Source organism: Veillonella parvula (genome assembly GCF_032577575.1).
Lineage (GTDB): Bacteria > Bacillota > Negativicutes > Veillonellales > Veillonellaceae > Veillonella.
On sequence record NZ_JAWFVO010000006.1, the window covers coordinates 1 to 52,392 of the forward strand.

Below are 52,392 nucleotides of genomic sequence, written 5' to 3' on the forward strand. Positions count from 1 at the left end.
CGTTCACTACTTTGACAGCGCCTTTAGCTACATTACGAATAACAGTTTTACCTGCATCAGTAATATTATCTAGTCCTGTATTAGCCTTAGTATCGAGCGCTGTATTTGTTTTCGCTATTTCTTTATATACAGTATCACCTGTTACCAATCCTGTATTTCCATTCGTTACAGTGCCTGTACCGAGTTTTTCTTGCCATTTGGATGCATCTGTACTTGTTAAATTAGAAGCATCTGTACTGGCTTTTTTATCAACATCTGCTTGTACTTTGTAAAGCTGACTACCATTAATGGCATCAGTCGATGTACTCGATACTTCACCTTTAGCTACATTTACAATTTGACGTTCGTGACCTGAAGAACCAATAGATACAGTTGCATCGGCTGTTATTCCATCAACTGTAGTAGGTGCTTTTGCAGTACTATTGTTCCCAATAACAACAGAATTATTCATTCCCGTTGGAATATTAATGTTATTACCAATAGCGAAAGCATTATTGGATTGAATAGAATTATTACTACCAATCGTGACAGAACCAACACCAGTAATAGTGTTATCACGACCAATACCAATAGCATCTTCGCCAGTAATTAAACCATTTGTACCAATACCAATAGCATTTTTACCAGTAACAAGACTATTGTTACCCACCGCAATAGCATTGGTACCAATATTTTTAAGATTGTTAAGCGCAAGTGTACGTTTTGTATCATCTAGTGCAGCTTGATCGGCATCAAGTTTTGCTTTTACACGTGCAGCTGCAGCTGCATCATCTAATTCTTGTTGTGTTGGTTGCAATTGAGCATTTTCACGTTGTTTAGCTTTAACAGCAACATCAGCAGCTTGAACCTTAGCATTTAAATCATCAAGTTTAGCCTGTTTATCAGCTATAGCAACTTTATATTGATCAGATAAAGTTTTGATAGTTAATGTATTAGAATTTTCAATATCTGTCACATTAGATTTAAACCATTTATTATAAGAATTTTCCCAAGAAAATTCTGAATGAGATAAATTAAACAATTTAGTATTTGAATCTTTATAATCTGATTCAAATCTAAGTTTATTTTGTAAATGAATTAATGCTTGTGTTGGATTAGTATTTTTTAAAGAATCATAAAGATATTGTTCATGTTTTAGATTAATAAGAGAAAAACTTCTTTTTTTAGCAACAGCAACTGCTTCTAATAAATTATTTTTAGTTTCTTGTGTTAACGCACCAGTCAAAGGGAGATTTTCAATATTTGATTTTAGAGAATCAAAATTATTTATTTTATTAAGATATGAATTATATTTAGTATCATCAAGCGAAGCAACTGCTTGTAAATTAATAGTTGATGCATCTATATTTAGTTCATTACCAGTTCCATCTACTCGTCCTAGATAATAACTCCATGGATTATATAAATAATAAATACCACTAATTGTTGTTCCATTTGTATTAATTCCAGAGGTATTATTACTATTTATATAGCTTTCATCATAGTAATGACTAATTCTGTCAGCTTTTATATTTTCCAAATCACCTTTAGCTTTAATATAATTTTGAATATAAGTTTTATAGAAATTCAAATCATTATTAACACTAGGGAATCCATCTTCAGATTTTTGTTTGAGTTCTGTAGCTAATGTATCTAGGCCGTTAGGATCAGTTGTCAGTAAACTAAAGTTAAGTTTATTAATATAAGATAATCGTTCGTTCATTTGGCGAACAGTTTCATCATATTCAGGCTTGAATGCATTGTAATTATTGGTAGCTGTATCAAGATTTGGTTGTAATATATTTTGAATCAATGCATTATTTTCAGCTATTTTCTTTTTAGCTGCTTCTACACGATTATAAATAGCATGTTTTTGATTAAAGTCAATTGTTTCATCGTTAACTAGCTTAGTAAGTCGTTCAATTTCTGCTAGTTTAGCTTGATTTTCTGCTAATTTTTGTTTAATTACAGAACCTGTTAGATTATCGCCAGTCGCCACTGCATTCGTACCTACAGCGATTGAGTTCACACCTGTAGCGATTGCTTGATTGCCTTCTGCAATAGAATTATCCCCAATTTGCACGGCTGCAAAAGACATATTTGTACCGAGCATTGTCATAACAGCTGCTGTAAGCCAAAGTTGTTTGTGCTTCATATAGTATCCTTTCTTATACATAAAAAAGGATGAACATAAGAATAATTAGTTACAGTATTAATACATAACAAAAGCTAAGGTCCATATATAATTTTTTCTTTTTACATATTAATAAAAAAAGTACACCCTAGTATGGATGTACTTCCTTTTTTATTGCCTCACGGGCTTATATTCATTCGTTCATCCTGTTCTTATTATATCAAATAAAAACAGAAATAACGAATGAAATGAATGTTAAATGAATTAATTGTTGTTAAAATAAGTTTCTTTATCATATCCAAATATTTTAGCAATAAAACAAGTTGGTAATTGAGTAATATAGGTATTGTAATCTTTGACAAATGTATTATAAGCTTCCCTACGTTCTGTTAATGAATGTTCATTATTACTGATATTTTCAAGGAAAATATTGTAATTACTATCAGATTTAAGTTCAGGATACGCCATAGCTACACCATGAATATAGGACAATGCATTAGTAGCATCCTTAGCTGTTTTCGTATAATCATTTGATATTTTTAATTGAATTCCCTTTTCATGTCCGTCATATTGACTAACAATAGCAGAAAATTGATTAATAATTTCAAGTTTTTGATTCAAAATAACAGCAATATTAGAGCGAGCTTCCTCTATTTTTTGTGTAAATGTTTGGATTCTATTATAAGTAATCCATACTCGACTGAACTCATTAAGAATAAATAATACTAATAAAATCCATTTAAAGCTCCATAAAGTATCTAAAATCCAGTCAATCATAATACAACACTCCTATTCACAACTAACAAATCACCTCAAAGGGTTTATATTCAATAAAATTAGATTTGACGTATATATACATCAACTATCATATTTGTATTATAGCATATATTAATATATAAAACAATAAATATATTAATATTTTTATTATTTTATGTATTTCAATAAAATAAAAAAGCCCTATGTAGTATAGGGCTTTCATCATTATAGAATTTACTTAATTTTTGGGAATCCATCAATATTTTGATAGGCTTCACAGCCTTTTAAAAATACTTCTGTAACAACATCAATCATTTTTTCGTCTTTCAATGCAGCGAACACTTTAATTCCTGCTTTAATTTCAGGCGGAACACGTAATTCTAAGCGTTCAAACTCTTTAGGTTCTTTTTCTTTTTTAGGGGCTGTACCACCTGCATTAATAAATGTATCAACAGATTTTTTCATAGGTTTTTTGGAAAGTGCCATTATAATGATCTCCTTTAATAACGATTAGATAGCTTCAATTTCTTTGACAAACGAAAGCATTTCATGAGCAGCTTTGCTGCTATGCTTAAATTCAGTAACACCTTGACCTTCAAGCGTTGCCCGTCGATAATCCTCACGTTGGCCTAATACTGTATTAGCACGAGTAACGTTATATTCACTAACGATTTCGTTTAGACCTTCTTCAATTTCTTTATGGGTTTTAGTAAATGTACGAGCCTGGTTTAGTACACATACTACATGAGGTTCGTTTTGTTTAGATTGTACTCTAAATGTATTGGCCTCTTGAATTAAATCAAGTGTATCCGTAGTACCCCAGAAATCAAACTGGCCACTAGTTACAGGAATGACAATAATATCAGCTTTGATGAGAGCGGTACGGAACATTACTGTATCACGGCCACCACAATCAATAATTAGGTAATCAGCTGTGTTATGTTGAATGACATCATCCAATTCCTCTGGTGATTCAATAGAAACGGCATTCATAACAGGAAGGCCTGTTTCTTTGCGATCTTCAGCAAATAAGAAGGATGATTGTTGAGCATCCGCATCTGCTAAAATTACCTGGTAATTTAATTGATTAAGTGTAGTAGCTAGATTGATAGCAATAGTCGATTTACCAACTCCACCTTTAGTGCTTGCGACGGCGATAATTTTCATAATAACAACTCCTTAATTATGTACCTAAAATGGTTTATATTCATTGTCTATATTTTATCAATAAAATAATTAATTGTCAAATTAATTTATATATAAATATATTTATATATAAAAAATATAAGCGAAGTGTTAAAACACCTCGCTTATAGAGCATGACAGTATATGATTAAAATTAATTTATAACGAATAACAAAGTGCTTCTCTACGAAGTCCTTCATTTTTAGCTATCTTAGCTGCACGTTTAATAGTTAACGTAAGGCTATCAGTAGCTTCTAGTGCATGAGATACAATCGGAACAATAGACGGATGCGTTTGTATCCGAATAGAGAAACACCATAATAAAGACGGGTTACGAGATAACACATAGACTGCAACAGTATAGTTATCTCTAATACGATCACCGCAAGCCGTTATCATGGTTACATCACGTTCAATACAGGGCATACATACAACGTATGTATCTCTATAAGGCTGTAACTCTAAAGAATGTAAGTTAAAACGATTTGTTTCTAATAATTTTTGAACATCCATAATTATCCTCTTATTAATAATGTAACGAAGATAAAGAACAAGAGCAATAAATTTACAAATACAGCTATAATAGTAATATTTTGAATCAAGCCTTTCTTATCAAAGAAATTATTGGATTTTTCAATAATCTCTTTTTGTTGATTATATCTTGTTGTAAGCGCATTAATTAAATTATTAGTTGTATCTTTAACTACTTGTGTTGATTTTTCTATAGATTCAATTGATTTATTCTTAATTTCCTGCACTTGTAATTGAATACCTGATTCATCATTAATGCAGCTATTTATGTTACTAATAATTTGTGTTTCTAATGAATTATATAAATCTTGCGTTGGTTTTTCTAATAATGTAGAAAAATTAGTGGATAACGTTTTAGCCTCGTTATACTGATTTTCAAGTATAGATTGTATGTCACTAATACGTACAGTCACTTTTTCACTTTCTTCAGTAAAACGATTAATCAAAGCTTTGCTAGGTTCATTGAGCGTTTGTTGAAGTAAATCTAATGTTTGTTGTTGGGCCTTTAAATTATTAGATAATTGAGTAATATGTTGTGTAACCAACTCTTTAATTTCTTGATTGGTTTTTACATTATTATCAGTAACAATAGCAATAATCTTTTGTTCTAACGACTTAGTAAAATCACCTAATGAAGCATCCATTAAAGCTTTTTGAATAGTAGGGTCAAGAGATGAGCTATCTGTAGAGTTATTCTCATCATTACTTTCCTTCGTTGAAACAGATTCTGTTTCGCTTTCTATTTCATCAACAGGTTTTTTAATTACTTCTTTAGGTTTTTCAGTGGATTCTTTATTTACTTCATCTTCAGTAGGTACATCATTAGTTTTTTCTACATCATCAGATGAAGAAGGGGGAGGATTAGATGTCCTTTCATCGCCTGTATCTGATGGTGTTTTAATATCTTGTTGAGCTGAAGAGGAAGGAGATATATTTTCTTTTATTTCCATAGTTTGAGCATCCTTATAATCTAATAGTTCTTGTTTGGCTACAGATAAGGCATCAATTAATAGCTTTTTACTTAATTCATCAGTATCTTTTTCAATGGCTTGATTGACGATACTAAACAATCGTTCTGATAAGTGTTTAACAGGTATTAATTTGATATAATGAGGCCTAATTTTGAGTATAGTAATTAAAATATCACGACGTAATACAATATCTCGTATGAATGAGTAGGAGCTATTTAAAAGCGTTTTAAAGCCGTCTGGTTTACGTTGTAATAACGTTATTAACGATTCTTCATCGGCTTGACGTAAATAAGGACTATCAAGCCATTTAGAAGGATCTAATTCTTGTAAATGTTTAATTACTTCAGGGGAGCGTGGCCTCATATTAATAAGTCCTTGTCATAGTTTCTTCCATAGCGCTATGACGATCACTAGATTCATCATTAGATGCTAATGGAATCATATCAATAATTCTAAGTAGACCAGAGTTACGGCTAGGTGCTACTCGTAACATAAAGCATTTACCAATATTAGCTTTATCTTTAACTTCAAACGTAGAATTATAATTTGGAGTAAACATATCGTATTTATTATTTTTTCTAAAACGATAAGAAAAAATATCATTGGTAATAGTAGAGAATAAGCATACTAATTCAGGAGCATTAGAATTAGCATTTTTTTGTAGCATCATTGCTACTAATTCAACAGGGTACTCACCACTAGATTTCATTACACGATTTAAAGACGGTGCTTGTTTAAATAGATAGCTATATTCATAAGGAAGTACAGGGATGCCATTAGCAACAGCTTCTACAGCTTTATGTTCAAGATAAACAATATATTCATCACGAGATACGGTTTGTTCTACACCATTAAATAAAATAGTAAAAGTTTCATCATTAGGAAGTTCTCGTAGTAACGCAACTCCAGTATCTTTTTGTAAAGCAATACCATTAGCTACCATCGACATAGTAGTTTCAATAGTAGCTAATCGACTATTAATATATTCTTCAAACTTAAAATACAAGTCAGATTCGATTTTACTATAACCATCAGTTTTTAATTTATTTTCTAAATACTCATGAAAATGTTCTTGTACAAGTTGAGATTTTGTTTTAAATTCCATTTTTTCCATTGTAAAAATTTCTCCTAATTAAAATAACAATTGTAATGGATAAGAGATTCCAATAATAATAAGAGTAATTATTGTAAGAACAATACAAATAGCAGATACTGCATATTCTTTATTATCGCCAGTTTTAAAATATGCTTTTCCAATACGAGAGTGTAATGTTAACCCTGGAACAGTTCCTGTTACTGCATCTTCAGCAATATGAGCAATACAACCAAATAGCCCGCCAAGTGTAACTTTAAAAAACAATGAAGATACTTCAGAGAAAGGATTAATAACAAATCCTAGTATGGCGAGAAATGTAAAAGCAATCATATAAGGAATAAACCAGTGTGTCACTTGTCTATGATTGTAATAGGTTAGATTAGACCGTTCTTTATGAGCTTCGAGCCGATCAGGTAACGTACTCCCTGCATACGCTCCTAACACAAAAGGAATATTTTGTGTTAGGAGAAATGCAATAGAGGTAGTAATAATTCTATGATTCACCCACTTCATAGAATCACCTAACGAGAACGGGAACGACTTTTTCCAAAGCATGGTATGGTTACAATTACATCACCAATTTTCTTTGTATGCTTATGATTTTGCCGTTGTTTCATAGCCGTTGTAGTTACAATCGGACTAGGGCTATTATTTCTTTTTTTTAATTGTTTTTTACGCCTCATCGTGTCAATTCAGCTCCTTCATTGGCTTTTTTTATAGTAAGACCAAATTGACGGCGATTATCTTTAGCAATAATCTTTTCAATTGTTGCATTATGCTGCATGGCCACAGGAATATCTTTAATGAGGTCATTGTCACGTTCAATGGCCATTTGATATAAATCAGGGTCATTACGTAGTGTTTGCCCTAGATATTTAACATTATCTGGATCAGCATTAATGGCTTGTCTAGCTAAACGGTCATTATCACGAGCAGACATACCTGCATAACGGAATGCATCTTCATCGTTAGAGATGGCTACCGATACAATTTTTTCGTTATTACGATATTTATCAGGCAAATACAATAATTCAGTACCATTAGAAGCAACTAATTTTAGGGCTTCTTCTTCTGTAAGTTCTTTGTATTCTTCTTTCTTTTGTTCACCTTTAATTTCTTTTTCTTTTTCCCAGGTATCCATTGCTTGTTCAAAATCTTGAACAGCTTCTTGATCTTTAGTAAGAGATGCAGTTAGTGCTAATGGTAATGTTGTACCTGCTTCTTTAAGGTAATCAGACCGTTCATAACTAAGCCATACCTCTTTAGGTTCAGTTGTATATGCAATACGATTTGTATTTTCTCGTTCAAATTTTTTGAAAGAGAAGGATGGATGTAAGGCCTCATGACCTTCCACATATCCTTTAATTGCCTCTATAGTTTCTTTTGAGCAGGTAATAGGCCATCTATGTTCAATCGCATTGACAATAGAAGCCGTTGCATCAAATACCTCTTCACGTTCAAAAGGTACTTCATTAATAGAACCTTTAAAATCTTGTTGTTTTTCAATTAATGAGGACATTTATATCTCCTATATAATAGTTCAAAAGATAAATTAATAAATATATTAATATTTTTATTGATTAAGAATTTTAATTATTAATCATTTTATAGTTTAGGCTTGCCTTTAGCATCCTCTTTAGTACATTTACAATCAGGATAATTACTACAGCCCCAGAAAGTACCTTTACTGCCTTTTCGTTGCTTTAAAAATCCCTTATGACAATCAGGGCATTCATAAATAGCAGGTTTACCATTAGCATCAGAGAAAATAGCTTTACATCCATTTTGAGCATAAGCGCTACATCCCCAGAATGGGCCTTTACTACCTTTTTTTAAAATAAGAACACCTTCATGACAGACAGGGCATTCAACACCTTCAATTTTTGGTGGTTGAGCAAAAATTGTTGTTTCTGCCTCTACCAATCCTTTAAGGAATGATTCATATTCAGACATTACTGCATTTAGAGAGGTAGTTCCTTTTTCTACATCCATTAAGGAAAGTTCCATTTTAGCCGTCATATCAGGGGCTGTAATAATACTAGGAATATGTTTAACTAGCTCTTCCCCTAATGCAGTAGGGCGAAGAGATTTACCATCTAAAGAAAGAAATCCATTATCTATTAACCCTGCTATAATCGTTGAACGAGTAGCAGGAGTGCCAATCCCTTTAATTTCTTTTAGTTTTTCCTTAAATTCAGGATCGGAAACAAAACGATGAATATTGGCCATTGCTGTTAACAATGTACCTTCTGTAAACCGTTTAGGTGGTTTTGTAACACCTTCTTTATAGTCAACATCAGATACAGGAACAGAATCGCCTGTAGCAGCGGTTACGGCTTTTTGAGCAATGGATACATCATTTGTATCTTCATCCTCTTTATTTGAGCCTATAAGGGCTTTAAATCCTTTATCACGTATAAAGACACTACGACCATTAAAATCTTCGCTTGCAACAGAAAATACATACTTTGTTTCAGTAAATTCCATAGAAGGATACCATTGCAAAATATATCGTAAAGCAATTTCGTCATATAAAAGTTGTTGATCCGCATCTAATCCAGACGGAGCTTCACGAGTGGGAATAATAGCATGATGGGCTGTAATTTTCTTATCATTAAAACATTTAGATTGTAACGACGTATTAGCATGACTAGAAAAATCACTAGGTAACGTAGAACCACGAGAAATAGCATCTAAAATATCATGTGCATCATTATATTGGCCCATAGGCAAATAGTTACAATCAGAACGAGGATATGACACATATTTCATTTCATATAGTTTTTGGGTGACATCAAGTGTTTTCTTTGGTGACCATCCTGCTTTTTTATTCATATACCCTTGTAAAGAATCCAGGGAATATGGAAGGGGAGGGGCCTCTTTTTTATCATTAACGGCCCATTCTTTAATGGTAGCTGTTCCTGCTGCTTTACAAGCATTCATAAGGGTTTCTGCTTCTGATTGTTCTACAATATAGCCTTCATGAACGAGCTTTCCTTTAAATTGTTCATTATCTACAGAAATAGTCGCATGAATATCAAAGAATTTTTGTTCTTTAAAATTTATAATTTCATGTTCACGATTTACAACAAGAGCTAATGTAGGTGTTTGTACACGACCAACATTTAATTTACCTTTACCGCCTAAATGTTGATAACGGAGCGTATATAAACGTGTACCAGACATACCTAATAGCCAATCCATTTTAGAACGGCCTAGACCTGCTTGTGATAAGTTTTTAAATTGACTATTTTCCACAATAGAATCAAACGCACGTTTTAATGAGGTATCATCTGTAGCATTAATAAGAATCCGTTTAACCGTTCCTTTATAATCGTAATATTCTAAGACTTCATCAACGAGTAGTTGCCCTTCACGGTCTGGATCGCCTGCATGAATTACAACATCAGCCCACTGCAACATTTCTTTAATAGCTTTAACTTGTTCCTTAGCATCTGCACGTGGTTTTAAAATCCAATCGGAAGGAATAATAGGTAAATCCGAAACAGTCCATCTATGATATTTAGGATCATATTCTTCAGGATCAACAGTTGCAAATACGTGACCATAACACCAAGTAACTTTAGTATCACCTTTTTCAAATGCTGTTTTACTTTTAGTAAATCCACCTAAATATTTAGCAATAGCATTAGCTAAACTAGGCTTTTCTGCAATATAAAGTGTATTCATTTATATCCTCACTGGGTTTATATTCAAATAATTAATATATAAAACAATAAATATTTTTAAGTATTACACAATAAATAATTTTAATAACAAAAGATTAACGTTCTAAGCCAGATTTTCCTTTAGGTTTAGAAATGGATAAGCCAACTTTAGGCTTGTGAGATAAATCCTTAGTTTGTGTTATGTTCAGCATTTCTTTAACAGGCTTTAATGCTTCTTCATATTTTCCAGGATTAGGATGCGAATTATAAAGTGCCTGTAATTTTTCTGTATAAATTTTAGGATTAGTTTGAACAGAAGGGGATGGTAATTCGTTACGTTTTAGTCTATCTTCTAGTTCTTCAACCATAGTATGAACATCATCAGACAATCCTTCTAATTTAACACTAGTCCATTTTTCCATTGATTTTAAAACGTCAAGCATTGGCGTTTTAGAAATAGTATCTAAATCACCTAAATCAATACGACTTTCAAATGTATGAAATTCACCATTTTTATCAATAATATGGAAATTAATCCCTAATTTATCGTATACACCTAAACAACTACGTACATTAGATGGATTTTGTGAATCGAAGCCAGTTCCATCTGCAATTGTAATGCTTCTATTGGCATTTACTAAATGAACAGTCATATCTTCTAAAACAATATCATTCATTAACTGAATGGCATAATCGCCTTTATATAAGTTAGAACTTTCAGGATCATGATCTAAAGCGTAAAAATGACCACCATATTCTCTATAGGCATCATCTGGGCCAAGCATTTTTTCTGGCGTATCCTGCAATAGATAATCAAAGGATGTACCACCACCAATAACAATCATATTAGTATTATGGCATAATAATCCTTCTTTATGTCGTATGCTAATAGCAAAGTTTTTATCGAATTTCACTGTATTTTGTTCTTTTGTAGATGAAATAAGATTATCCTGGTTCATATCATTGGTAATAATTTGTCCATTAGGGCAATTAACGATAGAAGGTAGTTTGCCTTCAGCAATCAATTGTTGCTCTTGTGCTACTAAATTTTCTAATGTATGAGGGTCTACATCAAACGTCTTTACTAGAAAATTATTAAAGTATTCAATACCACCAACTTCTTTTTTACCGTTTAAATTAGCACTTTTAATATAACTATCCCCTAAGTCGAATCGATCACCAAATTCAAAGTCTTTGACCTTGATAGTAAATGAACATTTAGCATATCCAAGTCCAGAGTAAAAATAATCTTGACGAGCTGCATCAGTTAAAAATTGTTGAGCTGCTTTGCCTTTTAAAATTAAATTATCAGAATAGTAATTACCAGTATCTATGCCTAAGTCAGATAGTTTAGATGGCAGTACACCAATACGTGTATAACTTTTACCATCCTTATCAGTAACCATTCCTTCAGCCCAATCGAAATGAACTTCTAAATCATCTAAAGAGTATTGATTTAAAGAAGTAGATTGTCCTAACTGTTCTGTTTGTTCTTGTTCAAGAACGAGCATATTATTTTCAATATACGTAGCAGCTTGTTCTGCTTTTTTTAAGGCTTCAATAAGTTCTAATGGGCTTTCATGAAATACTTGCTGCCATATTTCAATATACGATGTAGAATTATATTTTCCCATTCGTTCTGAATACGGTAGATTATATTTAGCATTTAACCTAGCTGCTGTAAATTCAGCAACGACTTCTTCTCTAGCATAATTTTGTAATTCTTCTAAAGGATTAGATGCTTCCATATATTGACGATTTAACCGATTAGGGTGTTGTGTACTATGAGCGATTTCATGTAGTGCTGTTGCATAGAGTTGATCCATCGATTTAAAATCATCTTTTGGTCGTAAATGAATCGTATCAGTGCTTTTTTGATAGTAATTATCTTCCAAACTATCATAAAGAATAGAAGCTTCACTATGATTAAGAATCGATTCTAATTCTTTGATACGTTGTTCTTCTGTCATAGGTTGGCGCTCATAAGGTGGAATACCATTAATCTGTTCACCATTAAACACAGTAAATGGTTTACCCATCCAACGCATCACTTGGGTGCCATCTTCTCTAGTTATAGGAACCTGAACAATTTTACCATTTTCATCGAGAACTGGATTACCATCCTTATTTAATTTATCCATCGTATCAGGAATGCGTTCCCAATATTCTAATGTTGTACCATGACTACCTTTTTTTACAGAATACCCTAACTCTTTTGCTTGTTTAAAAGTTAACCAACGAGGATCTTTGTAACCTTCTATACTAGCTGAAATGGCTAATATAAACCGATTCATACCGTTATATGTTTTATCAGTTTTAAAATTGTATTGTTCAAATAAAGATGGATGGTTAGGATTATTAAAGACATGAGGATTACCATTATTAATTTCCGTTAATATATAATCAATTACCTCTTGACGTTTCGCTTCAATTTTATTAATTCCAGATGTACTTTCTTTACTCAACGCCATGTTCTTCATCCTCCATATCCATTTCAAAATCATTTGGTGAAATACCATCTAATGAACTTTCAGAAATGAATAACTTATCAGGTGAATTGACTAATTCTCCTGTATCCTCATTAATTAATTGAATTGTTTTTCTTTCTGTCATCATACTTCCTCCTAATATATTAATAATTAAAATAATAAAACAATTTATATTTTTATTGTTTTAACATTTTAGTACCATCTTGTGTGGTAACAGATTGAATAGTAATAGATACTAATACACGATTATTCTTAATTGCATCCGCTAATAATTCTTGTGCCTTATCAGTATAATTAACATCTTTATCATAAGAAATAGAATTAGAACCTTTAGCAATGTCAATTGGTAACTCTTTAATAATAGTTCCTGTATTTTTATCTGTGAACGTAACAATAGCTTTTGCAGAATCTACTTTATTATCTAACAAGATAGGAGCTTCTATTTTGAGTTTAGATTTTAATTTAAATAGATTTTCCTTTTCTTCTTTTGATAATTTAAATAATTCTTTAGGCGATAGTTCTGGTTTTGCTAAATCTTGAATAGATACAGTAGGGTTACTGATTTTGATAAGTTTATTAAACAAAGCAATTGTATTTCTATTTTCTTCAGTTAAATTTTGCTTATAATCTACTAAACGAGTTTTAATGACTGTATCAGCTGCTACGAGTTGATCAAGCATCCATTTATTGTCCACTTTTTTTAAGCGGATATGAATTACATATTTCACATCTTTTTTGTTTGTGTCATGAACTGTTAAATCTAAAATTGGTACATCTGATTTTTCTTTGGTTAAATGAATAGATTCAAATTCCAAATCATTAATACCAAGCATCCGTATACCTTTAGCTACAATATTATTTGCATTACCTGTATACATGATTTTGTGACTATCTTTAATATTGTTGAGAATATTTTCTGCTACATCAGCCACCATTTGATCACGATTAATGCTATCTGATAACGCATCAGCACCATTAGCCCAATCTTCAACTTTAACATTTAAAAGAGATGTCGTTTTAGCCGTTTCATCAATTAAGTTATACAGATTGACATATTTATATACGGTATCGCTATCACCATTTTGAATGGCCGTATTTAATTGTTCAATCATATATTCAGGGCTTTGCTTAATCACATGATTATCATAATAATTGTATAGTCCGATGGCTACAACTAAGCCAACAGTAATAGCAGCTATTTTCCGTCCATGTTTTTTCCAAATAGGACGGGCTTTTTTCCCTAATTGTTCTAAATTCATTGTGGCCTCCAAGGGCTTATATTCATTACCTATATCATATTAATAGTTAAAAATATTATTATATTAATATTTTATACAAAAAATTATTTTATTAATTAATTTTCTAAACTTAATAATTGACTATATCTATCAGAAATAGCATTTACATAATCAATAGTTTCTCCATAAGGTGGAATACCACCATATGCATCAACAGCACCAGGGCCCGCATTATATGCTGCAATAGCGTAGGTAGCCTGCCAATCTGTTCCACTATACCGATTTAAATTATCAGCTAAATAACGAACACCTGCTTCAATATTTTCATATTGATTATATGGATTAAGTCCATAAGAAGCGGCAGTGGATGGCATTAATTGAGTAATACCAATAGCACCAGAATTAGAAATAGCAGCTTGATTAAAACCGCTTTCTGTTTCAAATGTAGCCGTGGCCAATAATGGATCTACACCATTTTGTTCACAATAATATAAAATAGCATTAGCTATATCATTGTCCCCAACAGTATCATACACAATCTCTGTAGCTGTCATAGCAGCGCAGTGACTAGTTGATACTAACAAGACTATAGCTAGCATCCCAAACGATTTACAAACATTCATCTAACAATCCTTTCTAATCCCTTACAAAAAAAATCTGCATATACAAATATGCAGATAGAATATCCCTAAAAGATATGTATGTAATTATACCTCAAAGGGTTTATATTCTATCTACATGGAAGGGAGGTACCTTCCACTATAATTATATCATAATCAAATATTCATATTTTAAACAAATAACAAAAACAACAGTGTTAGTTTTGAAAAATATCAAACTTATTATTACATAAATACATTTAACTAACGGATGATTATATGATTAAAGTTTTAGAGAGGTACTAAACTCACTACAATTAAAAAGATAGGAGGCAAGCCAGAAATCTTATGGGAGATTAAATTTCTGGCCAAACTAAATTATCAGAAAATGCACTGTACCTACACATAAAGCGAAACGCATTATATATAAACTACAAATAATTTAGCCTCCATATATAATATATAAAAACACTAATATTTTAATTCTTTAATGTTTTTATTTATTATTATTTTTTTCTTCCAAACAAAATAATTACCAGGAATAATGTAATACTTGCAATTGTAGTTAGGATAAATCCCTGTGTGCCTGAATCAAGTTCACTAATGATAATTCCAAGTGTAATGATTGAGAACAAAGCAATACCACAACATACGATAATAGAACCAAGTCTAATTAAAATATCCTTATTGGTTAAATTTAAATTAAATTTGATTTTACTTACAATAATTGCCATTGCAATAACAATACAAAACAGAAGAATCAATAAGAGCATATATTCACCTTCTTTCTAATAAAATAATGATTATTGTATGGCTTTCTTTATCAAGCATGATTTTATATATTAAACATTTAGCGTTAGACAAATACTAAACTTATTATTAATCCATACAAGGCTATCGTGTTACCCACTTCATACAGCCAATACGTAAATAGTGCATTAAACCAGTAGGGCTTAACGAATACCAATTTTTTCTTTCCTTAGCTCGCTTAACGAACCCACCAAAGCTATATTGAACACCATGATTAAGAGTAGTCGATTTATCAATAAGTATTAGGCCTGCATCGCCAAGCATACTATCAATTATTTCACGATAATTATTGTAAAGAGTTCTAGGCATCGCATAGTACAAATATTTGACGTTTTTACAGTCATGATAACGTTTTTTATTAAAGTCATCCTTAAAATCTTGTAAATTAGTTTTGATTTCAACTTCTGTTAGAAATTGTGTTTTCATAGAAAAATACACAAAATCTGCTTCATATTCAGTATGCCCTGGACAATACATACTGACATTAGGGATACAAACATTATTTAAGAACAAGTGTTTACCAAGGACGTATTGTATATCTTTTTCATTCATCATAGTGCCTCTTTTTAATAAATATTTTTTCTACATTCATTAACAGCTAATATAGGATCGATTTTATAAGTATCAACAAATTGATTAAGTAGAGATGCTTTTAAATTATCAAGTTTTGGAACTGAATTAGTTTGTTGCAGCTCCTTTAAATACAATGCAGTCAATTCATCTTGTCCGACTAAAACTTCTAAAGGAACACTGAAATAGGTTGCTATCATATATAACTTTTTATATCTAGGAAACACTGTTCCTGATACATATTTGCTAATAAGAATAGGGGATACGTCAATAACAGAAGCCAATTCTTTTTGTAAAAGATGATCACGATCCATTAATTGACGTAACCGCACTTTAAAAACAATTTTACTCAAATATAAAGCTTGATTAAGCTGTTCATTAGTCACGATTAATAGAACCCCCTTTCAATGATTCAATTAATGGAGCAATATGACCAATGTACAACTTCTTTTTGGCTCGTGTAACAGCTACATACAATAACCGACATTCAGCGCTATTTTTAATTTGTACAATCTGTTTATCACCTTCTTCTTTAACCGTATAGCTAATCGGTTGAAAGTCAGCTGCTAACATTACATTATTCCATTCTAAACCTTTTGATCTATGAACAGTTGTTATAGATACATCTGGATTTGTACAATGACACTCTTCTACAGCTCGTTTGACTGCTTTATAGCCACGTGATTTTTCTAATAAGAAAGCTAGGCATAAATCAGAATCATTAAACGCAATACAGTATTCAGCTAATTCATCATAAGAATCAAAATTTTTAAGAGCCTCATTTTCAATATCTGAACGGCCTTTTTTAAGGTGTGAAATATCTCTAACGGTGTTAACTAAATTAGTTAATCCATCTAAATTATGAAGATTAATTCTTTTATCAGGATATTCCAACATATAATCAATAGCTATACTAATAGCACCTGCATTAGTGCGTGTTAAAATCACATCAATATCTTCAGGATATAATGTTTCAGAATCTATTAGCCCAATATCTGGATTACCACCAGAAATGGTTTCAGGGGAAGATAAATAGTTTAAAAACAAATCAGCTACAGATGCAATATTTTCACCAAATCTAAACGACTTAGTTAAATAACACATATCACCATCAATACGTTCCATCGCATTGACGGCACCTCGCCAATCATATATCTGTTGATACGGATCACCAACAAATATGATTCTTGTATTTGTTTGAGCATTTAAAATAGATAGCATCAGGCCATCTGTATCTTGTGCTTCATCGAACAAAATATAATCATATGGTAATTGAGGTGCTTTTAGTGCAAAGATTTTCAAATATACATCATGAGGAATTTGAAAAATTCCTTTAGGGCTTTTAAAATCCTTCCAAACAGCCTTTACATAAGGGAATAAGTTAGATTCTAACCACTTAACACTTTTTTTATCTAGCGTAAGATTATCATATGGTAATACGTGTCTAGCAGCATATTCCATAATCCATTTTTTAGGTGTAGTATCTTCACTACGGCAATATAGGCCAACAGCTGCTTTAACAATATTAAATTGACGAGCAGGCGTTAACGTTATACTTCCTTTTACTTCTCTTTTTGAGATTTCATTATATTGAGTAAAGGTTAGTTTTTGTACCGAAAGTGTAGTATTAATAAAATCAAGAAAGTTATTCAGCATAAAAAAATGCGTATAACGCAATTTTTTTATAATATTTTTGCTAACCTGGCGATACGCTAAACTATGAAAAGTTCTAGCTTCAACATGATTAGGAAGCTTTGATTTAGCTTCTTCAGCAATCCCCTTATTAAAGGCCAAGTAAATCCCTTTACGATATTGTTTACTTAATGCATCTGCAATTAATATAATTGTTGAAGTTTTACCCGCACCTGCAAAAGCTGCTACACGTAGTTTTTCACCTTTTTGTAACGCCTTGCATTTATTAACAATTAATACCTGCTCTTGTGTTGGATCAAATACATGATTCATAACTGCCTCCAGGGCTTATATTCAAAAATAAATCAACAAATAAATTAAATTATTTATATATTTGTTTTTTTATAATCCAACTCAATTTATATCAGTAACTATTATGTATCTATAATGCAACGAGAGGCGCTGTTTTAGAGATGTACTAAACTCACTACTATATACACACTGATATAAAATATAAGTTAGAATACCTATTAATCTAGTATTAGGTATACTTATATTATACTATATATGAACTAAAAAAGCAGCTAAATCAAGTCTTTTTAGTTCTTTTTTCTTATATTTATAATATACTTTTTCTTAATAGTTACTAGTAAAAAACACGAGGTGTTTAGACGAGTGTTTTTGCTTGATTCTGTAAATCAGATGTGTTAACAGGTATTGTAGAGCCAGAGCGAAAGCGGAAAACTCCCTCCCTACAGGCGCACTAGACCCTTTTTTATACTGGATTTATGATAATCAAAGGGAATATAAAGTGTATCTGTAGGAAGAGAGTAGAGTAATAACAGGCACCGTTTCGCCGTCGCATTGCTATCAATCCCTGACTCCTAGCGTTTCCGCCATCTAGCTTCATCATTTCCCAGTCCTGCCCAGGAACTCCACTAGACCTCCATGCCCGTAAGCATCAGAACATCCACCCAGACCGTTTAGGCCGTCATCGCCCATCACAGCAAGATCTACCAGAGATAAAAAGATCCTTTCAGAATAGCTAAAGTTCCTAGCTGCTCCCCTTTGACATTCGTGGGGACTACGAAGTGAAGTTTTACAAGTGCTTCCTTACCACCTTGGTTCCGTCTATACAACGACGTGTTCTCTTATAATATTGTGATACAGCCAATAATTAGAAATCTACCGATAGAAAGCGAGTGCTTTTTCCATCTGTTTATTTCTAAACCGTTTATGATAAAAGCCATGTACACGCATTGCTTTCCATAAACTAATCAAAATATTGCTTATTTTGAGTTCTGAGCCAGTTTCCCATGCATCCACGATACTTTTATCGCAGATGGATACTAATAAGCCATACAGTTCAAAATTACAAGGCGTAAAATAAAAGAAATAATGTAAATCGCCCAACATAACATATGAATTGTTATGTAAATGATGATATTCATCATGTAATTGTTTGCAAATTTCATAATTGAAATCTAAGTTAGCTTGTTTCATGCAATACCCTCCTATTACTAACTTGCAAAAACTTTATAATTCCCAATACGATTATAAAGCATTTGAAAATCAGCATAAGAAAAACTTACGCAAAAATACAAAAAAGCTAGTGACTACACCCTGTAATCACTAGCTTAAAATGTCCTATGTATGGTATACTAACCTTCATAGAACAAGTAAAAGCGGATTAGTAGTGTGTTTACTAACGCCGCCCTATGAAGAAGGTTCCCGCCAACTTCATAGGACTTGTTCTTTTTATTTTTTTAGAAATGTATCTTCTGGTTGTACTGATTGTCCCATATGAGCTATTGTATGTTTATCATCAAAATTCAAAACAATACGACCATAAATATTATATTCTTTTTTCTTTTTAATAACATCAGATGGATCTTCTTCAAGAGAATTATAAGTTTTATCGTATTTATACATGGAAGAGATTTGCTTTCCATCTGTATAATTTACAACACCTTTATATGTGAAATCATTTTCTTTCTCTAAAACAATGCTACTAATTCCTGTTCCTTCTTGTTGTTTCGGCACCCAAGTTCCTGAAATACCATCAGATTTTCCACATCCACTTAATGCAAAAATACAAATAATCCCTAATAGTAATAAAACTTTTCGCATGCTAACCCTCCTAATAGATACAAAAAAATCGCTAGATTCATCTAGCGATAGAATAACTCTATGAATCTAATAGTGTGTTTATTATCAATATTAACCTGTTCCCGCAAGTCAATACATCATTTCTGTATATATTTATACTCATTATTAATGATAAACTATAATTTGTCAAGAAGAAAACCAAAGAGACTGTTACCTCTTTGGTTTTTATTATTTCATTGCCACTAACATTTGTTCAGCAATTCGTTGAACAACAGATACACATACACTATTACCTGCTTGTTTATATAAACGACCATCAGCAATATCAGGTAATACAAAAGATTCTGGGAATCCTTGTGTATTAAAACATTCTTTAGGTGTCATTTTTCGTATACCTTGTTTTGTTTTAACAAGACATACATTATGGCCACCTTCTCCTTGATTGGCTGTCAACGTAGGCACAACGCCACTCATATTTTTACGAACATATTTCCTACGCCATTGATATACAGCATTAGAATCATCCATTGCTGCTACGAGTTTATCGTATATATCTCCTTTGTATTTTCCTTTAATGTAAAAGTATTTCTCATCAATAGGATTGATAAAATCAATCACATCATGAATCGTCTTTTTTAAAGGAATTGGTTCAGGGAATGTGAATTTTTCAAATACTTTTTTAGTTCTAAAGCCCACAATATAAATACGTTCTCTATTTTGAGGAATATTGCCATATTCCATAGCGTTAAGCACAGCATATCTAACATGGTATCCTGCATCCTTTAGAGCTTCTAAAATTACTCTAAAGGTATTTCCATTATCATGACTAACTAAGTTTTTTACATTTTCCAGTAAAATAGCCTTTGGTTTTTTAGCTTTAATAATTCTAAGTATCTCAAAAAAGAGAGTACCTCGACCTTTTTCATCTTCAAAACCTTTTCTATAACCTGCAATAGAAAAAGCCTGACAAGGGAATCCACCTAAAATAATATCTATATTAGGGACTTCTGAAGCCTTAACATCACATATATCTCTTTGATCTACTTTGATAGGAAAGTTAGCTTCAAACGTTTGTATAGGGTATAGATCTATTTCATTTGCATAGATGGTGCGAGCTTGTTTTGTTAGTTCAAAACCTAAATCAATACCACCAACACCTGCAAAGAAAGAAGCAACAGAATACATTTATAACATCCTTTCTTGCCTAATGAATAAAACACTTAGTTTATTATATAATAAATTAAATAAAAAAGCAGCACGCCGCAAATATAGCCGTGGAAAGAATGGATGTATTCCAATCCTTTCCACGATTATAATGGAGTAAAAGTTCGTTTTCTTAAATCAAATAAAAACGATGGTTGAATATTGAATGGTTTAATAATTTTATCTTCAATATTAAATCGAGGCCGACGGCCTGCCAGTTGCTGTTCTAGCAAGGTTTCCGTTGCATTCACATAAATATTTCCAAGGGAAACATTATTAATACCTGTCAAATAAATTAACAGGGTATCATTGTGTTTATTTAATTTAACGAAAACTAATTCGTCAAATCGTTCACTAGGACTAAATGATGATGGGCCAGTAGAACTACTGCCTTTAATCTCAATAATTCGATTTCCATTGGGATCAATAGCATCACCAGAACTGCCCTTATTAAGAAAATAACCACAGGTATAACAAACGATATTTTCACTGATTTCACTAGGAAAATTAATACCTCTAGTACTTAATGTAGATAACATTATGTCTAGGGTTTTCCATTGAAAATACACATCAATAGTAGTTTGAATCCTATGTTCATCTACGGTAATTAAATCATAATCTTTAATTTTTGTCATAGTAAGACCAGATGGAATACATCCATATAAAAGAATACCATAATACGATATATAAAGTAAAAAACCCACAGTCTAGCCATCGTGGGTTTTTGTTGTTTTATTTTAAGCTATCCAACTTCTAGTTTAATTATATCTGTCCTAAGAAATAGTTGCAAATCATAGGCTAAGTGTACTATTTTGTTTTGGAATAGTAAGTTTAATCTTCTTTTTTTGTTCTAGTTCTTTTTCAAAATATTGTAATGTACTATATTTTAAAAGAACCTTGCTGTCAGGAAGAGTAGGATGTAACTTAGCATAATCAAACTTTTTAATAAAACGTTTGAATCGTTGCGTTACACGATAATCTTTTCCTTTTAATGCATTAAATTCATGGCGCCTAATAATTGGCGAATGCGTTGTGTCTATATCTTTTGATTCAATTGGAACGGCCTTAGTAAAATCTAATCCACAAAGTTCTTTTTTATTAGACCAAAAAGCAAATTCATGATTAATATAAGACCGCAAAGGAATCGCCCATAGTTGATGGTTACAAGGAATCGTAAGTTGAACATAAGGACGATCTGATTTTCGTAACATTTCAGGAAATTTAGATGAAGGATGTCGATTAAAATAATCCTTTGTTAAAAATATAAATTTCATAGATTCTCCCATACGATAAAAGCCCCCTTAATTAAGGGGGCTTTTCATCAATCGAGCTTTTTTTATTTTACGAGGCGCGCTCTACGACCTCATCAACAATCAAGCTTTTTTTGTTTTACGAGGCGTGCTTTACGACCTCATCATCTTACTTAATTGAAATACTGCGCATAAATAGTATACCAATTTATACGCAGTATTTCAATATCTTAAAATTCTACAAACCCCCTACCAGGCTTAGAAGCAGCATCCATGCGTTTCAAGTCAGTTGTTTCTTTTTCAGTACGTTGTTCTGGATCAGATGTTACTTGAAAATCGGCTGCTCTACGTTTATTAGCAGCAGCTTCATTTTCCGCTTGAATAATTTTTTCTTGTAATTCTTTATTAAGTTCACTAGCTCTAGTTTTTGTTGTTTGTAATGTTGTATCCGTTCTGGTAGCATCTATTTCATTATTGACCTCTTGAATATCAAGAAGTCCTTTGGTATTTTTACCTAATTTTTGTAATGATTGAATAACAGAGTTATTAGCATCAGCAATAGCCGATAGTCCAGTTGCCATTTTTTGAGATTCTAAATTAGCTTTAGAAATAATATTATTATTTTGAATTTTCTTATTCATATAATCAGTCTGATAATGAATTGCTTCTTTAGAATACTCTATTTCTGACCATCCTTTATCAGGGTGATCAAAATCTAAATGGATAAGACTATCTGACATTTTCATTACTGAATTGATATTAGAACGAAGTGCATCAACACTTTTCATAGCTGTATTCAGTGAGGACTTAACACTATTCATAGCCTGTTGAGCTTGTTTAACCGTATCAATACTATGTTGTAATTTAGCTTTAATTTGTTCTAATTTATCTTGTTCTTTTTTTACCCATTCAACAACCTGTTTATATCGAGATGAATCATGTACATTACCACCTCTAAAATGGAATTTCGCTTCTGCTACAGGTGTTTGAATGATATTTAAAAAAGAAAACATTAATGTAGTAGATACAATCACTTTAGCTATTTTTCGCATTTTCCCATTGGTTAACAAATTCAGTCACCTCTTCTCCAAATAACCAAATTGGTGTAACTACGGCTTGAATCTCATCTCGCTTAACAGGGCCAAAATAACGGCTATCATAACTACGAGTAGGAACATTAGCTACAAAATATTCATCACTAGACAACGTATAAACGCCGTTTTGTAGATGTTGTAATGGCATACCATTGGATGTATATGATAATGTTGGATACGATTCTGCATTAATTTGAACATTAGAATCTGTAACAGTCATTCTATCGCCAGGCATTCCCGCAATATGTTTTAGTAACAATTGCGGAGGCCGTTTTGATCCATAAAATTGTTCTAATCTATGATTTTCTTTAACCATAACCAATGCATTAGGTTTTAATTCTTGATTATGTGAAACCACATATACACCCATAGGCGCTGACGTCGTTATATTGACATAAAACGGACTATGAACGAGTCCATAACCAACACAAATATTAAATGTAATAAGGAGAACGATAGCAACGAAAAATATTTTATCCCTTCGTTTCCAATCCTTTATAGAACGTTTTGGTTTTAAATTAGATAACCATTTCATAAAGGAGCCTCCTTTCTATAATTTAGCTGATACTTGTAAACCATCAGCAATTCGATTAGGCAATAAAACACCAACAACTACTACCACTACAACGAATAGTAAAGCACCTAATATACCAAATATATCTGTAGGATCGTAGGTATATACTTCCATAGCCTTTTTCATAATAGAAAAGATAAGACCAATACACATTAATCGAATTGTTCCTGTAATTAGATGGCTCATCATACCTTCTGGAATAAAACTTGTCGGCTTTAAACCTGCAAAACTTATACTAAATACAGTAAATACAGCTGACATATAAAATTCCAAATACACGACTAAAATTGAAAAAATCAATATGATAATTAAGATTAATCCCATATAAGTAGCAAACATATTTAATAAGAATAATCCCATATGATTAATCATATCTAATGCAGTCACTTTACCTAGCCAAGTCATAGAAGGATTAAGGAATGAAATAAAATGTTGTAACTGTTGGTCTGGTGCCGTTATATCACCAATAGCATTAGCTGTATCTGGTGAAAACGTAGTATATGACCATTTAGCAGTGCCAATAAATACTTTATTAACAATAAATTGCCAACTTTCAATAAGGATTGCTAAAAATCCATATTTAACAATTCGTTGTGCCGCACCAGTCCAAAATGCTGAATCAAGCTGCCCTGTAATCGTAGGCCCACGCCATGCAAACATTGAAAAATCAATAATAGCCAATACAGCTAATAAAGGTAACGATACTTGAATCAAACTTTTAATAGCAATTACACACCCATCCACAACAGAATCAACAATTGTTCTAATAGATGAACCCATTTTATAGATATAGGAAAAATCTAATCCTAAAGGACGATTAAGTACACTATTCATGCTAAAGTAGTTGATGATTGAAGAAACACCTGCTTGATAACCTACACCAGGATCACCTGTTTTTAAACGGTTATAAATAGCAATAAAATTATTCATGTGTTCCACAATTGCAGGAATACTAAGATCACCCATATTACCTGCACCACCGTTATATCCTGTATAAGCAATAGCAGGATCACCATTAGCAGCTTGAAGCATTTTAGCGTAATAATACACAGAACCATGAATATTTTGTGTTACATCATAAATATCATCTTGTGAGTTTAAATCATAATCTGACCAATACTCATAACTTAGTTGACCTAAACCATATCCTAAACCATCGCCAGCAGGTTGAGTTCTCCAACTAGATTCTGTTTCAAACATAGCTAAAACAGCTGTTTTATCATAAATTCCGTATTTATCAGCTTCCTCCCAAATACGATCGACAATATAATGTGGATCTTCATTAGTATATCTTGCAACATAATCATAAGCGAGTTCTTTATTAGTCCCAATATCAACATGATTATTAGCAGTCAATGCATACGCTATATTGTAATTGAGTATCATCATGAGTGTTAAACAAACACCCATGATAATACGTTGTAATGTAATATGTATATTATTCATAAGCCATCACCTTATGATCGCTTATAACCGTTAAGATGAGATAATTTTCTGGATATAGTAGAAGCTGTATTTTCACGAGCAACTGCATTTAAGAATGTATTCTTAGCTGCATTAATTTGATGACGGTAAGCACCTTTAGTGACAGTACCCAAATGATTAGCGGTACCTCTCATTGAATTAAAAATAGCACCTCTAACAGTATTTGAACTTGCAGCAGCTGCACCACCTGCACGAATAGCATCACCACTAATACGAGAAGCATTAGCCATTCCTCTAAAAGCGGCTGCACTACCTGCACCCATAAATCTAGTAGTCATAGCACCTGCTCCTGCAGCAGTAGCAGCAGATTGTACTACGCCTGCAGCAGATGCGCCCATAGATGGCGTACCACTTAACATACCAGAAATAAGGCTAGGTAATTTCCAAATCAAGAAAGCATACATACACGCTTGTAATACGGCTTCAAATAATTTTCCATAATCTTCATTTGTAATCGCATCCATTTTGCTAATCATCGTAGACATAAGACCAAGAAGGAATATCATGATCATCAGCTTAACGCCAAAATTGACAACAGCACCTAATGCTTTCTGACTAATAAATGACGTATGACTATTAACACCAAACGGCAATAAGATAATAGATAAAGCCGTTGTTAAATAGAACTCAATGAAACAAAGAAGAACATTTAATGCAATAAACGCAAAGGCAATAAAGATAGCTAACGCAAGAATAATTTTAATAATTCTTCCTGGAATAGCCGCAATAGATTCGCCTAATCCAGAAAATGGATTAGATGGAGCATTTGCTTTTTTATCTTCTTCTGCCATTTTTTCAGCATCTTTATTAAGATTACCATTACTATCATAATAAGGAATACTTTTTTGCGAAGTAGCACCTTCAGCCATTGGAATATCATATATTGCATTGTTCCAAAGGCGATACATCTTCTTTGTGCCTTCTACCATAATTGAGGAAGGCTTTGTTGCGGTTTGATGGGCTGAAGCAATCTGGCCAACTTTAACGAATGTATCTTCTACAGCCGTAGTAATAGGCCCCCAGTTAAGGATTAAAATTACAAAAAAGCTAATTTTAATCACTTTTCCCATGATTTCCCGTACCCGCATCTCGCCAAAGTACAGGCCCCACATAGCGGTTACATCTAAAATACCAAGAACAGTAACTAAACCTAACGCAGCAGGCTTTAAGTTAACCATACCTGTTACAGATGCAGTTCTAAACGTATCTAATAACTGGTTTAGAAATGCAAATTGAACACCATCCATGTAAACCCTCCTATTTCCATAGAGATTTCATCAATTGAGATCTCGATTCATAGCCACTAGGAAGATCGTCCATAGACCCCTTCATATTGACAACGGATTCACTAAATTTCTTTGCTGCTGCAAAGTTAAATTCAGCCCTATTAGCATCTTGTTGCTGTTTAGCTTGTGATTCCATATTTTGGTTAGTCACTTGAATAGCGGTAAGTTTACTATTAAACCCTTCAATTCTAGCTGTTACAGCATTAATTTCAGCATTGATTTTAGCTAAATCACGTTGCCCTTCTGTATGACGAGCTTGTTCACGAAGTTGCTTTAATTCATCTTCCGCTTGTGATAATCCCGCCATAATAGCTTGTGTTTCAGTTACAGCTTCTTTGTTATTTTGTTGCACTTGTGCATTGATATAGGAATTAGAACCTTGTAAAGCGCTATATGTTAGATTTTTAGGGTTTAAACCAGATAATGACTGGAATGTTTTATTCCATTTTTCTTCTGTTTCTTTAGCCACATTTTGAATATCTTTAACAGGGCTTAATAGGCCTTTAAATGAGGATTGTGTATTCTTAATAACACCATCGACTGCATTACGAGTACCATCAACGGCTGATAATACTTTTTTAGCATTATCAGACACGTCTTTCATGGATTGTGTAACAATAGATAAATGTTGTTTTGCAAGATTTACCTGTTCGTTTAATTTTTCAATTTGTTTCGCTGTATTTTCAATGACTTTAACCGTTTTAGCAACGTTTTGAGCATCGAAAACAGGATATGCAGCATGTACAGAATACGTAGTCAATACAAATGTGCCAGGAATTAACATAACAGCAAGTAACTTTTTTGAACGAGGAAGAACTGATTTCATTTTTCCATTATCCAACATGATAACTCCTTTCTGGCTCTATGAGCGACTGGTATTTAGCCTTTTCTTCAGGCATACCTTTATAATCAAGCCAAGCTAGAATAAATTCATCTTTAGATAGATGATTTTTTTCTAATGCTTGAATTTTTAATTGATCTTCTTTAGATGTGGCCGTTACAAATGCAGCCTCTAATGGTTGTAACGCAAGGTCAAATACACGATTGCCTTTAATTGAGGATACATAGTATTCTCTTTTTTGTGTCAATTCAGACAATAATTCAATTTGACGGCTATTTAAACCGAAATTGATATATTGCTGTTTAATCCCTTCAGCAGTTGCTTTAGGATTAGGCAAATAAATTTGTGTAGGACAGTTTTCACGAACTGTATTAGCAAGTTCAGGACTAGCCGAAATATCAGATAAGTTTTGCGTTGCAAAAATGATAGACGTATTCTTTTTACGCAAATCTTTAAAGTATTTCCGAATTTTACTTTGGAAGATAGGATTTGCAAAGAATAACCAACATTCATCTAATATAATAAGGCCTGGCGCCCCATCTTCACGTAATTGACCTTCAATTCTATGGAATAAGAAATCAAGTACGCTAGGGACGATATTAGGCATTTTCATGACTTCATCCATTTCAAATACCTGCCAATTACCTTCACCAAATTTATCTGTACTGTTATCAAAGAGGCCACCATAGGTACCCCCTTCACACAAAGGCGCTAAGGCTTGACGAATGGCATGGTTTTGAACCAAGCGTTGGAAGGATGTGAGTGTACGCAAAGAAGGTTCCATTTCACGAAGCGATTTTAAGGCTTCATGAATTGTAGTTTTTACAATTGGATCAATCGGTACATTTTCCATTGTGAGGTAATTAATAATCCAATCATTAGCCCAGATAAATTCAACATCTTCATCAATACGTGAAAGAGGTTGAAAGGCTAATGGGTTATCATCACCCATAATGTTATAAAAATTACCACCCATAGCTTTTGTTACAGCCCTAGAGGAAGAACCAACATCAAAAATAAATACACGAGCGCCAGGATACTTAGTAAAATGTGTTTCTATCATATTAAGAAGTACAGATTTACCAGACCCTGTAGGCCCTACAACAAACGTATGTCCAACGTCACCAACGTGTAAAGACAAGCGGAATGGAGTACTCCCAATTGTCACCGTATGAAGCAATACAGGCCCCTTTAAATGGCTATTCTTTTTCTCTCCTGACCACACTGCGGAGGTCGGGGCAAGGTGAGAGAAATTTAGGGATGCCATAAGATATTTACGGACGTTATATTCCCACATACCTGGAACAGACCCAAAATAAGCATCTATTGCATTTGTAGTTTCAAGCTGCGCCGTAAAGCCTTCTTGACGAATTTCTTTTAATGCAAATGCTGCTTTTTTATCAGCCATTTCAGGATTTTCATCAAGGACAACTAATGTCATTGTGTAATAACCATAGCCAACAGCATCCGTTTCAAGTAATTGTTGTGCTGTACTAGCCTCTTCAGCATAGTTCAACATAGATTCGTTAACTTGATAAGATTCCTTATTACGAATCGCTTCAACAGCATATTGCAAAATGGTTTTAGCTTGTTGATTAAAGTTATCTTCAATATCCTTTAAAACTTTCATAGCATCCATTTTGGATAAGGCATGGTACCGACTTGACCAACGATATTCAAATCCTAAGCGGTTTAGAATATCAAAGAATCCTGGATGAGTAATAGGCGGGAAGCTAGTAACAGAAATAACCCGCATATGTTTATCACCAAGTTTAGGTTCAAAACCACCAACTAATGGAGAATCCAATAAATAGGAAGATAAATACATAGTTGGTATATTTTTAATTGGTTGATGATGATCAGATACAGTACTATGTAAGTACTCTAATGTTTCATCTGGTGTCAACACTTTAACATCAAGGAATATATCATTGAACATATCAAGCATTTTATTGGTTTCTTCAATAAAATTACTGGTTGCTTTAGCAATTTCTTTCCAGTACTGATTATGTTTCTTTGTAGTTTCTTCTTTTGATTCAAAGAAAGATAAGAATTTCTTTGTCATATCAAAATTAGGATGATACAAAATTGTGAAGAAATAATCATTTTCAAACTGTTTGCCACTATTAAAGAATTTTTCACGTTCTGTTTCAATAACTTTTGTTAATGGAGCTTGAAAATCAGCAGTATCATATGCTTCAGATGCATGGCGTTGATTTTCCATGTAAAAAACATACCCAGTAGAAGCACTTTTAATAATATTATTAATAGCCGCGTGGTATGACTGCAATTCTTCAATAGTAGAGGAATCAAGGTCAGGGCCACGGAACTTAAATGTTAACTGCATTGAATCATCTTTGTTATATACAATGCCTGATTCATCAATTCGTAACCAAGAGATATATTCGCTTAATTTTGGATCACGTTTCACAAAATTCTTTTTGTGAAAGCGAAAATTAGACATCAATCCCATATAATAAACACCTTTCTATAATAGTCTTATTCGGCCCTATAATAGTTTTTAGACCGTAAATAATGTGTAAATACTTCAAAAAAATCAGCGTCCTGTGACGTAAAGTATCTAAATAAAAAGTGGAGGGCTATACCAATAGCACCAATAAACCATGTTCCCAAAATAATAACAGCGAATACGCACGTTAATACATTAATTAGAAACAAATTACGAGGTACACCACCCCAAGTTTGACGAACATATAAAGCCCTAAATAAAGGGGCTTCACCTGTTCTATAATCACGTTCGACCATCCTGCCTCCTTAGGGGATTAAACACCCTGTAATCATTTCAATGGCTTGTGGAGCCGCGATTGCGGTTCCTACGCCAAATATGATTCCAAAAAACCGTCTAGCGCCTTCCTGATGATGACAGCCACTTAAAAAGGTAATAGCTGCAACAGCAAGGCCAATCGTACCAAGAGCTAATGGTAATGGGCCTGAAAATTCTAGTGAGAGTGGCAACAATATTAAATCGTATATAGGGAGCGAAACAGCTCCCCCATTACTCGCAAAGGCCACAAATGGAGAGCAGGAGAGGAATATTGTGCTTAATAGCTTTTTCATTCACTACACCTAACTGCCTTATAGGCTTATATTCATCAAATCAAGTTAAGGAATTACGAAACCAGAACCAGTTGCCCCTAAGGAAAGCATATCCATTAGGGATGGAGCTGCTAACGCAATAGAAATAACAAAAATCAACAAAATAAATTTACGAGTACCATCGCCACCATTACCAGAGAATAAAGCAATCGCTGCGCCAACAATACCCATAATACCTAAAATCATTGGTAATGGGCCTGTAAGTTCTTGCATTAAAGATTGTAAGAACTTTGTCCAAGGCCAAGCATGACCGCCGATACCCGTAGTTCCATCTGTACTATAAGCAAAGGTCTGCATCGTAGCAGCTGCTAGTATCATCTGGGAACCTACCATAGTAGTAACACGTTTAGCTTGTTGTTTTAATTTTGTAGAGTTCATAAAAGAATCCTTTCTTAAATCAGCATTAATCAAATGAAAATGTTGGTAATACATGGGCCCGTTTCTGAAATATTTCCTTAGTGGAATTAGTAGCAGATGAAATAGTCATCATCATAGCATCTACCATAGGTTTATCGTAAACACCTGCATAAGTAGAGGCCATATCACTTAATCCTGCTAATTCTTTTAGGATTGTATTCACACGCTTTTCCGCATAGTATTTGAATTTTTCTTCTTTCGTCATATCTTTAACAGGTTTATCTGTTTTTTCAACATCAATTGTTTCATCCTGTTCAGATTCATCAGAGGTGGGTAGAGTTACGCTTATATCGTCAACATCTGGCTCATAAAGCTCAAACGGATTTTTAATATCTTTATGAGTATACTTGTGACGGCTCATCATGGTTCACTTCCTTCCTTATGATAAATAATACTTGTGTCATATGATTCTGTATGACGGTTAAACCCCTTCACTTCAATAATGTCACGAATAAAGCGTTTAGAAGGGCCGTTAGGAATATCAATACGGCCAATATCAACAATTATATTGACGGCTTGACCTAACAATTGTCTAAAATTACCTTTAGCCGTTGGATTTTCATAAATTAACGATTCCAAACGATCTAATCCTTCTAATGCCCCATTTGCATGAGTTGTTCCAAATCCACCTGGATGGCCTGTATTCCATCCTTTTAACAAATCGTAAGCAGAACCATCACGAACTTCCCCAACGATAATTCGATTCGGAGAATTACGCATTGATAGCCAAATCAATGTTTGCATCGTAACGCTTTTGTTCGGATCAGCATCTACTCTAGTTTGCATTCGTAAACAATCATTAATATTGGATTGTAATTCACTTAAATCCTCTAAGATAACCGTTCGATCATATGGAGTATATAATTCAACACACTTCAATAATGTGTTGAGAAATGTAGTTTTCCCTGTACCAGTCCCGCCTGTTACTAATATATTTTTATGTTCTTTTACGGCGTTAACTAAATAATCAGCGCCTTCTTTTGTAATAAACCCCTTTTGAATATATTCTTCAAACGAGAATATAGTAGATGCTTTTTTACGAATCATAAATGTTGGATTCCTAACTAGCGGTGGTAACTGTGCTTGAAAACGAGCATTTAACGAATACAATTCACACCCCAAATGTGGACGATCATTATTAATCACTTCATTAACAGCACCTGCCACCGCCTCAATAAGAACTTTAGATTCAGACGGAGATAAGTATATATCTGTTATTTGTTTCCCTGTGGTTAAATCATTAACAAATACATAGCCATCTTCATTAACATACACTTCCCCAATTGTATCTTGTTGTAATATAGGCCATAATCGACCAAAAGAAAATTCAAGCATACTATTAACTTTTTTATTAATAGCTTCTTGTGTATTTGTTTCAGTCATCTTATTCACCAATTGAATTAATAACTTCAGATGGTTCAGAGGATAGAGATTCTAAGTACGCCTTTCCTTTCGTATAGAACTCATCTAAGGCCCTATTTTCGTCGTCAGAGGCCTTTATATACTCATTGGCATATAATAAGGCCCCAAGACGAATTTCAACGCTCTCAAAGCCAAATTCTGAAAACATTTCATTAGCCCCTGTAGCTTCAGCTATTAAACTATCTTTTATAATTAAACTTTTAAGACGTTCAATCTCTTGCTCATGTTTATTTATCGCACTATCATGTTTTTCTAATCGTTTTTTTGCATCAATAGATTTCTTTAACGCTGTAAATAGCGTACTTTTTTTAGCCATATTATTTCACCTAAATTATTTTTTCAATTACAATATCATCTACCGTATTAGTGGATGGTTTAGTTTCATGTTTTGTTGGTTGTGTTTGTGTGAGAGTTGTAGGTTGTGTGTTAGGAGAATTTAATTTTGGAATAACATCTGATTTAGCAGGTGCATTCATAACACGAGAACTAAAATACGAATCCATATAATACTTTACTTTTTCAGTCAAAATAGGCTTTTCGCCAGTCATAAAAATTAATTCTTTATCGCCCATCCGTTTTGATTCATCAGCCGTCATTAAACTTTTAGCAATATAGCTATTACTATGGGATTTACCTTGAAAGAATCCAGGTTGTTTAGACCAAGTTTCAACTTCTTCAGTATATTTACCTAGCTGCTTTTCAATTTCATCAGCTGTGACATTATCATTTGGTGCATAAAAAATCTGAATATGACAGTTAGTTACAATAGAATTTTCTTTTGTGTAAATTTTTTGTAACTGTGGTAAACCTTGACATATCATAAACGCTTTTAATCCATACCCCGCAATGTATGCTAACTGTTCTTCAAAGGTATCCATACGACCCAGTGCAGGAAATTCATCAAGTAACAATAAACACCTATGCTTAAAGGTATCAACTTGTTTACCATCTTCAAATTTCATATCTCGAGTATTATGGCGAACAATCATTTCAACAAGTAAACGGAATAATGGTTGAATACGTTTAATATCAGAAGGCGGAGTAATTAGATATAACGTAACAGGATCCTTATAGTTCATAATGTCATACAATGTGAAATCACTTTCATATGTATTCATAGCAAGAACAGGATCAGAATATAGGGTTAATAAGGCATTAGCGGTAGAAACAACGGAAGCCCGTTCATTTTCCGCTTTTGAAGCAATATCAATAAACGATTCAAACGCAATAGGATGCGTTGTATTGAGACCTGGAACAGTTAGATTAGTAGCTTCTGGATATAAAGTACGCATATGTTCTGTAGTGACAGTAATCATTTTGCGTTCCCCATAGGTTTTACTATTACGATCAGCATCAATCGTTTCCATTGGCATCCCTTCTTCTGGCCAATGTTTATATTGAGTTAACGATTCAACAGATTCAAAAAAACCTAAGGCTTTATAGTTTCCAGGATTATCTGGATCTGGTACTAGTGAATTTTTTAACGTACTAGCTAATTGATTTAAAGTTAAAGGTGCATTTTCTGTAGGATTAATAATATGTGCATAATGCATATGACAAATCAATCCTACAAGCAAGTTACGAGCAGATAATTTCCAGTGATCCAAATCGCCTTTACCTTCAGGATCAACAATAATCCCTGCGACATTCTGAATGTCACTAATTTCATATTTTGTACCAAATCTTACTTCATTAAACGGATTAAATCGTGCCGATGTTCCATCGGATGCAGTAGGTTCAAATTTTATAACCTTTTGCCCCATTACTTTTTGACGATAGCCTGCTGTTATCCCCCAGTTTTCACCTTTAATATCGGTTACAATACAAGACCCTTTCCATTCCCCTAATAGTGTTGGAACAATTAAGCCAACACCTTTACCAGAACGAGTTGGAGCTAAGACAATCATATGATGCTTATCATCATGCTTAATATACTTGTATTTGTATAAACCGAGTTTTTTACCCCATGTCATTAGCCATGAATTAATTTTTTGAGGTGAAATTAATGTTCCTAATACATTAGTCAATGCTTCTTTACGGAGCAATCCAGTTTCTTGAATTCCGCAAATAACACCAGACTTAGGGAAAAATCCCATTTTCTTAATATCCGAAAATTCAGCATAAGATGCATTGCCATGATAATCTTTTACTGGTTTTTTCATGTTAATAAAGCCAATACCAATCATAGTAACAAGCCAAACTAATAAAGGGAATGCAGACTTTATAACCAACGAAGGAACATATTTTCCGAATAAAGCAATCCAAATTAAATATTTGAAAAACCAATAATAAGGCGTTTCACCAATAATAAATATAGGTGGACCTATTAGTGGATCATAATGAACATAAGAGGCTAATAATTGAGTAGAACAAGCTAAATCTATACATAATGTAATTAAAGCTAGTAAAACCCTAATCATAATTATTCACCATAATATGGATCAAGAGCTAAATCAGAATTTAACATTACATTAAATTCAAATCCTGGCCGAATAATAGCTGTTGCGCCAACTTCTAATTTTTTCTTAACGATTTCATTGCCAGTGTTTAACACATTAGAAATTGCATGATTAATAGCTTCTTGACCAGATGAACGATTATCAGTTCCGCTACCATCACTAGAGGAACCTGCAATACCTGCTAATAGGCTTGTAATAAAGGATGCGCCAACAGCTTTACCAGTATGTTCAGAATACAAATCTTTTACACCACCAAAGCCCATTGCATCAACACCTAACGAATTGTTTAAAGCAACACTATTGCCATCAGGGAACATAATACGAGTAAATTTAACAGATACACGACCTGCATTCATTCCACTACCGTCATATTCACCAATTAAGCGAGAGCCAGCAGGAATCAAAATAGATGAACCTGTAATAGAATCATATACATTTTCACGAACTTGCGCCGTTACAGAGCCATTAAGTGAGGAATCAATACCAGTTATAAGTGTTACTGGTACAAGTGTACCTGTTAGCAACACACGATCAGCGGATGTATAACTACTATAATCAGGAGTACTTGTTGTTGTAGAAGAACTAGAATCAGAACTATCACTAGAATCCGAAACAGAATCACTAACAGCATTACCACCACTTAATGCAAACGCAATAGCACTAGCATATGGATTATTACGACTTGTGATAGAGCTACCACCTGCATTTCCAGATACCGATTGATAGTTAGAAGAACCACCACTAGAAACTGGAGCAGAAGCATTATAAGAACCTGTTCCTACACGATTAGGAACTTGTCTAACGGTATTATTACCGCTTGCTTGTGGTACAGTTTGTGTACCTGCAACATTACTATAACCAGGGGCGCCTGTTTTTTTCTTAGAGGCTGCATCTAGTTTTTTCTCATTATCATACTGACCCATTGATGCATAAGAATCAAATCCTAAATCAGGGCCTGCTACAGAGCCACCATTAGCACTATTCACGCCGACAGAAGAGCTTGATTGATTAGAATTAGTCTTATTATTACCACTATCCATATTATGCATTACCATAGCAGCAGCTGAACCAAATGCAATAAGTCCTATAGCACCATATACAGCGCCTTTTTTAAAGCCTTTTACAGCAGGTTTAGTATCATCATTAGAGAATGTAGCGGCTTCTACATCATCATCAAAGCTTTCTGCATCATTAAGTTGTTCCTCATCGGGTTTATGTTCATTACGAGATGCATCCCCTAATTCAGCTTCTGTTTCAGAATCAAAATTAGTAAATTCATCAGGTTCACGTTTACCTAATACCTTATTAAACATATCTCTAATAGACATTATTTAGTTCCTCCTTTCTGTAGATTAGCAATTCTATCTTTTAGAGGAACCCAATCAATTGAATGATTAGGATTTGTTGTTGCAACGCTAGTTACATTGCTCACAGGATTATTATCACTATCACGAGTAATAATGATACGAGGCTTACCTTGTATATCTAATTTAGCATGATTAACAGTATCTTTAATAGATTGTTGCAAAGTCTGTTTAACTTGATCCAAATCAGATGATTTACTTTGTTTATCAGTCTTAATTTGTTCTGTATTTACTGATCGAAGGGGAATACCTACTTCATTATTAGGAACAGAAGGTACTATATCAACTTGATTAAGAGTTTGATTTAACTCTTTTACCTTAACAGGTTTAACGCCCGCTTCTTTATTATTGACAACAGTTAAATACGAATCTGTTTTAAATCGAAGTTGTAAACGAGCTAACACGGTATCAATAACAATATAATGACCTTGCAAACGACTATTTACCATAGATAATTTGCCTTTTTTATCAACAGAATATACTACAGGTAAATTTCTAATGTTTGTTGTAGGTACTTCAATATATGTCTTAATACCATCATCCCAAATACTATTAGGAATTAACGTTTTTCGTACATTTTGTGCTTTTTCATACTTATAATCACGATTGATTTGTTGTACTGCACTAGTAGAATTTTTTTGAGTACTACTTTGACTAATGGTAGTCGTTGAATCTACAGCAGGCGTTAGATTGTTAAAAGATACAACATCATCATAGTATTCATCTTGTCTAACAATAAAACGATACGAACGTTTATTAGTATTAACAATCAAGTTTGTGGTTTTAGCTTCTTTGACTATAGGTTTTAAATACACATGAGGGGTTTGATCAACTACAGCCGTTGATACTTTCCAATCATCAGTATTACCTGCAACGATGCTAGTTAGTTTTTCATTACGACCCAATGTTAGATCAGTTAAATACCCTAGCTTACCACGCACTTTAAATTGATTATTTTGATCATACGTGTAGACAACATTTGAGCCTGTTAAATTATTATCATGAGGTGTAATATAACCAGGTTCAATAGCAGCAAACGAAGTACCACCTATACACATGGTTGCAAGTGACATAGCAATACATAATTTACGAGCTTTAGATTGCATTATTTGTCACCTGCTTTCTGATTTTGTTGTGCTTTATTAGCTTTTTTAGCAGGTTCACTGCTTTGTGCAGCATTTTCAAGACTGAAGGAAATATCTGTAATTTTAATTCCAAGTGGATTTTTGTACAAATCAGCTTCAGTTCCTAATTCACCAGTTTTAATAGTAAACGTGCCAATATAGTTTTGTTGAGTACCTTGACCACTATTAATGCCGTAATCTACTTCTTGCCAACGAATTTGATATGTATTATCCGAGTTAGACAAGCGAGTGATACCAAGTACAGTAGGTTCTACTGTAGAAGAGCCTAATTTACTGAAATGGCCTTGTGATTCACTAATAGCATTAAGCTTTTTAGCGGCTCCTTCTGTTAAGAATATTTGAGCATCTTTCCAGTTCTTTTGATATACCACTGGATCAAGTGGTACTGTACGAACTTTTTTAATAAAGTCTGTTAAGAAGTACTTTGTTTCTGCCTCTGTGGGCTTATATTCTTGCTGTGTAACAGGGCCTACAGCATCGGTATAACCCGTCACTTTATCTGCACGAATAATAAACGGAATATATTCACTCCGTGTTGCTAAGTAGCCTGCTGATATAGATGTGACTAACGCTACTAGCGTTGCACCAACAGCAATCTTCTTGAAAGTGTTTGCACTATCTAAAATACGCTCGACATATGAGAAGTGTTCTTCTCTACCTTTCAGGAACGGATCTAAGGCAGTGCCTTTTTCTTTAAAATCTGTCAAAGAAAATACCTCCCTTTTTTAAAACGAGAAATAAAACCAGATAATTAAATTATCTCACTATATCATAATCTATAATTCAGTGAATGACAATAAAAAAATTCATGTTATTTTAAAATAATATGAAATACTATTTTGAGTTCTAATTAAGATTTTTATTTTGAATTACTGACTATCAAAATTAGAATCTTGTATAAAAACAATCAGAAAAAAACGCTTTTTTTTTCTAATTATTTTTATTATCTTTTTTCTTCTTTTTTAGGGGGTGTGCCGAGGTGCATAAATACTAGGGTTCCCAGACTCATATGTACCCATTTTTTGAGTTCAATGTACCCGTTTTTTGAGTTCAATGTACCCATTTTTTGAGTTCAATGTACCCGTTTTTTGAATTTATCCACAGGCTATTTTGTAAAAAACTTAGATTTATAAAAGTTATCCACAGGGATAAACCTAGATTTTACCTAGCTTTATAGGTATGTACCCATAGTAAATAATACCTATTTTTTTAGTTACAAAAAATGGGTACTTTAATAGAATAAATACAGATATTATCTGCTTAAAAAGATATTTTTTGAACTACTCAAAAAAAGGGTACATTAAAGAATTTTATGTACCTATTTTTTGAACCAATTTTAATAAGTAATAATTTACGAATAATTAAGTACCCATATTAATTTGACTAAGGCACATAAAATAGAGTATACTTTGTATAAATAAATTAACAATAATTTGATTTTTTTAGATATTGTAATTTTATGCACATGAATATAAGCCCAGGAGGCAAAGATGCGACGAAAAAATAGTACAATGTTGTTAAAATATCACAATGATCTTAATCAAATAACATTAAAGGGATTGAATGCAAGAGAATCCAATGTGTTCTTTGCTATTTGTGCTATTATGAAAGATCATGGGTTAAATGAATTAACTTTAACTTTTAACGATTTAAAAAAAATTAGTAATATTACAGTCTATGATGAAAGCGAACTAATCAGCATAATAAAAGAAACATATCAAAAATTAATTAGAGTAGCTGCTTATTATGAAACTGATACTACCTTTGGTGGATTTATACTATTTGACAAATTTGAAGGTAATATTATTACCAAACAAATTACAATTTCAGTTAATCCAAAGTTCGCCTATATGATTAATGAGTTAACTCAAAATTTTACAGTCATGCAGCTAAAAGAATATACTGAACTGCAATCTAAATACACTAAAAATTTATATCGGCAATTACAACAATTTAAAAAAACAGGTGTATATGTTGTTGAAGTAGAATATTTACGACATATACTAGATATTCCTGATTCTTACGATATGCGTAAAATTACACAAAAGATAATTTCACCTGCGATTAAATCATTAAGTACAATTTTTAAAGATTTGAAAATTGAAAAAATTAGAGAAGGTCGCTCTATTAAGCAACTACGATTTGTATTTAAACCCTTTCAGATTCAAGATACATTTCCTGATAATCAACTATCAGGAGTATCATTAAGTGGTACGGAAGTAAAAAATAAAGTTGTTAAGAAAAAATTAAAATCTGAAGAAAATCAGATACCAACTTTAACAACTGCTCAATCGCCAAAACTTGTGAAAGAAAAAAAGCCGAAACAAGAAATATTATGTCCATGTTGTAATCAACCACTATCACTAATTAGAAGTGGTAAAGAAATTTTTTACGGACACAAAAATTTTAGATCATCTAATTGTCAGATGACATATTCTTCTATATCTGAAATTGAAGCATTCAAAAATAAATTACAAAATACGAATTTTAGATCAGCACAGCAAGATATGAATAAAGAGTTTTCTAAACAGATAGTAGATCTTATTAAAAGTAATACTGATTTGTTTAGTGATGGTGGTGGAAGAAATGGAAATGAACGTATAGTGTATTTTTTCAAAGAAGATTTTACTCCTCATAAAGTTCCTTATTCAGAAGAAGGTGTAAAAGCATTAAAGGAATATATCACTAACATACGAAAGGTAGAATCAAATTATTAGAACCGTCATTAGAAAAAATAGAAAAACATATCATCTCATTGTATTGGTTTTACCAATATAGCAAAAAGAGAAGCCCATAGGGCTTCTCTTTTTTTATGGCTCACCTATTTATTGAAAATAGATTCACCACTCTATTTACGAAAATCAGACAATTTAGTAAAATAGAAATAGATAGAATGCCCATTTAAGCATTTCTATTTCTTCTTCAGATTTTTGCTCACAAAAACCACAGAAATGCGCATGGGCCACTTCCCGTGGAGGGTTCACTTCGTTCAGTAGCCTTCGGCAATAGTAAATTTTTTAGGACACAAAATGGCAACTTACTCTTTCAATATAAAATCACAACCTAAAACTAAATATGGTTCAAAGTTAAATGCAGCCGCACACTTTGATTATATTGATCGAGATGGAGCATATAAAAATCGTGAAGATCTTTTAGCTTATGGTTCTGGTAATATGCCAGATTGGGCCCCTACTCCTCATCATTATTGGGAAGCAGCTTCTCTATATGAACGAGCAAATGGAAATGCATATAGAGAAATTACATGGGCCTTACCATCAGAGTTGCCATTATGGGCGAATGAATCTTTGGTGCAAGAATTTTGCCAAGAAACATTCGGAGAAAAATTTACATATAGCTATGCTATTCATTCTAAAGATTCATCAGACCCTGAACATGATAATGTTCATGTTCATATTATGTTCAATGAAAGAGAATTAGCTAAAGACCGTACTTATGATGATCCAAAGTGGCACTTTACACGATATACAGAAACAGATGGATTTCCAGTTGGATATTGTAAAAGTCGTGAATTTATGCAAAAGGCAACTGTACATAAATTAAGAGAAAGAGCTGCTGATTTAACGAATAAATACTATAAAGATTTTGATATGCACGAACGTGTAGATCATCGTTCTTTTAAGAATCAAAAAAAAGCCCTTATTGAAGAAGGCCGTTTTTCTGAAGCTACAAAATTTGATAATGTTGAACCACAACGTAGGATTCCTGCGGCTCAATATTATCAAGAAAAAAATTTACAACAACATATAGAACCAGAACAAATTAATAAAATCCATAATGAAATGAGTAAAGAAATTAGAAAGCAACAAGAAGAATTATATCAAGAATTTTATAATCAAAATGTCGTATATGCTGTCAATTTAAAAGATTATTTCGGTGATTTAAAATATCAAAATATTGAAGCTGCAAAGCAACTACAAAATGAAATAAAAGAATTACGTAAAGAACAAATTCCTGAACAAGCTATTGAAACATGGGCTAAAAATCAAGTCGTAAAAGGGTACTCAAAAAAAGCTAAAGCATTAAAATCTATTATTGAAACCTCTCTCTGGAAAGAAAAAGAAGGTATGTTAAGTGTAGATGATCGAGAAAAGTTGAATAAAGCTAAAGCAGATTTAGCAACATTAGAATCTAAGATTCCATCAGACTTATTAGAGCAGAAAAAACAAGCTATCATTGAACATAATCAAGAAATTAATGATAAGATTAAACCGCTATATGGGAAGATTAAACTATTACAAGCTAAAGCTAATAAGTATGATAGAATACTACAATACCTTAATACAATACCTAACGATGCAGTAATAGCCCGTATAAAGGATAATAGCATAATTATCAATAACAATGGTATAGATAATCAAGATAATGCTAATAAAATACAACAAAATATAGGCGAAAATCACAAATTACCTAATGCAAATCAAGAAAGACCACAACAAAAATCATATGCTACAAGCCTAAATAAAGCTAAAATTATAGGCAATATTGCTAATAAAATTGAACAAAAAGTAGATAATATTGTAATTTCTAATGAGGGTGGATTCGTTGCGACTAAAGAATTAACCGCAGAGGATATTCAAGAAATGGCTCATCATGGTCAAGAATTGTAAAAAATAGTGCATTAGATAGCATCTAATGCACATACTTTTCATGAATATAGATTTTGTAAATCTTCATTCCAATCTTTTGATTTAGAAATTTGACGTCGTATTCTTAAATTAGGATATAAATGTTTGAGTTCATTATAGAATTTATCACCTGCTTTATCATTGTCTGTACAGCAGGTGATAGAGCTAGGATTAAATCGTTCAATTAATTTTTCAACCACTCTTGGTTTAACACCGCCCATAGCAGTATAAACAATATTTGAATCTTGTTGATACATGGTCAAATAGGATAAAAGATCTATCGGAGACTCAAAAATATAGATAGATTTAACTGATGATTGATTAGGCCCTATACAATATCCATAATCACCATCAGAATCTATTAGGTTCCCTTTAAAAGAACCTTCTACGCCTCTAATAATAGCTCCTTTTATAAGAGTATGATCTGTTAAATCATAACATAAAAAAGCAACATTAAGATGCCCCTTAATAGATACCCCTTTTATTCGATTAGCCTTAATTTCTTGATTAATTAAATCCCTTGATATACATCTGGATTCAAGGTAATTAATAATTTTATGATCGTTATTCCAGGCAGGTGGAATAAATATATTGTTTTTTTCTTCTGTTTCATATACAGAATGTTGAGTAGATAAAACAGTACTATTTTGAAGTACGTCATCCTTAAATAACTCTTTAACAAGTTCAATAGCTGCTTGATATGAACAGCCTTCTGTTAACATTACAAATTTAATAACGCCCCCTTTTTCTCCAGTACTATGTTGATAGAAATAGGAATCTTTAATAATCAAGCCTCCAAAATTTTTTACTTTATAATTTCCACCATATCCATGTTTAATAATAGGTAAACCTAATCGGTTACACACTTCTGTCAACTGAATATTATTAAAGTTGATATAACTCACAATTAAACCTTCCTGCCTCCAGGGCTTATAATCAAAAGATAGCGGTAAACCTATAGTTTACCGCTATCTTTATGTAAAATATTACGGATTAAGCTTAAATCTGCATGAAAGCTTAATATTCCTTTCTCTTCATACGTATTCATGAGTTTTAGTCGTTTTTCAACGAACTGAATGAGGTTTAAAGGTAGAGTTAAGTGTTTATTATTATGATCAAAAGCTTCTCTATCAATAAAGTGTTCATTGATAGGAAAAGCGTTTTGAATTAGAAGAACACCATCTCTATTCATCACGTTAACAAACACAAGAAATCTATTTTTTTTATTAAATTGTTTTGCCTCATTATACCAATTCTTATACTTATCATATTGGCTAGATAGCGGAATCGCCCATAATTCATTTTTAAATGATAATACAAAATACATATGCTTGTTAGTCTTAGAATCCATCCATTCTAATCCAGAGTTAACAAGTTTAAAAAAATCAGATTTTATAAAATAGAAACCAATATTCATAATACACCTCACGCAACTTGGTAATGTACACAATCTTTGCGTAGCTTTGTGTACGGTGCTACGAACACCTTCTATTCTATTATAAATACACTAATCATTCAAATGAAAAAGGCTAGGAAATAAATGGTTCCATTTTCTGATTGCCTCATTTTTTAAAGATGATACTACTTCATCATGATGACAATATGGACATTCAATATGATATGCAAGAGTTTGATCTCGTAAACTAAAGTATACAGAAATTGTTGGTTTGTGGCCACAATAGCCACATAATTCTAATTGCTCCATAGTCAAATTGGTACTCCCAATCAATCAATATATTTCTCCTTCTTAAAACAACAAAACGATAAAATAATTTATTGTTTTGTTGTTTTAAGATTTTCTAATGATGATTCATATTTTTTTACCATGCGATAAAATGTTGAATGAGTAATGCCTAATTTTCTTCTAGCTTCAACAGCAGTATATGCTTTATTTTTCCATCCATCATAGATGATAGAAAAAGATTCAGGAAATGGAATACAAGGACGTCCGAATTTAACACCTTTTATATGAGCAGCAAGAATACCTTCAGACTGTCTTTTGTGTAATTTAGCTAGTTCTTGTTCTGCAAGAGTAGACAATACTTCAATGAGAAGATTGTTAATCATTTCAAGCATAGATTTAGCAATCGAATCAGTAAAAGTAGAGTAATCAATCATTGTAGTTGGCACATCTAAAATACGTACAATAATATTATGTTCTTTAAAATATTGTAGTTCTTCAGAAATTGCTTTTTTATTTCTTCCTAATCGATCTAGTTCATGTACATATAGTTCATCACCTTGACGTAAAGCTAACTTTAGAATTTGATACTGTTCACGATTGAAAGATTTACCTGATGTTTTATCTATAAATAAAAATCGTTCTTCTACTCCATGTTTTAATAATTCTTCTTTTTGACGTGCTATACTCTGTTCTTTTGTACTCACTCGAATATAGCCTAATTTCATCGTTCTAATCCGCCTCTCTCTTTTGATTTACACAATGAAATTTTAATAGAATTATTTAGCTTGTTTTCTTTATTCAAAATTAAATTATATGATTTTTCAATAATAGCTGCTCTATCAGCTAGAATTTTTTTATAAAGAGTTTTTCTGTCATTAGAGATAATTAATAAACCGTTAACATATTCAGGAATCTCATCAATAATTGTATTGATTCTTTCTAAATCAATTTTAGGATAATTACGTTTTATTGCAGCCTCTAAATCTTTATTAGAATTCCCCTTAATAGATAGTTTTTTTATAGAACTAAAAGAATCAATTTTATGATAGTCAGGACTAATGAATGGGGTATTACCTTGTGCAACAATACTATTATATTTATTATCGTTTTCTAAAAACTCTTTGATTTTTTCTTCAGGATGTTTGGCAAATAACGCATTACCATTATCATAAATTGGAAATAATTTAATATCTTGATTCGTATCAATATAAAATTCCCAATTTCCGCCATGACGATCAGAATTACCAATAAAAGCATCTACAACAAATTGATCCCAGAAGCGTTCTTTTATTTCAGGATTTTGTTGCGCAATAGGACTATTATCTAAGACGTATAGCCAATCATTCATACTGATATTATGATAACTTTGACTAGATGTTTCATCTCGTGATAAATTTTCTAAAATATCGTCATCGACAGTATTCATAAGATATTCCATAGGGCTTTCTTGTAAAATTTTATTTTTTATAGGTAATTTGAAATCTTTACAAGCAACCACAACTTTATTTTGATAAGTCCCTAATTTTGTTTCATGTACAGGAAACCCCATAGATTGATAAATATGAGAACCTATATACTCTGAAACAGGACTGGTAGTATAAGAAACAGCAATTGTTTCTTTTGATTTTGTGTTTTGAGGAAATTTTAGCATCCATACGTTATTTTCATCATAAACAGATTTTTTAGGGCCTGCTTTACCGCCATATACAAAGATACCCTCTTTGTAATTACTATAATCTTTTATATCCATAAAAATATCTCCTATGTGTATCAAAATATATAATCATAATATGAAATGTTTCATATATATATTATACAACTTTTTGATACAAAAAGCAGCATAAATAATTAATGTATCAATAGTGATACATTTTGATACAAAAAATCACCTTACTTAAGTATAATGTAGGTGTTCAAGACACATTATATGCAAAAGAAAGGTGATTATGACATTTATATGTTTTTTGCTAACAAATTAAATAGATACATATTCAAAATTAATTATCCTTTATTTTATAAGTTTTTGTAATTATTATAGCAAACGTAGTTAAAAAATATGTGACTATGGCCAAATTATCTCTTAAATTATAACTATATAGGCATATCAACCTCAAAAAGCGGACACATTATAGTGTCCGCTTTAATTATTATAATCAAGGTTTTCCGATAATTAAGTAATCTGCTTCTGTAAAGTTAATAGCGTCTAAGTATTGCATGAACTCACGACATTTATATGGATCCTTAGTTTTAGCTTTATTTTTTCCTATTTCTTTCCAATACTTAAATACTAATTGTACCGCTTCATGGCGTTCTATAGTCGCATTATTTCCTTTAAAAGTATAATTATAGCCTAGTAAGAAAATACTGATTTTAACAGCCATTCCGTTATCATTGATAATTTGAATATTATCATGACAACTTGGAACGTTTTCACGAAGAAGGTCAACAATTGTTTTTTGTTCTGTATCTTTTATAGCCAAGAAAAATACCAATTCACTTGAATCAAGATATTGAATCATATTATTCATATCTAATGTACTTACTTGTTTCATAATTTTTCCTCCTAAATTATAAATTATTACAGTTCACGACTATTTAGGTAGTCATTATATTTGAATAATCGTTTATTACACCCTGCACATACACACCATTGATTATATGTATAATCTAAACCGTCATACATACTATCATTATCACAATCTTCACCAATTAAGCTTTCTATATATGGAACACTTCCTCTAACCCTTGCAAGAATGATAAACTCTTTAGATCCACATTCCGGACAATGTCCAAGTTGCTTTATTTTATCATATTCATTCATAATAACCTCCAGTAAAAAATAGTATTGGATATATCGCTAACATTTAATATAATGACAACACAAAAACGTAGTTATCCTAATTATTTTTCTTAAATGTTACTTCTATAATAGAACCTTTATTATCTACTTTATATAAAACATAACCTGCATCTTCTCCATATACTTTATAATGCTTAAAATCCTCCATATTTTTATATCGCTTTACAGTATATATGCCTACAGGAGCTGTTTTATCAAACTCAGAAATTTGATAAATATATTGTTGATTATAGTATTTTGTTCTATTCTCCATTCCTATTGGTATTCCATAAACTATATATAGTAATATAACACCTATCATTGAAGTTACTGTTAAAGTATAGATTATATTTCCAATAGTACCTATTAAATTCGATTTTTTTTCGTCTATCTCGATTTCACCAATACTAGAACAAATATAAGAAATAAAATATGTTATAACTGTAATAATCAAATAATAATATACATATTCATCAATCCATTTATATAATTCATACATAAAATTATGTCCTTATCAGTAGTTATTTTTTTAATTCAAAATATGCATATAAACAAGCTGTTAAAAATTTAGCAACCGACAAATTACATGATTTTGCATGAGTAAATAACCACTTATATTCCTCACCGCTTATAGATGCACTAATAGTCGCATTAAGTTCTTTGTTATTGATGCGAATTTCTTTGATATGAGAATTAATCCATGTACGATCTTTACTTACCTGCTCTTGCAAGAATACAATTATTTTATGAAAAATATTTTTTCTTTCATAAGGGTTTAAATCGGCTAATCGATTAAACATAGAATGGTTAATGATTAATCTACAATTATTAGCACTTTTATATAATTTCTTCCCATGAAAAATTTCAAATTCTTGTATTGTCATACATACCTCATTTTTATAATTTACTTAGACCAAAATATAGATTACCCACAAGAACTAACATAATGATCCAAAATGGTACTATAAAAATTAATAAGATAGAAATTTTTACTAATAAAGTTTTTTTGCGTAAAATACTCACTAATGGTTTAAATAATAATGCAATTATTGGCTGAATACCCATAAATACAAGCCAATAAATACTATTTACAAAGCCTATATCATGTAAATACTGGATAAAATCATGCATTGTATCAGATTTAACGATACAAAATGAAATAGCAATTAATATAAAAAAAGCTAATATCATTAGTTTTTCTTTAACATCAGAAACAATAAAAAGCATTAAACATAAAAATCCAAATAAGAATATAGGAATTAATCCTAATGAAAGAGTAATCGATTCCATACTACACCTTTTAATCCTTTCTAATATCAGTAAACTTTATATTTATATGTTACCATATTATGTTACCATATACAATAATAATAAAAATAACTGCCATAAAGACAGTTATTTTTTAGTATTTACTTAATATAATCTGAAATGTAGTAGGTTTTCGCTTCATCAGTAAATACTACATGAGATTTATTGTCATATCCATGGCGTTTTTCCCAATCATTATAGACTTTTGATAACTCTTTACTTAATTCTTCAATATGTTTAGGCTCCATATGCGGTATATAGCGTCTTGTTATACATTTATCATAAGCATTAAACATTATATTAGGAAAAGTATATATCAAATTATCAATAATATCTTCCCCTCTTAGTTCAGGAACAAATATATAAGGACTAGCTATTTTCACCATTTCTAAACTATAATTTTCTTTTTTAGCCTCATTAAGATAGTCTTGTATAACTTCTTTAATACTATTCTTTGGATCGCTTGCAATATCATTGATAATATAACAAAATCTATTTTTATCTTTTACTAACACAGCTATTACCTCTTAAAATATATCCAACTAATTATTTTATATAATCTGAAATATAGTATGTTTTCGCTTCATCAGTAAATACTATATATGATTGTTTGTCATACCCATGGCGTTTTTCCCAATCATTATAGACTTTTGATAACTCTTTACTTAATTCTTCAATATGTACATCTTTTATAAGACATAACTGATCTTGTGCTATATAATCTGATGAGATGTCATACATAAATTGTGGCAAACTAAAGCATATTACATCGAAAATAGCTTGTTTCCCAGATAATTCATGAATTAAAAAAAGAGGATTAGCTATGTCTACACTATCTATATTACAATCCTTATCCTTAACATTATTAAGATAATCTTCTATAGCTTCTTTAATACTATTTTTAGGTAATCCAACTATTCCGTTAAAACACCAACAAAATTTACTTTCATCTTTTTTTAACATATTAATTTCGCCTGCAATTCTTATAAAAATTCATATTCATTAATATTTCTATCTTCACTAAGACCATTTATTATAATTTGATCTAATTGTTTTGACATTGCACTGTCTTTTCTTTTACAAGTACCCAGAAAAACAATCTGTTTATAAGAACCACTATTATTATCTAATGAATGAATTGGAAAATCCTTATTTAAGGTTTTTTCTTTTACATCATCTAGGATAGATTGTAAGGATTCTTTGACTTCATTAGTTTTAAGAATAGTTTCATCATTAATAACTTTATTCAAGTAACCTATAATAGGGTATTTTGTATCAAGAGTTGATACAGATAAATCACCAAGAGTTAATGAATCATTAATAATATGTTCTTTACCATTTGCATCAGTAATGTGTAAGTCTAAATTAATAGTTTTTGTTTTTTCAGGTGTTTTACATTCTTGATTAACGATAGCTATGGTTAAATCTTCTTTAGCAATATTGTTAATAAGTCGAATGGCAGCATCCGCTTTATAAATTTTTGGGAACGGAACAGTTAAAGGCGTAACAGCATATAAGTCCCCACCTGTTGAGTTAAGAATCATATGTGTTTGTGTAGTATCAATATACTTGTCTAACTCCATCGCATCACGCATAGTAGGAATTTGATTAAATGATGCACCACCACCTAAAACACAATGTCCAAAAGAATCAGCACCATCAAAACTAGAAATAGAGATTGAAAAGTTATTATTAAAAGAGCTATGAGTTAACTCTTTTAAATCATTTTGATATTCGTTTTTCATCGTTCTAACCCTCCATTTTCTTTTGGTTTAGAAAATGAAATTTTAGGAGTTTCTTTAGATGCAGTTAGTTGATTATTCTTTGAAAGTTCTTGTTCAGAACGTTGATTTAATAACCCTTCTAATTTTACTTCCATGTTATATTGAATTACATTTTCCATATCTCGTATTGTAAATGATTGAGGAAGATGACCTGCTTTATCTAAACGAACATAAGATTCCATCATAGCCTGTGTTTCTTTATCAAATTTAGAAAAGTTAAGTCCCCCATTAGGATTTGTTAAAGTATCTACAACACTTCTATATTTTCGTTCAAAAACATTTTTTTCTTCATCAGTTAAAAGGTTTTCATATTTTTTTGTCATATCAATAATTTTACTATCATCATTACGTAAATTTTCAGGTAATAAATGTTCACCCTCAAAATCTTGACTTGATACGCCGTTGGTAATAATAGCTGCAATAGGTCGTTCTTCTCTACCATTTAATACATGATACATATTGATTTTATCTTTATATTTAAGATCTAAATCAGTAATTACCGTTGTACCAGGATTGTATATAGTATTATAAATACCATAATATGGGGTAATTCCTGTAACAATTCCATTATCATTAATAGTATAGTCAATTTGATTAGGGTATTCAGCTTGAATATGCTCTAACTCCTTTTTAAATTCGTTATATTGAGTTTCACCTATAATGTCAGGTAATTGAGTAAGAATATCTCCATCGGCTGCAATTTGATTAGTGGCCATACCTTTAGCAATAGCAACTGGTAAATAATTGTAAAATGATTCATTACCAGGATACCCATCTAGGCTAGAATCACTAATAATGTCATTATTCATAAAGGTTAAATGACTATCATTAATTAAACCAGTATTAAGATCAACATAATAACTTTTATCATTAGTACCAAGATATGTATCTAATTCATTGATAAATTTGCGATATGATAATGATTCACGTTCAAAAGGAATATATCGTTTGCTAAGTTCTGGATTAGATTCTAATGCATCATCGTTATAGATGCTTTCCCCACGACTGATAAAGGCTTTATGAAGCGCTTCAGGGCCACCGTTGTATAATTCTTCACAAGATTCCCAAGTCCCTAATCCAATAGTTGTTTTTTTCTTAAAAACAGAAGGTACAATCTGATTAACATCTGTATCGTAAATATTATCTTTAGGATATAAAAATTCAAAATCGTCATCATAATCATCATCTAAAAAATTATTGGTGAAATATTCATTTACATTATCATACAACTCTTCTTTATCTTGTATAGACAAATCATTATTTAATGGAGTAGTTAACAATGTATCAATGGAATTATTAGATTCAATTGCATTGAATTGTTCTCTAACAATAGCATCAATAATATATGGATATCCTCTATCCTCTTTTACTTTATCATTGATATAACTGTTCCATTTATAATTACCGTCATCATACTCATTTGCTAAAAATTGTATATCAGATAATTTAGTTGCATTCATAATAGATGTAGCTGTAGCATTTTCTAATTCATCATAAGAAAAGTCATTAACTTTAATAGAAGCAAGTTCTACAAAGTCTTTTACATCTTTTGTAAAATCAGAATCCGTGATTGAAATATTAAAGCGTTCTTCTATATTTTCTAGTAAAAATGATACAGAATTAAAGTCCTGTTCATTGTTAAATTCAATATCATTAATGCGAGCTTTAAAATTACTTAACGTAGTAATATTCATAATTAACACCTCATACATTAAACAATAAAATATTAAATATTTTTATTAATTTATTGTTTTATTGTTTTTTTGGTAAATACGACTAGTAAAAAATAGGTAAGTGCATAAGTAAAACTTATGCACTTGTTTTTTGTTGATGATTAATTATTAGGAGTAGTTAACTTTTCCGCTAATTCGTAAATCATTTTGGCATATTCAGAACGGGACATAGGTTGATCACCTTTAAAAGTCCCATCTGGGTAGCCTTGAATGATTCCGTTAGCATGAAGTGTTTCTACAGCAGGTGCATCCCAACGTTCAGATGGAACATCTGGGAATGTAGAGCGTTCTTTAGATAATTTAAATAAAGGACTATTGACGATAGTATTCATCATAGATTCTAATTTATTTACTTTATCTTGAAGAGCAGCATTTTCTGCAAGAACAGATTGTTTAGTAGATGTACCAAATTTATAAGATACACCAACTGTATAGGCTTTTTTATCAGAAGAAATAGTACTTGCTGCATTAAACATTAAATCAGAATTAGGGCGATAGAAAGCACCAAGTGCAAAAGCACTTGCACCATCATAAGCACCTCTAGCAACTGCTATAGATAGTTTGTAATGGTCATCATATTCTTGTGGATGTAATCCTGCTAGAGCAGCAGAAATAGCGCCTACGTGTTTTACTTCGCCACCTAATTGATTAAGACGACTATTAGTTTCAAATAATTGGCCACCATTAACAGCATCCATAGAACCTTCAGCTACTTGACCATTTCTAACATTAGAAATGATAGTTCCATTTTGACCATTTAAAGAGATATGATCTTTAGCAATAGAATCATAAGCTACAGCTAATGGATTACCTGCTGAATTTTTAACAACATTGTATACAGTATCGCCTGTTACCAAACCTGTGTTTCCTGCTACTACAGTGCCTGTACCAAGTTTTTCTTGCCATTTAGATACATCTGTTCCTGTTAGATTAGAAGCATCTGTATTGGCCTTTTTATTGAGTTCTGGTTGTAC

Annotated in this window: 55 protein-coding genes and 1 pseudogene; 2 read left to right on the forward strand and 54 right to left on the reverse strand. The window is 31.9% G+C overall.

What is annotated here, in order from left to right; translation table 11 throughout:
* The 40 genes and pseudogenes from E7K77_RS09580 to E7K77_RS09775 form a co-directional block, all read right to left on the reverse strand.
* A pseudogene (locus tag E7K77_RS09580) lies at window positions 1-2,134 on the reverse strand (hypothetical protein); the annotation flags it as partial.
* A gap of 243 nt (window positions 2,135-2,377) precedes the next feature.
* Window positions 2,378-2,890, reverse strand: coding sequence for a LemA family protein (locus tag E7K77_RS09585; RefSeq protein ID WP_315308376.1), 513 nt, complete (start codon window positions 2,888-2,890; stop codon window positions 2,378-2,380).
* A 213-nt stretch (window positions 2,891-3,103) separates the two neighbouring features.
* Complete coding sequence (locus tag E7K77_RS09590) at window positions 3,104-3,355, reverse strand: hypothetical protein (RefSeq protein ID WP_315308377.1); 252 nt, start codon at window positions 3,353-3,355, stop codon at window positions 3,104-3,106.
* 24 nt (window positions 3,356-3,379) lie between these two features.
* Complete coding sequence (locus E7K77_RS09595) at window positions 3,380-4,036, reverse strand: ParA family protein (RefSeq protein WP_315308378.1); 657 nt, start codon at window positions 4,034-4,036, stop codon at window positions 3,380-3,382.
* A 177-nt stretch (window positions 4,037-4,213) separates the two neighbouring features.
* Complete coding sequence (locus tag E7K77_RS09600) at window positions 4,214-4,567, reverse strand: hypothetical protein (RefSeq protein ID WP_315308379.1); 354 nt, start codon at window positions 4,565-4,567, stop codon at window positions 4,214-4,216.
* Window positions 4,568-4,569: 2 nt separating this feature from the next.
* Complete coding sequence (locus tag E7K77_RS09605; protein WP_316591728.1) at window positions 4,570-5,919, reverse strand: hypothetical protein; 1,350 nt, start codon at window positions 5,917-5,919, stop codon at window positions 4,570-4,572.
* Window position 5,920: 1 nt separating this feature from the next.
* Window positions 5,921-6,670 (reverse strand): hypothetical protein, encoded by a 750-nt coding sequence (locus E7K77_RS09610; RefSeq protein ID WP_315308381.1) that lies wholly within the window; start codon window positions 6,668-6,670, stop codon window positions 5,921-5,923.
* A gap of 18 nt (window positions 6,671-6,688) precedes the next feature.
* Window positions 6,689-7,165 carry a metal-dependent hydrolase gene (locus E7K77_RS09615; protein ID WP_315308383.1) on the reverse strand — a complete coding sequence of 159 codons (477 nt, stop codon included), beginning with the start codon at window positions 7,163-7,165 and terminating at the stop codon, window positions 6,689-6,691.
* An 8-nt stretch (window positions 7,166-7,173) separates the two neighbouring features.
* Window positions 7,174-7,335 (reverse strand): hypothetical protein, encoded by a 162-nt coding sequence (locus E7K77_RS09620; RefSeq protein WP_024066977.1) that lies wholly within the window; start codon window positions 7,333-7,335, stop codon window positions 7,174-7,176.
* Window positions 7,332-8,171 (reverse strand): DUF4116 domain-containing protein, encoded by an 840-nt coding sequence (locus tag E7K77_RS09625; RefSeq protein ID WP_325321185.1) that lies wholly within the window; start codon window positions 8,169-8,171, stop codon window positions 7,332-7,334. Before E7K77_RS09625 ends, E7K77_RS09620 begins: the two co-directional genes overlap by 4 nt.
* Window positions 8,172-8,257: 86 nt before the next feature.
* Window positions 8,258-10,342: a DNA topoisomerase 3 gene (locus tag E7K77_RS09630; protein ID WP_325321186.1), complete on the reverse strand. Its 2,085-nt coding sequence runs from the start codon at window positions 10,340-10,342 to the stop codon at window positions 8,258-8,260.
* A gap of 94 nt (window positions 10,343-10,436) precedes the next feature.
* Window positions 10,437-12,791, reverse strand: a complete 2,355-nt coding sequence (locus E7K77_RS09635) for an ArdC family protein (protein ID WP_325321187.1) — start codon at window positions 12,789-12,791, stop codon at window positions 10,437-10,439.
* On the reverse strand, window positions 12,778-12,936 hold the full coding sequence (locus tag E7K77_RS09640) for a hypothetical protein (RefSeq protein WP_315308389.1): 159 nt from the start codon (window positions 12,934-12,936) through the stop codon (window positions 12,778-12,780). Before E7K77_RS09640 ends, E7K77_RS09635 begins: the two co-directional genes overlap by 14 nt.
* Before the next feature lie 49 nt (window positions 12,937-12,985).
* Window positions 12,986-14,068, reverse strand: coding sequence for a hypothetical protein (locus E7K77_RS09645; protein ID WP_315308391.1), 1,083 nt, complete (start codon window positions 14,066-14,068; stop codon window positions 12,986-12,988).
* Window positions 14,069-14,163: 95 nt separating this feature from the next.
* Entirely contained in the window at window positions 14,164-14,670 is a 507-nt protein-coding gene (locus tag E7K77_RS09650) for a lytic transglycosylase domain-containing protein (RefSeq protein ID WP_315308393.1), read from the reverse strand.
* A gap of 482 nt (window positions 14,671-15,152) precedes the next feature.
* The gene (locus E7K77_RS09655; protein ID WP_315308395.1) at window positions 15,153-15,419 is read right to left on the reverse strand and encodes a hypothetical protein; all 267 of its coding nucleotides are present in this window, start codon (window positions 15,417-15,419) and stop codon (window positions 15,153-15,155) included.
* A 121-nt stretch (window positions 15,420-15,540) separates the two neighbouring features.
* On the reverse strand, window positions 15,541-16,011 hold the full coding sequence (locus E7K77_RS09660; protein WP_315308396.1) for a hypothetical protein: 471 nt from the start codon (window positions 16,009-16,011) through the stop codon (window positions 15,541-15,543).
* Window positions 16,012-16,022: 11 nt separating this feature from the next.
* Window positions 16,023-16,412, reverse strand: a complete 390-nt coding sequence (locus E7K77_RS09665; RefSeq protein WP_315308397.1) for a helix-turn-helix domain-containing protein — start codon at window positions 16,410-16,412, stop codon at window positions 16,023-16,025.
* A complete protein-coding gene (locus tag E7K77_RS09670) occupies window positions 16,405-17,991 on the reverse strand; it encodes a UvrD-helicase domain-containing protein (protein ID WP_315308399.1) in 1,587 nt (528 codons plus the stop codon). The genes E7K77_RS09665 and E7K77_RS09670 overlap by 8 nt, the downstream gene beginning before the upstream one ends.
* A gap of 852 nt (window positions 17,992-18,843) precedes the next feature.
* A complete protein-coding gene (locus tag E7K77_RS09675) occupies window positions 18,844-19,161 on the reverse strand; it encodes a hypothetical protein (RefSeq protein WP_315308401.1) in 318 nt (105 codons plus the stop codon).
* 255 nt (window positions 19,162-19,416) lie between these two features.
* On the reverse strand, window positions 19,417-19,788 hold the full coding sequence (locus E7K77_RS09680) for a hypothetical protein (RefSeq protein ID WP_315308403.1): 372 nt from the start codon (window positions 19,786-19,788) through the stop codon (window positions 19,417-19,419).
* 207 nt (window positions 19,789-19,995) lie between these two features.
* Window positions 19,996-20,952: a DNA cytosine methyltransferase gene (locus tag E7K77_RS09685; RefSeq protein ID WP_315308404.1), complete on the reverse strand. Its 957-nt coding sequence runs from the start codon at window positions 20,950-20,952 to the stop codon at window positions 19,996-19,998.
* 125 nt (window positions 20,953-21,077) lie between these two features.
* A complete protein-coding gene (locus E7K77_RS09690; protein ID WP_325321188.1) occupies window positions 21,078-21,605 on the reverse strand; it encodes a Bsp6I family type II restriction endonuclease in 528 nt (175 codons plus the stop codon).
* Window positions 21,606-21,761: 156 nt separating this feature from the next.
* Window positions 21,762-22,256 (reverse strand): type III toxin-antitoxin system TenpIN family toxin, encoded by a 495-nt coding sequence (gene tenpIN, locus E7K77_RS09695; protein ID WP_315308408.1) that lies wholly within the window; start codon window positions 22,254-22,256, stop codon window positions 21,762-21,764.
* 194 nt (window positions 22,257-22,450) lie between these two features.
* Window positions 22,451-23,290 (reverse strand): hypothetical protein, encoded by an 840-nt coding sequence (locus tag E7K77_RS09700; RefSeq protein WP_315308410.1) that lies wholly within the window; start codon window positions 23,288-23,290, stop codon window positions 22,451-22,453.
* Window positions 23,256-23,849, reverse strand: a complete 594-nt coding sequence (locus E7K77_RS09705) for a S26 family signal peptidase (protein ID WP_315308412.1) — start codon at window positions 23,847-23,849, stop codon at window positions 23,256-23,258. Before E7K77_RS09705 ends, E7K77_RS09700 begins: the two co-directional genes overlap by 35 nt.
* Window positions 23,850-23,864: 15 nt before the next feature.
* Window positions 23,865-25,334 carry a lytic transglycosylase domain-containing protein gene (locus tag E7K77_RS09710; RefSeq protein ID WP_316591225.1) on the reverse strand — a complete coding sequence of 490 codons (1,470 nt, stop codon included), beginning with the start codon at window positions 25,332-25,334 and terminating at the stop codon, window positions 23,865-23,867.
* A gap of 11 nt (window positions 25,335-25,345) precedes the next feature.
* The gene (gene trbL / locus E7K77_RS09715) at window positions 25,346-26,620 is read right to left on the reverse strand and encodes a P-type conjugative transfer protein TrbL (RefSeq protein WP_315308416.1); all 1,275 of its coding nucleotides are present in this window, start codon (window positions 26,618-26,620) and stop codon (window positions 25,346-25,348) included.
* 10 nt (window positions 26,621-26,630) lie between these two features.
* Window positions 26,631-27,503 carry a type IV secretion system protein gene (locus E7K77_RS09720; RefSeq protein ID WP_315308418.1) on the reverse strand — a complete coding sequence of 291 codons (873 nt, stop codon included), beginning with the start codon at window positions 27,501-27,503 and terminating at the stop codon, window positions 26,631-26,633.
* Window positions 27,493-29,973, reverse strand: a complete 2,481-nt coding sequence (locus E7K77_RS09725) for a TraG/VirB4 family ATPase (protein ID WP_315308419.1) — start codon at window positions 29,971-29,973, stop codon at window positions 27,493-27,495. Before E7K77_RS09725 ends, E7K77_RS09720 begins: the two co-directional genes overlap by 11 nt.
* A 26-nt stretch (window positions 29,974-29,999) precedes the next feature.
* Window positions 30,000-30,266: a VirB3 family type IV secretion system protein gene (locus E7K77_RS09730; protein WP_315308421.1), complete on the reverse strand. Its 267-nt coding sequence runs from the start codon at window positions 30,264-30,266 to the stop codon at window positions 30,000-30,002.
* A 9-nt stretch (window positions 30,267-30,275) separates the two neighbouring features.
* The gene (locus E7K77_RS09735; RefSeq protein WP_315308423.1) at window positions 30,276-30,479 is read right to left on the reverse strand and encodes a hypothetical protein; all 204 of its coding nucleotides are present in this window, start codon (window positions 30,477-30,479) and stop codon (window positions 30,276-30,278) included.
* A gap of 144 nt (window positions 30,480-30,623) precedes the next feature.
* Window positions 30,624-30,995 (reverse strand): TrbC/VirB2 family protein, encoded by a 372-nt coding sequence (locus tag E7K77_RS09740; protein WP_119562766.1) that lies wholly within the window; start codon window positions 30,993-30,995, stop codon window positions 30,624-30,626.
* Window positions 30,996-31,020: 25 nt separating this feature from the next.
* A complete protein-coding gene (locus E7K77_RS09745; protein ID WP_315308424.1) occupies window positions 31,021-31,398 on the reverse strand; it encodes a hypothetical protein in 378 nt (125 codons plus the stop codon).
* Window positions 31,395-32,417 (reverse strand): ATPase, T2SS/T4P/T4SS family, encoded by a 1,023-nt coding sequence (locus E7K77_RS09750; protein WP_315308425.1) that lies wholly within the window; start codon window positions 32,415-32,417, stop codon window positions 31,395-31,397. Before E7K77_RS09750 ends, E7K77_RS09745 begins: the two co-directional genes overlap by 4 nt.
* Window position 32,418: 1 nt before the next feature.
* Window positions 32,419-32,772, reverse strand: coding sequence for a hypothetical protein (locus E7K77_RS09755; RefSeq protein ID WP_315308426.1), 354 nt, complete (start codon window positions 32,770-32,772; stop codon window positions 32,419-32,421).
* A gap of 10 nt (window positions 32,773-32,782) precedes the next feature.
* Window positions 32,783-34,876 (reverse strand): type IV secretory system conjugative DNA transfer family protein, encoded by a 2,094-nt coding sequence (locus E7K77_RS09760; protein WP_315308427.1) that lies wholly within the window; start codon window positions 34,874-34,876, stop codon window positions 32,783-32,785.
* A 2-nt stretch (window positions 34,877-34,878) separates the two neighbouring features.
* Window positions 34,879-36,243: a TrbI/VirB10 family protein gene (locus E7K77_RS09765; protein WP_325321189.1), complete on the reverse strand. Its 1,365-nt coding sequence runs from the start codon at window positions 36,241-36,243 to the stop codon at window positions 34,879-34,881.
* Complete coding sequence (locus tag E7K77_RS09770; protein WP_325321190.1) at window positions 36,243-37,385, reverse strand: TrbG/VirB9 family P-type conjugative transfer protein; 1,143 nt, start codon at window positions 37,383-37,385, stop codon at window positions 36,243-36,245. Before E7K77_RS09770 ends, E7K77_RS09765 begins: the two co-directional genes overlap by 1 nt.
* Window positions 37,385-38,131 carry a type IV secretion system protein gene (locus E7K77_RS09775; protein ID WP_325321191.1) on the reverse strand — a complete coding sequence of 249 codons (747 nt, stop codon included), beginning with the start codon at window positions 38,129-38,131 and terminating at the stop codon, window positions 37,385-37,387. The genes E7K77_RS09770 and E7K77_RS09775 overlap by 1 nt, the downstream gene beginning before the upstream one ends.
* Window positions 38,132-38,914: 783 nt before the next feature.
* On the opposite strand from E7K77_RS09775, the gene E7K77_RS09780 reads away from it, so the two are divergent.
* Window positions 38,915-40,141 carry a replication initiation protein gene (locus tag E7K77_RS09780; RefSeq protein ID WP_322353099.1) on the forward strand — a complete coding sequence of 409 codons (1,227 nt, stop codon included), beginning with the start codon at window positions 38,915-38,917 and terminating at the stop codon, window positions 40,139-40,141.
* Window positions 40,142-40,453: 312 nt separating this feature from the next.
* The gene (locus tag E7K77_RS09785) at window positions 40,454-42,052 is read left to right on the forward strand and encodes a MobA/MobL family protein (RefSeq protein WP_325321192.1); all 1,599 of its coding nucleotides are present in this window, start codon (window positions 40,454-40,456) and stop codon (window positions 42,050-42,052) included.
* Between the two features lie 38 nt (window positions 42,053-42,090).
* On the opposite strand, the gene E7K77_RS09790 is transcribed toward E7K77_RS09785, so the two are convergent.
* The 14 genes from E7K77_RS09790 to E7K77_RS09855 all read right to left on the reverse strand — a co-directional run.
* Window positions 42,091-42,975 carry a toprim domain-containing protein gene (locus E7K77_RS09790; protein ID WP_325321193.1) on the reverse strand — a complete coding sequence of 295 codons (885 nt, stop codon included), beginning with the start codon at window positions 42,973-42,975 and terminating at the stop codon, window positions 42,091-42,093.
* A gap of 50 nt (window positions 42,976-43,025) precedes the next feature.
* The gene (locus E7K77_RS09795) at window positions 43,026-43,487 is read right to left on the reverse strand and encodes a hypothetical protein (RefSeq protein WP_325321194.1); all 462 of its coding nucleotides are present in this window, start codon (window positions 43,485-43,487) and stop codon (window positions 43,026-43,028) included.
* Between the two features lie 356 nt (window positions 43,488-43,843).
* Window positions 43,844-44,479, reverse strand: coding sequence for a recombinase family protein (locus E7K77_RS09800; protein ID WP_325321195.1), 636 nt, complete (start codon window positions 44,477-44,479; stop codon window positions 43,844-43,846).
* A complete protein-coding gene (locus E7K77_RS09805) occupies window positions 44,476-45,504 on the reverse strand; it encodes a HipA domain-containing protein (protein ID WP_325321196.1) in 1,029 nt (342 codons plus the stop codon). The genes E7K77_RS09800 and E7K77_RS09805 overlap by 4 nt, the downstream gene beginning before the upstream one ends.
* 403 nt (window positions 45,505-45,907) lie before the next feature.
* The gene (locus tag E7K77_RS09810) at window positions 45,908-46,306 is read right to left on the reverse strand and encodes a hypothetical protein (protein ID WP_316591220.1); all 399 of its coding nucleotides are present in this window, start codon (window positions 46,304-46,306) and stop codon (window positions 45,908-45,910) included.
* Window positions 46,307-46,332: 26 nt separating this feature from the next.
* Window positions 46,333-46,575, reverse strand: coding sequence for a hypothetical protein (locus E7K77_RS09815; protein ID WP_119562782.1), 243 nt, complete (start codon window positions 46,573-46,575; stop codon window positions 46,333-46,335).
* 76 nt (window positions 46,576-46,651) lie between these two features.
* Complete coding sequence (locus E7K77_RS09820) at window positions 46,652-47,092, reverse strand: hypothetical protein (protein WP_316591218.1); 441 nt, start codon at window positions 47,090-47,092, stop codon at window positions 46,652-46,654.
* Between the two features lie 22 nt (window positions 47,093-47,114).
* Complete coding sequence (locus E7K77_RS09825; RefSeq protein WP_316591217.1) at window positions 47,115-47,477, reverse strand: hypothetical protein; 363 nt, start codon at window positions 47,475-47,477, stop codon at window positions 47,115-47,117.
* Window positions 47,478-47,490: 13 nt separating this feature from the next.
* Window positions 47,491-47,883 (reverse strand): hypothetical protein, encoded by a 393-nt coding sequence (locus tag E7K77_RS09830; RefSeq protein ID WP_316591216.1) that lies wholly within the window; start codon window positions 47,881-47,883, stop codon window positions 47,491-47,493.
* 119 nt (window positions 47,884-48,002) lie between these two features.
* Window positions 48,003-48,416 carry a hypothetical protein gene (locus tag E7K77_RS09835; protein ID WP_316591215.1) on the reverse strand — a complete coding sequence of 138 codons (414 nt, stop codon included), beginning with the start codon at window positions 48,414-48,416 and terminating at the stop codon, window positions 48,003-48,005.
* A 31-nt stretch (window positions 48,417-48,447) separates the two neighbouring features.
* Window positions 48,448-48,864 carry a hypothetical protein gene (locus tag E7K77_RS09840; RefSeq protein WP_316591214.1) on the reverse strand — a complete coding sequence of 139 codons (417 nt, stop codon included), beginning with the start codon at window positions 48,862-48,864 and terminating at the stop codon, window positions 48,448-48,450.
* Window positions 48,865-48,884: 20 nt separating this feature from the next.
* Complete coding sequence (locus tag E7K77_RS09845; protein WP_325321197.1) at window positions 48,885-49,646, reverse strand: hypothetical protein; 762 nt, start codon at window positions 49,644-49,646, stop codon at window positions 48,885-48,887.
* A complete protein-coding gene (locus tag E7K77_RS09850) occupies window positions 49,643-51,379 on the reverse strand; it encodes a hypothetical protein (protein ID WP_315308372.1) in 1,737 nt (578 codons plus the stop codon). Before E7K77_RS09850 ends, E7K77_RS09845 begins: the two co-directional genes overlap by 4 nt.
* Before the next feature lie 140 nt (window positions 51,380-51,519).
* On the reverse strand, window positions 51,520-52,392 hold an 873-nt coding region (locus E7K77_RS09855), incomplete at its 5' end, for an S-layer homology domain-containing protein (protein WP_316591211.1).

Excerpts from the sequence above, each read along its gene's own strand:
- E7K77_RS09585 (WP_315308376.1), bottom strand. The coding sequence starts at position 2,890 with ATGATTGACTGGATTTTAGATACTTTATGGAGCTTTAAATGGATTTTA.
- E7K77_RS09590 (WP_315308377.1), bottom strand. The coding sequence starts at position 3,355 with ATGGCACTTTCCAAAAAACCTATGAAAAAATCTGTTGATACATTTATT.
- E7K77_RS09595 (WP_315308378.1), bottom strand. The coding sequence starts at position 4,036 with ATGAAAATTATCGCCGTCGCAAGCACTAAAGGTGGAGTTGGTAAATCG.
- E7K77_RS09600 (WP_315308379.1), bottom strand. The coding sequence starts at position 4,567 with ATGGATGTTCAAAAATTATTAGAAACAAATCGTTTTAACTTACATTCT.
- E7K77_RS09605 (WP_316591728.1), bottom strand. The coding sequence starts at position 5,919 with ATGAGGCCACGCTCCCCTGAAGTAATTAAACATTTACAAGAATTAGAT.
- E7K77_RS09610 (WP_315308381.1), bottom strand. The coding sequence starts at position 6,670 with ATGGAAAAAATGGAATTTAAAACAAAATCTCAACTTGTACAAGAACAT.
- E7K77_RS09615 (WP_315308383.1), bottom strand. The coding sequence starts at position 7,165 with ATGAAGTGGGTGAATCATAGAATTATTACTACCTCTATTGCATTTCTC.
- E7K77_RS09620 (WP_024066977.1), bottom strand. The coding sequence starts at position 7,335 with ATGAGGCGTAAAAAACAATTAAAAAAAAGAAATAATAGCCCTAGTCCG.
- E7K77_RS09625 (WP_325321185.1), bottom strand. The coding sequence starts at position 8,171 with ATGTCCTCATTAATTGAAAAACAACAAGATTTTAAAGGTTCTATTAAT.
- E7K77_RS09630 (WP_325321186.1), bottom strand. The coding sequence starts at position 10,342 with ATGAATACACTTTATATTGCAGAAAAGCCTAGTTTAGCTAATGCTATT.
- E7K77_RS09635 (WP_325321187.1), bottom strand. The coding sequence starts at position 12,791 with ATGGCGTTGAGTAAAGAAAGTACATCTGGAATTAATAAAATTGAAGCG.
- E7K77_RS09640 (WP_315308389.1), bottom strand. The coding sequence starts at position 12,936 with ATGATGACAGAAAGAAAAACAATTCAATTAATTAATGAGGATACAGGA.
- E7K77_RS09645 (WP_315308391.1), bottom strand. The coding sequence starts at position 14,068 with ATGAATTTAGAACAATTAGGGAAAAAAGCCCGTCCTATTTGGAAAAAA.
- E7K77_RS09650 (WP_315308393.1), bottom strand. The coding sequence starts at position 14,670 with ATGAATGTTTGTAAATCGTTTGGGATGCTAGCTATAGTCTTGTTAGTA.
- E7K77_RS09655 (WP_315308395.1), bottom strand. The coding sequence starts at position 15,419 with ATGCTCTTATTGATTCTTCTGTTTTGTATTGTTATTGCAATGGCAATT.
- E7K77_RS09660 (WP_315308396.1), bottom strand. The coding sequence starts at position 16,011 with ATGATGAATGAAAAAGATATACAATACGTCCTTGGTAAACACTTGTTC.
- E7K77_RS09670 (WP_315308399.1), bottom strand. The coding sequence starts at position 17,991 with ATGAATCATGTATTTGATCCAACACAAGAGCAGGTATTAATTGTTAAT.
- E7K77_RS09675 (WP_315308401.1), bottom strand. The coding sequence starts at position 19,161 with ATGAAACAAGCTAACTTAGATTTCAATTATGAAATTTGCAAACAATTA.
- E7K77_RS09680 (WP_315308403.1), bottom strand. The coding sequence starts at position 19,788 with ATGCGAAAAGTTTTATTACTATTAGGGATTATTTGTATTTTTGCATTA.
- E7K77_RS09685 (WP_315308404.1), bottom strand. The coding sequence starts at position 20,952 with ATGTATTCTGTTGCTTCTTTCTTTGCAGGTGTTGGTGGTATTGATTTA.
- E7K77_RS09690 (WP_325321188.1), bottom strand. The coding sequence starts at position 21,605 with ATGACAAAAATTAAAGATTATGATTTAATTACCGTAGATGAACATAGG.
- tenpIN (WP_315308408.1), bottom strand. The coding sequence starts at position 22,256 with ATGGGAGAATCTATGAAATTTATATTTTTAACAAAGGATTATTTTAAT.
- E7K77_RS09705 (WP_315308412.1), bottom strand. The coding sequence starts at position 23,849 with ATGAAATGGTTATCTAATTTAAAACCAAAACGTTCTATAAAGGATTGG.
- E7K77_RS09710 (WP_316591225.1), bottom strand. The coding sequence starts at position 25,334 with ATGAATAATATACATATTACATTACAACGTATTATCATGGGTGTTTGT.
- trbL (WP_315308416.1), bottom strand. The coding sequence starts at position 26,620 with ATGGATGGTGTTCAATTTGCATTTCTAAACCAGTTATTAGATACGTTT.
- E7K77_RS09720 (WP_315308418.1), bottom strand. The coding sequence starts at position 27,503 with ATGTTGGATAATGGAAAAATGAAATCAGTTCTTCCTCGTTCAAAAAAG.
- E7K77_RS09725 (WP_315308419.1), bottom strand. The coding sequence starts at position 29,973 with ATGGGATTGATGTCTAATTTTCGCTTTCACAAAAAGAATTTTGTGAAA.
- E7K77_RS09730 (WP_315308421.1), bottom strand. The coding sequence starts at position 30,266 with ATGGTCGAACGTGATTATAGAACAGGTGAAGCCCCTTTATTTAGGGCT.
- E7K77_RS09740 (WP_119562766.1), bottom strand. The coding sequence starts at position 30,995 with ATGAACTCTACAAAATTAAAACAACAAGCTAAACGTGTTACTACTATG.
- E7K77_RS09745 (WP_315308424.1), bottom strand. The coding sequence starts at position 31,398 with ATGATGAGCCGTCACAAGTATACTCATAAAGATATTAAAAATCCGTTT.
- E7K77_RS09750 (WP_315308425.1), bottom strand. The coding sequence starts at position 32,417 with ATGACTGAAACAAATACACAAGAAGCTATTAATAAAAAAGTTAATAGT.
- E7K77_RS09755 (WP_315308426.1), bottom strand. The coding sequence starts at position 32,772 with ATGGCTAAAAAAAGTACGCTATTTACAGCGTTAAAGAAATCTATTGAT.
- E7K77_RS09760 (WP_315308427.1), bottom strand. The coding sequence starts at position 34,876 with ATGATTAGGGTTTTACTAGCTTTAATTACATTATGTATAGATTTAGCT.
- E7K77_RS09765 (WP_325321189.1), bottom strand. The coding sequence starts at position 36,243 with ATGTCTATTAGAGATATGTTTAATAAGGTATTAGGTAAACGTGAACCT.
- E7K77_RS09770 (WP_325321190.1), bottom strand. The coding sequence starts at position 37,385 with ATGCAATCTAAAGCTCGTAAATTATGTATTGCTATGTCACTTGCAACC.
- E7K77_RS09780 (WP_322353099.1), top strand. The coding sequence starts at position 38,915 with ATGCGACGAAAAAATAGTACAATGTTGTTAAAATATCACAATGATCTT.
- E7K77_RS09785 (WP_325321192.1), top strand. The coding sequence starts at position 40,454 with ATGGCAACTTACTCTTTCAATATAAAATCACAACCTAAAACTAAATAT.
- E7K77_RS09795 (WP_325321194.1), bottom strand. The coding sequence starts at position 43,487 with ATGAATATTGGTTTCTATTTTATAAAATCTGATTTTTTTAAACTTGTT.
- E7K77_RS09800 (WP_325321195.1), bottom strand. The coding sequence starts at position 44,479 with ATGAAATTAGGCTATATTCGAGTGAGTACAAAAGAACAGAGTATAGCA.
- E7K77_RS09805 (WP_325321196.1), bottom strand. The coding sequence starts at position 45,504 with ATGGATATAAAAGATTATAGTAATTACAAAGAGGGTATCTTTGTATAT.
- E7K77_RS09810 (WP_316591220.1), bottom strand. The coding sequence starts at position 46,306 with ATGAAACAAGTAAGTACATTAGATATGAATAATATGATTCAATATCTT.
- E7K77_RS09815 (WP_119562782.1), bottom strand. The coding sequence starts at position 46,575 with ATGAATGAATATGATAAAATAAAGCAACTTGGACATTGTCCGGAATGT.
- E7K77_RS09820 (WP_316591218.1), bottom strand. The coding sequence starts at position 47,092 with ATGTATGAATTATATAAATGGATTGATGAATATGTATATTATTATTTG.
- E7K77_RS09825 (WP_316591217.1), bottom strand. The coding sequence starts at position 47,477 with ATGACAATACAAGAATTTGAAATTTTTCATGGGAAGAAATTATATAAA.
- E7K77_RS09830 (WP_316591216.1), bottom strand. The coding sequence starts at position 47,883 with ATGGAATCGATTACTCTTTCATTAGGATTAATTCCTATATTCTTATTT.
- E7K77_RS09840 (WP_316591214.1), bottom strand. The coding sequence starts at position 48,864 with ATGTTAAAAAAAGATGAAAGTAAATTTTGTTGGTGTTTTAACGGAATA.
- E7K77_RS09845 (WP_325321197.1), bottom strand. The coding sequence starts at position 49,646 with ATGAAAAACGAATATCAAAATGATTTAAAAGAGTTAACTCATAGCTCT.
- E7K77_RS09850 (WP_315308372.1), bottom strand. The coding sequence starts at position 51,379 with ATGAATATTACTACGTTAAGTAATTTTAAAGCTCGCATTAATGATATT.